This window comes from Paracoccus sulfuroxidans, assembly GCF_007830335.1.
Taxonomy (GTDB): Bacteria; Pseudomonadota; Alphaproteobacteria; order Rhodobacterales; family Rhodobacteraceae; genus Paracoccus; species Paracoccus sulfuroxidans.
On the sequence record NZ_VLKU01000009.1, the window covers coordinates 112192 to 169862 of the forward strand.

The following is a 57671-nucleotide window of genomic DNA, read 5'->3' on the forward strand; positions in this document are numbered from 1 at the left end:
AAGGCGTCAAGCGGTCTCGGGCGGAAATGTTCGCCCCGGACGAGTTTCCGGGTCCCGCCCCCTTCGCCCCGCGAAGATGGTTGCAATCCGAGGGCATTTCGGGGCACTCGGGAAGGGAATGCGGGATCGTGACATGGCCGAGAAACATCCGAAGACCAAGAAACCCACCTGGGTGATCGACAAGGAACGCGCGCGCCGCGCGGCTGCCGCCGAAACGGTGTGGCTGTTCGGCCTGCACGCGGTACGCGATGCGCTGGCGAATCCCGAGCGGCAGAAACTGCGGCTGGTGGTCACGCAAAACGCGCTGGACCGGCTGGGCGACCTGCCCGCCGACATCACGCCCGAAATCACCGACGCCCGCGTCTTTGACCGCACCGTGCCCCTGCCTCCGGAAAGCGTCCATCAGGGTGCCGCGCTTGAGGTCAAACCGCTCAGCTGGGGCAAGCTGGCCGATCTGGCGCTGGAGGGTCCCGGCCGTCCGCTTCTGGTCGCGCTCGACCGCGTCACCGATCCGCACAACGTGGGCGCGATCCTGCGCTCGGCCGAGGTGTTCGGCGCGCGCGCCGTCATCGCCCCCACCCGGCATTCCGCCCCCGAGACAGGCGCGCTGGCGAAAACCGCCTCGGGCGCGCTGGAGCGTCAGCCCTATGTGCGCATCACCAACCTTGCCGATGCGCTGATCGAATTGCAGGGCATGGGCTACACCGTCATCGGCCTTGATGGCACCGCGACCGAGGATCTGCCCGACGTTCTTGCGGACCTGAAGGGCCGCGCGATCTGTCTGGTGCTGGGCGCCGAGGGACCCGGGTTGCGCGACCGCACGCTGGAAACCTGCGACCGTCTGGCGCGCATTCCCTTCGCTGCGGATTTCGGCTCTCTCAACGTGTCGAACGCGGCGGCGGTGGCGCTTTACGCCGCCTCACGCGGATAAGCGAAACTATCACATAACTGAAATATTCGTCGCTCGCTGGTTGAGAATCGCGGGGCAAGGTGCCAGATCGAATTGATCTGCAAGCCTCAAATCCCATTGCTGCCCGCCATGATTCGTACAATTCTAGCGACCCTGCTTCTGTCTTTGACCGCCCCGCTTGCGCATGCGCAGGACTGGGCCTTGGGCGGAATGGACCCCGTTTCCTATGGCGCGGATAACGCCGCGGTGCCGGGTCGCCGCGATCTGGTGACGCTCTGGCAGGGGCAGGCCTGGCACTTCGCCAGCGAGGACAACCGCTCGACCTTTGAATCCAATCCGCGCGCCTATGCGCCGGGGCTGAACGGGCTTTGCGTCGTCGCCCTGTCCGAAGGCCGGCCCGAGCCGGGCAATCCGCGCTATTTCGTGGTGATCGGCAAACGCACCTATTTCATGCGCTCCGAGGCCGCGCGGCAGAAGTTTCTGGCCGATCCGCAGCGCGTCCTGCGCTCGGCCGAGGCACGCTGGGCCAGCACGCATCACTGATCTGATCACGATATCGTGATCACTATGGAACTATTTGGCCACAGTCCCCATTTATTTTTCGGAACATGACCCTGGAACGGTCATGTTCAGATCACTGTCCCTCGTTCCGCAACTTGCGCCCGGCCAGATACTGGACCGGGCGCTTTTTACATGACAGTAAGAGGCTCCGATTGATCGAAGTGGAGGCGATCATGAACCTGCAGATCCTGAGGGATGCTGGCCCGACATCCGATGATGAACATATCGCCCGGATTTCGCGTGAAACCCGCGTGATCGCGATGGTGGGCCTGTCGCCCAATGAGGCCCGTCCCGCCTGGGGTGTGGCGCGCTATCTGATGTCGCAAGGCTATCGGGTGGTGCCTGTCAATCCCGGCCATGCGGGCAAGACCATTCTGGGGGAACTGGTCCACGCCAATCTGACCGCGATCCCGGATGAGCTTGAGGTCGATATGGTGGATATCTTCCGTCGCAACGACGCCGTGCCCGCGATCATCGACGAGGCGCTGGAGTGCCTGCCCCGGCTTTCGACCATCTGGATGCAGCTGGGCGTCCGGCATGAAGAAGCCGCTGCCAAGGCAGCGGCGTCGGGCATCACCGTGATCCAGGACCGTTGCCCCAAGATCGAATTCCCGCGCTATCGCTAGCGCGGGGTCTTTCCTTTACGCGACCGTGTAAAGACCTTCATAGATCGGCCCCAGCGTCTCGAGCTCGAAGAGCGAGCTGACCGAGGTGCCGTTCCAGATGTTCAGGATCGCTTGCGCAAACATCGGGGCCGTCGGAACGATCCGGATGTTCGAGGCGGCCTTCACCTCTTCGGTGGGCGCGATTGAATCGGTGATCACCAGCGATTTCATCACCGATTTCTTCACCCGCTCGACCGCCGGGCCCGAAAGGACGCCGTGGGTGATATAGGCATGCACCTCGGTCGCGCCGTGCTCCATCAGGACCTCTGCCGCCTTGCAAAGCGTGCCTGCCGTGTCGCAGATGTCGTCCACGATGATGCAGCGCTTGCCCGCAACATCGCCGATCACCGTCATCTCGGCGACTTCGCCCGCCTTCTCGCGGCGCTTGTCGACGATGGCCAGCGGCGTGCCGATGCGCTGCGCGATCTCGCGCGCGCGGGCCACACCGCCAACATCGGGCGAGACAACCATCGTCTCATCCAGCTGGCCGCGGAAATGGTGCTTGATGTCCAGCGCAAAGACGGGCGCGGCGTAGAGGTTGTCGACCGGGATGTCGAAGAAGCCCTGGATCTGCGCGGCATGCAGGTCCAGCGTCAGCACGCGGTCAACGCCCGCCTCGGTCAGCAGGTTCGCCACCAGCTTGGCGCTGATCGGCGTGCGCGCCTTGGCGCGGCGGTCCTGCCGGGCATAGCCGAAATAGGGGATCACCGCCGTGATGCGCGCAGCCGACGACCGCTTCAGCGCATCGGTGATGATCAGCAGCTCCATCAGGTTGTCGTTCGCCGGGTTCGAGGTCGGCTGGATGATGAACATGTCCTCACCCCGGACGTTCTCATACACCTCGACAAAGATTTCCTGATCGTTGAAGCGTTCCACCCGCGCATCGACGGGGGCCACGTTCATTCCACGATGCATCGACATCCGACGCGCAATGGCATTGGCCAACGGCAGGTTGGCGTTGCCCGCGATAAGCTTGGGTTCGGTCATGGCCGGCATGGGCTGGGTTCCCTTGGATTCGTCCGATTGCACACCGCTTAGCACCGGGCTAGCCTGCCCGCAAACCCCGGAGGCACAACCATGGCGCATATCGATTATTACTTTGGCACGATGAGCACGTGGGCCTACCTGGCCGGAGACCGGCTGGAGCAGATCGCGGCGCGTCACGGTGCCAGCATCACCTACAAGCCGCTGGACCTCAATCAGCTGTTCGACCGGACCGGTGGCCAAAGGCGCGAAGCGCGCCATCCGGCACGGCTGACTTACCGCGATCAGGAGATCGCCCGCTGGACCCAGCTTCTGGGCCTGCCCTTCAACCCCAAGCCCGCGCATTGGCCGGTCAACCCGGCCCCCTCCTCCTATGCCATCATCGCCGCGCAAGAGGCGGGCGGCGGCGATCTTGCCGCCTTGGTGCAGGGCGTCATGCGCGGCGTCTGGGCCGAGGATCGCGACGCGAGCGACGACGCCTTCCTACGCGAGGTACTGGCCGCGGCAGGCTTTGATCCCGCGACCGCCGACAAGGGCCTGTTCACCGGCGCCGAGATCTATGGCCGCAATCTGGAACAGGCGGTCGAGGCGGGAGCTTTCGGCTCCCCCTTCTATATCGTGCGCGAGACGGATCAGCGCTTCTGGGGTCAGGACCGGCTGGAGTTTCTGGACCGCCATCTGGCCGAGATCGCCTGAGCCATGCACGTCTCTCACTGGCCCGGCACGCAGGACCGCCCTGCCCTTGCGCTGCATTGCATGATGGGCAGCAGCAGCTATTGGCGGCCCATCGCCTCGGCGCTGAAAGATCAGGTGGCTTTCATCGCGCCGGATTTTCCGGGCCATGGCCAAAGCCCCGACTGGGAGGGCGCGCCGCCTGACTTGCACACCGCCGCGACGCGGCAGGTCGCGACGCTGATCGACCGGCCGATGGACCTGATCGGACATAGCTTCGGCGCGACGGTTGCTCTGCGCATCGCCGTCGCCGCGCCTGAGGCCGTGCGCAGCCTGACCCTGATCGAGCCGGTCCTTTTCGCCGCCGCAGGCCCCGACCGGGTCCATAGCCGAGAGATGAAGATGGTCGACGAACTCCTGGCCGAGGGTCGCGATGCCGAGGCCGCGCGCAGTTTCCTGACGGCTTGGGGGGGCGCGGATTGGGACGGCCACTCCCCGGCCAGTCAGGCGCGGCTGGCCCGGCAGATCCGGCTGGTGGCCGAAACCGGCGATGCGCTGGACAAGGACAGCGCGAATATCCTGCGCGAGGGTGGGCTAGAGGCCATCGACGCCCCGGTTCTGCTGGTCATGGGCGAGAAATCTCCGCCGATCATCGAGCGGATCGTGGATGCGCTGGCGCATCGCCTGCCCGATGTGGGCCGCGCGCGCCTGCCGAATGCCGGGCATATGCTGCCCATCACGCATCCGCGTCAGACGGCCGAGCTGATCGCGCTGAATCTGGAACAGGCCTGACGGCCACAGGGCTCAGTCGGGCGAGAAATCGTCGTCGAAAGCGATCGGGCCAATTGCCATCCAGCTGGCGCGCACCCGCGCCACGCGGGTATCGCCCCAGGTGCGGAACTCGATGGAAAACCCCTCGCGGGTGATGCGCACGGCCTGAATATCCGCCCGCTGATTGGCACCGCCGCTGATGTCCCACATGCTCAGTGAGACATGGACCGAGGGTGCATCCAGAAAGCGTTCGTCAAAGCAGATGTCCTGCGTGGCCAGACGCGGGCCGCTGCCGGTCCACATCTCGCCGCCATCCTCGAAGGCCGAGAACAGGACCGCCGCGCCCTCTGCAATTCCAAGACCCGCCTGACCAAATCGACGCACCCTAACACCTCCCTCGATCTCGCGCTGTTTTATCCAGCGTGATCAAATGTTAAAGCCCCGGAGCGACCGGGGCTTCATGTCTTTCTGGTCAGCTTTCCTTAGTGGGGAAAGTTCGACTGGTTCGGATCCAGACCGATATGGGTGCCAAGGGCCTCCATGTCGGCCAGAAGCTTCACCGCCGCCATGACGATATCCTCGCCTGCGGTCGTGCGCTCTTTCGCAGCCGTGACCCGACGCTGGGCTTGCGCCAGCATGTCGTTGAACACGGTCTGGGTCATTTCTGCACGCGGAAGGCCACGCTCGGCCAACAGGCTGACAGAGTCATTGGTGATTTCGACGAAACCGCCGGTCACCGCAAACTCGGTCTCGGACCCATCGGCCGCAATCACCGTGACCAGACCGGGGCGCAGGTTGACGATGGCCGGGGCATGGCCCGGCATCGCCGTCAGATCGCCTTCGGTTCCGGGCAGGCGCACCTCGCGCACCGAAACGGAAAGCAGGTTCCGTTCGGGCGAGACGAGGTCGAACTGCATGGTGTCAGCCATCAACGCTCTCCTTATGCCGCTTCAGCGGCGAGGCGCTGAGCCTTGGCTTTCACGTCTTCGATGCCGCCGACCATGTAGAACGCCGCTTCCGGCAGGTGGTCGTATTCGCCAGCCACGACAGCCTTGAACGACTTGATCGTGTCTTCCAGCGGAACCTGAACACCGTCCGAACCGGTGAAGACTTTCGCCACGTCGAAGGGCTGCGAGAGGAAGCGCTGGATCTTACGAGCGCGCGACACCGTCAGTTTGTCCTCTTCCGACAGTTCGTCCATGCCCAGAATGGCGATGATGTCCTGCAGCGACTTGTACTTCTGCAGGATACCCTGAACGTCGCGGGCAACCTGGTAATGCTCTTCGCCGACGATGGCCGGGTCGAGAATACGCGAGTTCGAGTCGAGCGGGTCAACGGCCGGGTAGATGCCCAGTTCCGAGATCGCACGCGACAGAACGGTGGTTGCGTCGAGGTGGGCGAAGGTCGTTGCCGGAGCCGGGTCGGTAAGGTCGTCGGCCGGAACGTAAACAGCTTGGATCGAGGTGATCGAGCCGTTCTTGGTCGAGGTGATGCGCTCCTGCATCGCGCCCATGTCGGTGGCCAGCGTCGGCTGGTAACCCACGGCGGACGGGATACGGCCCAGAAGTGCGGACACTTCCGAACCCGCCTGCGTGAAGCGGAAGATGTTGTCGACGAAGAACAGAACGTCGGTGCCGGTGGCATCGCGGAACTGCTCGGCCACGGTCAGACCGGTCAGGGCGACGCGCATCCGCGCTCCCGGAGGTTCGTTCATCTGGCCATAAACCAGCGCCACCTGCGATTTCGACAGATCGTCGGGTTTGATAACGCCCGATTCCACCATCTCGTGATAAAGGTCGTTGCCTTCACGGGTCCGTTCGCCAACGCCCGCGAACACCGAGTAACCCGAGTGCACTTTCGCGATGTTGTTGATCAGTTCCATGATCAGAACGGTCTTGCCGACGCCTGCACCACCGAACAGACCGATCTTACCACCCTTGGAATAGGGGGCCAGCAGGTCGATGACCTTGATGCCGGTGACCAGGATCTCGGACGAGGTCGCCTGTGCGGCGAAGTCCGGAGCGGGCTGGTGGATCGCGCGGAATTCGGTCGCTTCGACCGAACCGCCCTCGTCCACGGGCTCGCCCACGACGTTCAGGATGCGGCCCAGCGTCGCGTCGCCGACCGGAACGGTGATCGGACCGCCGGTGTCGGAAACTTCCAGACCACGGACCAGACCTTCGGTCGCGTCCATGGCGATGGTGCGGACGGTGTTCTCGCCCAGGTGCTGGGCAACTTCCAGGACCAGACGCTTGCCGTTGTTGGTGGTTTCAAGCGCGTTCAAAATCGCCGGCAGGTGGTTGTCGAACTGCACGTCAACGACGGCGCCGATCACCTGCGTGATTTTACCTTTTCCCTTGGCCTCTGCCATGTGTTTACCCCTACGTGTCAGAGCGCCTCGGCGCCCGAGATAATTTCAATCAGTTCCTTGGTGATCGCAGCCTGACGCGAGCGGTTGTACTCGGTCGTCAGCTTGTCGATCATATCGCCCGCGTTGCGCGTGGCGTTGTCCATGGCGCTCATCCGTGCACCCTGTTCGGATGCCGCGTTTTCCAGCAGGGCCGCGAAGACCTGCGTCGCGACTGAGCGCGGCAGAAGGTCGTTCAGGATCCCGTGCTCGTCGGGTTCATAGTCATAAAGCGCCGATGCGCTGCCGACCTCGGCCGTGCCTTCCTCGACGATTGCCGGGATGACCTGACGGGCGGTCGGGATCTGGCTGATGACCGACTCGAAGCGGTTGTAGAACAGCGTCGCGACGTCGAAGCCGCCCTGCTCGAACCGGTCCAGAATGTCATCCGCGATGGCGCGCGCATTCTCATATCCGATGCGCTTGACCTCGCTCAGATCGACGTGATTGACGAACAGCTCGCCATATTCACGCTTCAGCTGCTCGCGACCCTTCTTGCCGACGGTCAGCAAGGTCACTTCCTTGCCCTGCGCCTGCAATTCCATCAGCCGCTGGCGGGCCAGCTTGACGATGGACGAGTTGAAGCCACCGGCCAGACCACGTTCCGAGGTCAGGACGACCAGCAGATGACGGCGGTCGTCACCGGTGCCGGCCAGAAGGCGCGGCGCGTTGTCCGCGCCGGCCGCCGAAGCGGTCAGCCCGGCCATGACCGAAGCCATGCGATCGGCATAGGGGCGTGCAGCCTCCGCCGCTTCCTGCGCACGGCGCAGTTTCGCGGCGGCGACCATTTGCATCGCCTTGGTGATCTTCCGCGTGTTCTTGACGCTTCCGATCCGGTTTTTAAGATCCTTGAGGCTGGGCATCTATCCCCCTCCTCAGGCGTAGGTCTTGGCGTAACCGTCCAGCGCCGCCTTGATGGCGTCTTCCAGTTCACCAGAGACCTTGCGGTCGTTCTTGGTCATGTCTTCCAGAAGGTCAGCCTTCTGGTTGCGCAGATACTGGAGCAGGCCCTGTTCCCATTTGGTCACGTCCTTGACGGGGACGTTGTCCAGATAGCCTTTGGTGCCGGCGTAGATGACGATCACGATTTCAGCGTTGGTCAGCGGCGAGTACTGCGGCTGTTTCATCAGCTCGGTCAGACGCGCGCCGCGGTTCAAGAGCTTCTGGGTCGCGGCGTCCAGATCCGAACCGAACTGCGCGAAGGCAGCCATTTCGCGATACTGGGCCAGTTCCAGCTTCACGGGACCGGCGACCGATTTCATCGCCTTGGTCTGTGCAGCCGAACCCACGCGCGACACCGACAGACCGGTGTTCACGGCCGGGCGGATGCCCTGGAAGAAGAGGTCGGTTTCCAGGAAGATCTGGCCGTCGGTGATCGAGATCACGTTGGTCGGGATATAGGCCGACACGTCACCCGCCTGGGTTTCGATGATCGGCAGCGCGGTCAGCGAGCCCGAGCCGTTGTCAGCGTTCAGCTTGGCCGAACGCTCCAGCAGGCGCGAGTGCAGATAGAAAACGTCGCCCGGATAGGCTTCACGTCCCGGCGGACGACGCAGCAGCAGCGACATCTGACGGTAGGCAACGGCCTGCTTGGACAGGTCATCATAGATGATCAGCGCGTCCATGCCGTTGTCGCGGAAGTATTCGCCGATGGCGGTGGCCGAGTAAGGGGCCAGGTACTGCATCGGCGCGGGGTCCGAAGCGGTGGCCGCAACGACGGTCGTGTAGGCCATCGCGCCGGTCTCTTCCAGCTTCTTCACCAGCTGAGCCACGGTCGAGCGCTTCTGGCCGACGGCGACATAGATGCAGTGCAGCGTCTTCATGCCGTCCGCTTCGCGGCCGTTGTAGTTCGCCTGGTTCAGAATGGTGTCGAGCGCGATTGCAGTCTTGCCGGTCTGACGGTCGCCGATGATCAGTTCGCGCTGGCCACGGCCAACGGGGATCATGGCGTCGACGGCTTTCATGCCGGTCGCCATCGGCTCGTGCACCGACTGGCGCGGCATGATGCCGGGGGCTTTGACGTCGGCGACGCGGAACTCGGTCGCATCGATCGGGCCCTTGCCGTCGATCGGGTTGCCCAGAGCGTCGACGACGCGGCCCAGCAGGCCCTTGCCGACGGGAACTTCCACGATGGCGCCGGTCCGCTTGACGGTGTCGCCTTCCTTGATGCCGCGGTCTTCGCCGAAGATCACGACGCCGACGTTGTCGGTTTCAAGGTTCAGCACCATCCCGCGCACGCCGCCCGGGAATTCGACCATCTCACCGGCCTGCACCTTGTCGAGGCCATAGACGCGGGCGATACCATCGCCGACGGACAGGACCTGACCGACTTCGGCCACTTCGGCGTCCTGACCGAAATTCTTGATCTGATCCTTCAGGATCGCCGAAATTTCGGCAGCCTGGATTCCCATTATCCGACCTCTTTCATAGCATTCTGGAGGGAGGCGAGCTTCGAGCGGATCGAGCTGTCGATCATCTGCGAGCCCAGCTTGACGATCATGCCGCCGATGAGGCTTTCATCGACGCGCGTGTTCAGTTTGACTTTCTTGCCCGACTTCGATGCCAGCGTGTCGGACAGACGCTTTTGCTGTTCGGCGGTCAGCGCCTGGGCGCTGACGACATCTGCGGTGACTTCGCCGCGTTCATCGGCGATCAGGTCGCGCAGCCGGCGCACAAGCTGCGGCAGCGCGAACAGGCGGCGGTTGCCCGCCATAAGGCGAAGCGTGTTGCCCAGAGCGGCGCTGAGCCCCATCTTGTCGGCAAGCGCGCCGATCGCAGTTTCTTGCTGGTCGCGGGTATAGATGGGCGAGACAAGCAGGTTGCGCAGTTCTGCGCTTTGCTCGATTGCGTTGCCCAGATCATCGAGCTGGGCGGACAGCGCATCAATGCCACCCGATTCCTTGACGAGATCGAATAGGGCCTGCGCGTAACGCCCGGCGATATCTGCGGAAATCGAAGCGGAATTGGCCACGGTCATCCTTCCGGTTAGCGCAAGCTCCGCAGTCGGGCCGATGTGCGTCGGTCTGGTGCGGAGCGCGGGTCAAGGGACATCTCTTGCCGCGTGGGCGCGAGCAATCCCGAATTCTGCGGCGTCTCTAGCAGGTGATTTTTGGTGCCGCAACCGCCTTGAACACAGAAATGCGAGCCTTTGCGCCCTTAGTCTCTGGTGTATGTGCCCCAAACCACACTCGGTTGCGCTAACGTCCGCGACAACATGCCGCATTGGGCCGCAGTGGCGCAACTGGCGATGCTTCGCCTGTCAGGGTGACTCGCGCCGCGCAGCGCCTGCGGGCGGGGTCCTAGCGGCCGCCCTGCCCCGCCGGAACCGGGCGGCGGATCCCCTCCAGCACACCAAGCGGGCTTGGCACCCGCGCCGGACGACCCCTACCGATGGGGGCCTGCACCTGCTTGCTGAGTTCGGCCAAGACCAGCCCCGCCACCAGCACCTGACTGATGCGCGAACCCGTCCGCTCCCACATCTGCGCGCTTTTCAGCCAGAACCGCCGGTCCGAGGGCGGGATGTAAAGCGCGGCCCCGGTCTGCTCGGTCACGAACCCCGCCGCCCGCGCCTGCGCCTCAAGCTGGCCCGCCGTATAGCTGCGACCAAAGCCGAAGGGGGTCGCGTCCGAGCGCACCCATAGCCCCGCCCGGTTCGGCACCATGACCATCATCTTGCCGCCGGGGCCAAGGACGCGCCAGGCCTCGGCCAACAGCAGGGCCGGATTGTCGGCGGTTTCCAGCGCGTGCAGCATCACCAGCCGGTCGACGCTGCCGGTATCAAGGGGCCAGGCCGTCTCATCGCTCAGGACCGAGCAATTGGGCATCCCCGCAGGCCAGGCCATCACCCCCTGCGGTCCCGGCATCAGCGCCGTGACCCGCCGCGCCGGGGCCAGATAGGGCCGCAACAACGGCGCCGAGAAGCCATAGCCCACGACGGTCATCCCGGCGGTCCGCTCGGGCTGCCATGTCCGCACCAGACGGTCCCGCAGGATGCGCTGCACCACGCGGCCAAGGGCACGCGCGTAATAGAAGTTTCGCAGCTCGAATACGTCGTGGTGCATTGCGCCTCCCGCCTTGGGACGCCAGACTGCGGCAAAGGAAAGGATTTGCCAATGGCACTGCAACTTGTCCCCATCCGCTGCCTGTCCGACAACTACGCCTGGCTTCTGCACGGGCCTGCGGGCACGGCGGTGATCGACGCCCCCGAGGCGGGGCCGATCCTGTCGGAACTGGGCGCGCGCGGCTGGCAGCTGGACCTGATTGTCCTGACGCATCACCATGATGACCATATTCAGGCTGTCGCGGATCTGGTCGACATGACGGGTGCGCGCGTGCTGGGCAATGTCAATGACGCGGCCCGCCTGCCGCCCCTGGATCTGGAGGTGCGCCCGGGCGAGACCTTCCAGCTTTGTGGCGAGGAGGCGCGGGTGATCGACGTCTCGGGGCACACCATCGGCCATATCGCCGTTCACCTGCCGCAATCGGGCATGGTCTTCACCGCCGACAGCCTGATGGCCATCGGCTGCGGCCGCCTGTTCGAAGGCGATGCGCCGATGATGTGGGGCAGCCTCTCGCGCCTGAACGCCCTGCCCGCCGACACGCAGGTCTGCTCGGGGCACGACTATTGCCGCTCGAACGGGGCCTTCGCGCTCAGCGTCGAGCCGGAGAATTCCGCGCTGAGGAAACGTCTGGATGATGTGGCCGCCGGAACACGTCCCTGCGCGCAGGCGACGCTGGCCGAAGAGCGTGCGACGAACCCGTTCCTGCGCGTGGCCGAGCTGCGCGACAGCCTTGGCATGCAGGGTCAGCCGGATGTCGAAGTCTTCGCAAGGCTCAGACAAATGAAGGATAATTTTCGTGGCTGAACCGGCGGCACCCTTGGCGCGTCCGGGCCGGAACAGAGCCGGAACCGAAAGGGTCAGCCGCTTGAAATTCGCCCCCCCGATGATCACATCTTCCTCAACAGCCGGATTTTCGCCGCAACCAACATAGAAACAGCTTGAATTACGCGAAAATCCACCAAAACTTAACTGTATCGTGACAGTCTGGACAGGTGGACCTCAAGATGTGGCCCAGACCGCCAGCCGACTGACAGGAGCCAAGAACGTGCCGTCCTTTTCAACCACGCTGGAACAGGCAATCCATGCCGCGCTTGCGCTGGCAAACGAACATCATCATGAGCTTGCGACGCTCGAACATCTGCTGCTGGCGCTGACCGACGAACCCGATGCGGTGCGCGTCATGCGGGCATGCAATGTCGATCTGGACGAATTGCGTCGTCTGCTTGTCGAATTCATTGAAGACGACCTTTCAACGCTGATCACCGATGTCGAAGGCTCGGAAGCGGTCCCGACCGCAGCCTTCCAGCGGGTCATTCAGCGTGCCGCCATCCATGTCCAATCCTCGGGCCGGACCGAAGTGACCGGGGCGAACGTCCTTGTCGCCATCTTCGCCGAGCGCGAATCCAACGCCGCGTTCTTCCTGCAGGAAATGGACATGACGCGCTATGATGCGGTGAATTTCATCGCCCATGGCGTCGCCAAGAACCCCTCCTTCTCTGAAAACCGCTCGGTTCAGGGTTCGGAAGAGGCGACGGAGCAGCCGCAGGCCGAACAGCCCGCCGCCAAGGACGAAAGCGCGTTGGCGAAATACTGCGTCGACCTGAACAAGAAGGCCACGAAGGGCGATGTCGACCCGCTGATCGGCCGCGGGGACGAGGTGCAGCGCTGCATTCAGGTGCTCTGCCGTCGGCGCAAGAACAACCCGCTTCTGGTGGGCGACCCCGGCGTCGGCAAGACCGCCATCGCCGAAGGGCTGGCCCTGAAGATCACGCGGGGCGAAACCCCCGACGTGCTGGCCGGGGCCACGATCTTCTCGCTCGACATGGGCGCGCTGCTGGCAGGGACCCGCTATCGCGGCGATTTCGAGGAGCGGCTGAAGGCCGTCGTCAAGGAACTGGAAGAGCATCCCGATGCGATTCTGTTCATCGACGAGATCCACACCGTGATCGGTGCGGGCGCGACCTCGGGCGGGGCGATGGATGCCTCGAACCTGCTGAAGCCTGCCCTCTCGGGGGGCAAGCTGCGCTGCATGGGCTCGACGACTTACAAAGAGTTCCGCCAGCATTTCGAAAAGGACCGCGCGCTGGCCCGCCGGTTCCAGAAGATCGACGTGAATGAGCCGAACGTGCCCGACACGATCAAGATCCTGATGGGCCTCAAGCCCAGTTTCGAAAAGCACCATGATCTGCGCTATACCAATGACGCCATCAAATCGGCGGTTGAACTGGCGGCGCGCTACATCAACGACCGCAAGCTGCCCGACAGCGCCATCGACGTGATCGATGAGGCGGGGGCGGCCCAGCATCTCGTGTCTGAAAGCAAGCGTCGCAAGACCATCGGCCCGAAAGAGATCGAGGCCGTGGTGGCCAAGATCGCCCGCATCCCGCCGAAAAACGTCTCGAAAGACGATGCGGCGGTGCTGAAGGATATGGAGAAGACGCTGAAGCGCGTGGTCTTCGGTCAGGATCAGGCGATCGAGGCGCTGGCCTCGTCGATCAAGCTGGCCCGTGCCGGCCTCCGCGAACCGGAAAAGCCCATCGGCAACTATCTGTTCGCGGGTCCGACAGGCGTCGGCAAGACCGAGGTTGCCAAGCAACTGGCCGACACGCTGGGCGTCGAACTGCTGCGCTTCGACATGTCCGAGTACATGGAGAAGCACGCCGTCAGCCGCCTGATCGGTGCGCCTCCGGGCTATGTGGGCTTCGACCAGGGCGGTCTTCTGACCGATGGCGTCGATCAGCACCCGCATTCTGTCCTGCTGCTGGACGAGATCGAGAAGGCGCATCCGGATGTCTACAACATCCTGCTGCAGGTGATGGACCACGGGAAGCTGACCGACCACAACGGTCGTCAGGTCGACTTCCGCAACGTGATCCTGATCATGACGACGAACGCGGGTGCCGCAGACCAGGCCAAGGCCGCCATCGGCTTCGGCCGCGAACGGCGCGAGGGTGAGGATACGGCCGCCATCGAGCGGACCTTCACGCCCGAGTTCCGCAACCGTCTGGACGCCATCATTTCGTTCGCGCCGCTGTCGCGCGAGGTCATCGTCCGCGTGGTCGAGAAATTCGTCCTTCAGCTTGAGGCCCAGTTGATCGACCGTGGAGTTCACATCGAACTGACGCCCGAGGCCGCGAACTGGCTGGCCGAGAAAGGCTATGATGATCGCATGGGCGCGCGTCCTCTGGGCCGCGTGATCCAGGAAACGATCAAGAAGCCTCTGGCGGAGGAACTGCTGTTCGGTCGTCTGACCAAAGGCGGCGATGTCCGGGTCCGGATCGAGGGCGACAAACCCGTCTTCGACATCATCGGCCCCGAGGCGCCGAAGATCAGCAATTCTCAGCCGCCGCTGCTAACGGCTGACTGATCGCCACATTGAGATGACAAAAGGGGCAGCGCGGGTTCGCGCTGCCCCTTTTCATTTGGGGTGGTGGCCGTTTCGTTGCTCGGGCCATTTGTGTCTGGCAACCGTCAGCCCTTGGCTTTGCCTTCCTTGACCTTGGCGGCCAGATCGCGGGCGATGGCGAAGGCCCCCTTGATGCGGTCGGCGTCGCTGTTCCAGTCGCGGCGGATCAGGATCTTGTTGTCCTGCACCTTGGCAAGGCCCCGCTGGTCGTTCAGGAACTCGACCAGACCGGCGGGATTGGGGAACTTGTCCATATGGAACTGGACGGTCGCACCCTTCGGCCCGGCATCGAGCTTGGCGATATTCGCGCGCTTTGCCATCGCCTTGATGCGGATGACCAGCAGTAGCGTGTTCACCTCGCGCGGCAGCGTGCCGAAACGGTCGATCAGCTCGGCCGCAAAACCCTCCAGTTCGACCTTGGTCGTCAGGCCCGAAAGCCTGCGGTAAAGCCCAAGCCGCACGTCCAGATCGGGGATATAGCTTTCCGGAATGGTGACCGGCACGCCCAGGTTCAGCTGCGGCGCCCAGTCGTCATCGGGCGTGCCCTCAATCTCGCCGGATTTCAACTTGGCAATCGTTTCCTCCAGCATCTGCTGGTAAAGTTCGAAGCCCACTTCCTTGATATGGCCCGATTGCTCTTCGCCCAGAAGGTTGCCCGCGCCGCGCAGGTCGAGGTCTTGCGAGGCCAGATTGAACCCGGCCCCCAGACTGTCGATCGAGCCCAGGAACTTCAGCCGCCGCATCGCCTGAGGCGTCAGCGGCACGCGCGGTTTCGTCGTCAGATAGCAATAGGCCCGCGCCTTCGAGCGTCCGACGCGGCCCCGGATCTGGTAAAGCTGCGCCAGACCGAACATGTCGGCGCGCCAGACGATCATGGTATTGGCCGTCGGGATATCCAGCCCCGATTCCACGATGCTGGTCGCCAGCAGCACATCATGACTGCCGTCATAGAACGCGTTCATCCGCTGGTCCAGATCGCCAGCGGCAAGCTGACCATGCGCAACGATATAGCTGATTTCAGGGACATTTTCCTGAAGCCAATGCTCGACATCGGGCAGGTCCGACAAGCGCGGGACGACGAAGAAGCTTTGGCCGCCGCGATATTTCTCGCGCAGCAGCGCCTCGCGGATGGTGACGCTGTCGAACTCGCTGACATAGGTGCGGATCGCCAGACGGTCGACCGGCGGTGTGCCGATGATCGACAGATCCCGCACCCCGGTCAGCGACAGCTGCAGCGTCCGGGGAATGGGGGTCGCGGTCAGGGTCAGCACATGGATGTCGCTGCGCAGCTCCTTCAGGCGCTCTTTATGGCCGACGCCGAAATGCTGCTCTTCATCGACGATCAGCAGGCCCAGATGCTTGAACCGCACCTGTTTGGAGAGGACCGCATGCGTGCCGACCACGATGTCGACGGTCCCGTCCGCCAGCCCTTGCCGCGTCAGGCTGGCGTCCTTGGCCGAGACAAAGCGCGACAGCGGCCGCACGGTGATGGCCGAACCGCGGAAACGCTCGGCAAAAGTGCGGAAATGCTGGCGCGCCAGAAGCGTCGTCGGCGCGACCACGGCCACCTGCATGCCCTGACTTGCAGCGATGAAGGCCGCGCGCATGGCGACCTCGGTCTTGCCGAAGCCCACGTCGCCGATCACCAACCGGTCCATCGGCCGACCGGCGGCCAGATCGCTGCCGACATCGTCGATGGCGCTCGCCTGATCTTCGGTCTCGGTATAGGGGAAGCGCGCGGCGAAGCTTTCCATCTCATGCCGCTCGGGTTCCAGCACGGGGGCCGGACGCAGCAGCCGCTCGGCCGCAACGCGCATCAGCCGGTCGGCGATCTGCTTGATGCGCTCTTTCAGGCGGGCCTTGCGGGCCTGCCAGGCGCCGCCGCCCAGCTTGTCCAGAAGCCCCTCTTCATGGCCATAGCGGCTGAGCAGTTCGATATTCTCGACCGGAAGAAACAGCCGGTCGCCGCCTGCATATTCCAGCGCCACGCAGTCATGCGGCACGCCCAGCGCCTGCACGGTTTCAAGCCCCGTGTAGCGCCCGATCCCGTGTTCGACATGGACCACCAGATCGCCGGGGGTCAGGCTTTGCGTGTCGCGTAGGAAGTTCTCGGCCCGGCGCTTCTTCCGCGCGCCTCGGATCAGCCGGTCGCCCAGCACATCCTGTTCCGAGATCACCGCCAACGGCCCGGTCGCCTGCCCGTCCGAGAGGAAGCCTTCCTCCAGCGGCCAGACGGCAATGCCCAGCGCGCCCGTGCTGTCGGGCAGATCGCGCAGGGCGGCAATCGGCTTTGCGCCCGTCAGCCCCTCATCCGACATGAGCCCAGTCAGACGCTCGCGCGCCCCTTCCGAGAAGCAGGCGATGACGACGCGGCGGCTGCGCTGCAGCTCGCGCACGTAATCGGCCAAGGTGCCGAACAGGTCGCTTTTCTCGGCCTGCCGCTCGGGGGCGAAATTGCGCCCGATGCGACCGCCCGCATCCAGCACGCCCGGCCCCGGAGGCTGGTAGAGCACCGAAAGCCGCAAGACGCGCAGGGCCGAAAGCCAGGCCTTCCACTCGGCCTCATCGGGGAACATCAGCGTCGGCGCGACCGGGCGATAGACGGTGTCCGTGCCGCCGCGCCGCGCCAAAGCCTCGCGCCGGGCGTCGAACTGTTCCGAGATGGTGTGCCAGCGCGCATCGCGCACCTGATCCATATGATCGTCCAGCACCACCGAGGCCTGCGGCAGATAGTCGAAAAGGCTTTCCAGCCGCTCATGGAACCAGGGCAGCCAGTGCTCCATGCCCGACATCTTGCGCCCCGCGCTGATGCCTTCGTAAAGCGGATCATTCGCCCCGCCGCCATACTCGGCGCGGTAGTTCTGGCGGAAGCGGGTGATCGCCTCTTCGTTCAGGATGACCTCGGACATCGGCGCCAGATCCAGCCGGTCCAGCTTTTCCGAGGAGCGCTGCGTTTCCACGTCAAAGCGGCGCGCGCCGTCCAGCACGTCTCCAAACAGGTCCAGACGGACGGGGCCGGTATCGCCCGGTGGATAGATGTCGATGATGCCGCCCCGGACGGCGAAATCGCCGGGCTCGGTGACGGTCGGGGCCTGCGTGAAGCCCATTCGCGCCAGAAAGGCGCGCAGGCCGGTTTCGTCCAGCCGGTCGCCCACCCGGGCCGAGAAACCCGCCTCGCGCACGACCTCGCGTGCCGGGACGCGTTGCATGACGGCGTTGAGCGTCGTCAGCAGGACGAACGGCCCCTTGATCGAGCCGCTGGCCAGCGCCGTCAGCACCGCCATGCGCGCCGCCATGATCGCAGGCGCGGGCGAGACGCGGTCATAGGGCGTCGTGTCCCAGGCCGGAAACTCAAGGATCGCGGCTGTGGGGGCGAAGAACTCCAGCGCCGCGCGCATCGCCGCCATGCGGCGGTCGTCGCGGGCGATGTGGATGACGGGGTTGCCACGGGCCAGTTCGCGCGCGACCAGCGCGGCGTCAAGGCCCTCGGGCGCTCCGGATAGGATCAGGTGATCGGCCATGGAAAGGGACCTAAACGGGGGCGGGGCAGAGTCAACCCCGCAGCCATCAGAAACCGAAAGGATGACGCACTGCCCACAGTGCGCCCAGGAATGCGGTGGCCGCGACCGCCACCACCGAAAGGCCGAAGACCAGCCAGCGGTGCCTGCGCATCATCCCGGCGGCCCGGATTGCGGCAGTGTTGGGGCTGATCTGCCGGGTCCGCGCCCCTTCCAGCACCGTGCCCAGCCGTCGCGCCAGCCGATAGTTCAGCCAAAGCAGCAGAAGGAACGGCAGCCCCAACAGGCACAGTGCCTGCGCCATCTCCAGCCCATAGCCGAAGCCCAGGATCAGCAGGGCCGAAAACAGGAAGGTCACCGCGCCGGTGATCAGCAGCGCCTCGGTGGTCTGGATCTGCCAGCGCGGCAGCGACAGCGACAACCAGTCCAGCAGCACCAGCGCGTCCAGATCATCCTCGGGGCCGGGTTCGGGGGGAACGCGCTGCAGCACGTCGACGGGCACGCCCAGCACGCGGCGGCCCACCAACGTCCAGGCAGCGGTCAGCAGGATCCAGAACCAGATCGAGCCGAATGAGCGGCTGTCAAGCAAGGCCAGGATACCGTCCAATCCGCGCACACATCATTCCGTGAAACCAGTCCGGCCCGCAGACTATCCTGCGGGCAGACAAAGGGAAACGGCCAATTTCACCCCGCGCCCGGCGGTGGGCTTGCATCACGGACGCCTCGGGTGCAGGTTGCGCCAGATTTTCCGCCCCTCGCGTCCCACAGAGCAAGGCCTCGCCATGTCCAACCCCATTCTTGCCCCCTATCCCGCCGCCCGTCTGCGCCGCCTGCGCAAATCCGCGGCGATGCGCGCCCTGACGACCGAGGTGTCGCTAGGGGTCTCGAACCTGATCTGGCCGATCTTCGTGACCGAGATCGCGGGCGGCGAGGGTGAGATCGCCTCGATGCCGGGCGTCGAGCGGCTGACGCTGGACGGCGCCAAGCGCGCGGCGGAATATGCGGCGCGGATGGGCATCCCCTCGATCTGCGTCTTTCCGCATTCCGACCCCGACCAGAAGACCGAGACCTGCGAGCGCGCCTGGGACCCCGACAACATCGGCAACCGCGCCATCCGCGCCATCAAGGAGGTCGCACCCGAGCTGGTGGTGATGACCGATATCGCGCTGGATCCCTATAACGCCAACGGCCATGACGGCATCGTCCGCGACGGCGTCATCGTCAATGACGAGACGGTCGAGGCGCTGGTCAAGATGGCGCTGGTCCAGGCCGAATCCGGCGCGGACCTGCTGGGCCCTTCGGACATGATGGACGGGCGGATCGGCGCGATGCGCACAGCCCTTGAGGCGGCGGGCCACACCGATGTCGCGATCCTCTCTTATGCGGCGAAATTCGCCAGCGGCTTTTACGGCCCCTTCCGCGATGCCGTGGGCGCATCCGGGCGGCTGGTCGGCGACAAGAAGACCTATCAGGTCAACCCCTCCAACCGTGAAGAAGCGCTGCGCTGCGTCGCCCGCGATCTGGCCGAGGGCGCGGATATGGTCATGGTCAAACCCGGCATGCCCTATCTGGACATCTGCCGCGAGGTGAAGGACCGTTTCGGTGCGCCGACCTATGCCTATCAGGTGTCGGGCGAATACGCGATGCTGGAAGGCGCGATCCGCAATGGCTGGCTGTCGCGCGATGTCGTAGCCGAAAGCCTGCTGGCCTTCCGTCGCGCCGGTTGCGACGGCGTTCTGACCTATTACGCGCCCTATCTGGCTGAAACGCTGGCGCAGAAGGGGTAAAGCCCCTATCATTCCGGTCAAATAGGCGGAGCAACCGCCGATACAAGAATGAGGCGACAGATGATGAATTCGAAAGCGATCAGCCGCCGGACGCTGCTTGCGGGCGGAGGGGGGCTTCTCGTGGCCGCCTGCTCGAATGCCGTGGGTGAGAATGCGGGCGCGCGGCTGGATGCGCGGGTCGATACGACCCAGAACTTCCTGATCCAGAACTATCCCGGCGCGGCCCCTATGGTGCAGAATGCGAAGGGTGTCCTTTACATGCCGCTGATGACCGAGGCGGGCTTCGGCATCGGCGGGGCTTACGGTCAGGGCGCGCTGCGCATCAACAATGTGACCGTCGACTATTACTCGGCGACGCGGGCGACCGTGGGCTTCCAGATCGGCGCGCAGCAATATGCGCATGTGCTGATCTTCCAGACCGAGCAGGCGCTGGCCGATTTCCGTCGCAATCCCGGCTGGGTCGCCGGAGCGGGCGCGTTCTACGCCCTGCCCGACCGCGGCGTCTCGATGGGCACCGACACGATCACCTCGCAGCAGCCGGTCGTCGCCATGATCTTTGGCCAGTCGGGTCTGATGGCGGGTGCCTCGATCGAGGGCACCAAATACACCCGCGTGATCCCCTCGACCTTCTGAGGCGGCGATCCCAACGAAAAGCGGCGGCGGGTGGACCCCGACCGCCGCTTTTTCATGGAAGCTTTCGCACCGCCGGATCAGCCGCCGTGGATGATCCGGACATAGTTGCGGGTTTCGCGGTAAGGCGGCACGCCGCCGTATTTCGCGACCGCGCCCGGCCCGGCGTTATAGGCCGCAAGGGCCAGCTGCCAGCTTCCGAAAGTGTTGTACATCATCCGCAGATAGCGCGCGCCGCCGTCAAGGTTCTGGATCGGGTCACGCGGATCGACGCCCAGCTTGGCCGCCGTTCCCGGCATCAGCTGCGCCAGCCCATGCGCCCCCTTGTGCGAACGTGCCTGCGGGTTCCAGCCCGATTCCTGCTGGACCAGACGCAGGAACAGATCCTCGGGTACGCCATGCTTGCGCGCCATCGCGCGGGCATGCGGCAGATACTGGCTGCGCTGGTTGCCGCGATAGGCCGGGATGCGGGTCGAGACCGCCGTCATGTCGATGGTCCGCGACCCTGCGTCGGGCCGCAACCGGGTCGAGCGCTGGTACTGACCGGCAAGGCGGGAATCCATCAGCCGGGTCTGCCGCTCGAACTGGGCGCTGCGCGATTTTCCGGTGGTGATCCGCAGGCCTTCGGCCATGGCGGGGATCGCCAACCCGAAGGTCAGCGTCAGCGTCGCCGCGGCACGTGCCAGCCCGCGCCACATGGCCTGATTGCGTGAAAGCATTGGTTGCCCCTCATGCCGTCATTTTTTGTTGGCGAATATACCCGATTTTGCGCAATCCGCTATATGCTGCCGGTTTAACCCTTCCTTAACTCATCTGTACAGGCAAATAATCGCCGAGCCCCCGGGCATGCAGTCGGGACTTGCCGCAACCCGACCTGCCGGGATAGACCAGCGCATGATTGACAATATGCAAGGAGCCGCGAGATGGCAGGCAGCGTGAACAAGGTAATCCTGGTCGGCAATTTGGGCCAAGACCCGGAAATCCGCAGCTTCCAGAATGGCGGCAAGATCGCCAACCTGCGGATCGCCACCAGCGAGACCTGGAAGGACCGCAACACCGGCGAGCGCAAGGAGCGCACCGAATGGCACACCGTGGCCATCTACTCCGAGCCGCTGGTGCGTGTGGCCGAGCAGTTTCTGAAGAAGGGCTCGAAAGTCTATGTCGAGGGCCAGCTGGAGACCCGCAAATGGCAGGACCAGCAGGGCAACGACCGCTACTCGACCGAGGTGGCGCTGCGCCCCTTCCGCAGCGAGTTGCACATGCTTGACGGTCGCGGTCCGGGCGGCGGTGCCGGTGGCGGTCGCGGCGGCGATGACGGCTATGGTGGCGGCAGCTATGGCGGCGGCGGTTCGCCCTCGGGCGGCTCGGGCGGCAGCTATGGCGGCGGCAACAGCAACCAGGGCGGCGGACGCCCGGATTTCGACGACGAGATCCCGTTCTAGGCCGGACGACCTTCCGAATGCAGAACAGCCCCGGTTCGCCGGGGCTTTCTTTTTGGGCCCGCGCCTGCCGCAGGGGAAGTGCTGGCAGCACCCCGCACGCCCAAAGCCTATCCTTTCCATCAGGATTGACAGTTCCTGCGTGTGCTGTTTTCTTGCGCGAACGGTCGAGCCAGCCCCGACCGCTGAATATGCAGTGATGCAGCGCCCCCGACGCTATGGGCCATCCAGCGTTCCGAGACCCGCACCACGTCAAGGAAAACAGGAGGTTACGCGTGCTTGCACCTTTCCTGATCATGCTGCGAGAGGGGCTGGAGGCGGCTCTGATTGTCGGCATCATCGCGGGTTATCTGCGCCAGACCGGCCGCAGCGCCTGGCTGCCTGCGGTCTGGACGGGGATCTTCCTCGCCATCGCGCTGGCGCTGTTCGTGGGGGCAGCGCTGCAATTCGTCAGCGCCAGCTTTCCGCAAAAAGCGCAGGAGCTTTTCGAGGCGACCATCGGCATCTTCGCCGTCTGCGTGCTGCTGGCCATGGTCTTCTGGATGCGCCGCGTCGCACGCTCATTGAAGCATGAGCTTTACAGCTCCATCGACCACGCGCTGGCCGCCAGCGGTGGCCGGGCCGCGACCTACGGGCTGATCTGCATGGTCTTCTTTGCCGTCGCACGCGAGGCGTTGGAATCGATCTTCTTCCTGCTCGCGGTCTTTCAGCAAAGCCGCGACCCCGCCGGTCCCTTCGGTGCGCTTCTGGGCGTGCTGGTCTCGGCCGGGGCGGGCTGGGCGATCTATGCCGGTGCCCTGCGGCTGAACCTGGCGCGCTTCTTCCGCTGGACGGGGGTTTTCATCCTGTTCGTCGCGGCGGGCCTGCTGGCAGGCTCGGTCAAGGCGCTGCACGAGGCGGGGCTTTGGAACCACCTGCAAACCGTCGTCTATGATTTCAGCCATGTGCTGCCCGAATCCAGCCCGTTGGGCACTGTCCTGTCGGGGCTTCTGGGCTACCGCGATGCGCCGACGCTGGGCGAGGTCCTCGCCTATGTGCTGTTCCTGACGGTCACGCTTTACCTTTTCCTGCGGCCGATGTCGCCCGCCCCTGCCCTGCGCCCTGCCGAAAGCCGCTCTGATGCCTGACAGCCAGCCCAATCCTCCCGCCCGCGGCATGAAAATCGCCATGATCGCGGCCGCCGCGCTGGCCGTGGCGGGGCTTGGCACCTTCTATGCCGCCACGCGCCAGAACCAGCAGGCCACGCAGGGCCAGACCAGCGACCGGACCGTCAGCATCTCGGCCACCGCCTGCGAGCCCAATGAGATCACCGTCCCCGGCGGACGCCGCAGTTTCGAGATCGTCAACAACTCGGACCGCCCCATCGAGTGGGAGATTCTGAACGGCGTGCTGGTCGTGGCCGAGCGGGAAAACATCGCCCCCGGCTTTCGCGTGACGCTGGCCGCACAGCTGCAGCCGGGCGAATATCAGATGACCTGCGGCTTGCTGTCGAACCCGCGCGGCACGCTGACCGTCACCGCCTCGGACGAGGCGGCGGCTGAGGCCAGCGAAGTGACCCTGCGCAAGTTCCTGGGCCCACTGTCGGAATACCGGGTCTATCTGATCCTGCAGGGCAAGGCCGCGCTGACGGCGGCCGAGGCGTTGCAGGGCGCCATCGCCTCCGGCAATCTGGATGAGGCGCGCGCGGCCTGGATCGCGGCACGCCTGCCCTATCGCCGGATCGAGCCGCTGGCATATCGCATCTCGGACATCGAAAACAACATCGACCCCCGCGCCGCCTATCTGGAAGGGCGCGAGGCCGACCCCGCCTTCATCGGCTATCACCGCATCGAATACGGGCTGTTCGACCAGAACAGCCTCGACGGCCTTGCCCCGGTCGCCGACCGGCTGGTGGCCGATCTGACGCTGCTGCAGGACCGCCTGAAAGCCATGCCGCTGGACCCGGCCCTGCTGGCCAGCCTGCCCGGCGATATGGCCACCCAGATCGCCGAGGGCCAGATCCCGCAGGGCGAAAACGCCTATGCGCGAAATGACCTCTATGAACTGGAAGCCAGCCTTGACGGCATCGGCAAGCTGACCGATCTGCTACGCGGCGTGCTGGCCCCGGTCGACCCCGCGCTTGAGCAGGAAATCGGCAAGGACCTGGACGATTTGCGCGCCCAGCTGGCCGGGCTGAAAGGCCCCGAGGGATATCCGCCCTATGACCAAGTCTCTGACGCCCAGAAAACGGCGCTGACCGAAGGGCTGACCCGGCTCTCGGCGGCGCTTGGGCGGATGCAACCTCTGATCGGGATGAACTAGGATGGAGCGCATCAAAGCCCCCCGCACGGATCGCCGCAACCTTCTGAAGGGTCTGGGGGCAGGCGCGATGGGCGTCCTTGCCGCCGGTCGCGCCGGTGCCGAAACCCCGGCGCAGCAGGCCCCCCATAACGTGCAGGAAGCCCCGGTCGGTCACGCCGACACCGCCAAGCAGCGGGTCGATTTCCACGGTCCCCATCAGGCGGGCATCACCACCCCCCGCCCCGCCAGCGGGTTGGTCGCCTCTTTCGACATCGTCGTCAGTTCACCCGATGAATTCGAGGAGATGCTGCGCCAGCTGACCGAGCGCGCGCGCTTTCTGACCCAGGGCGGCCTCGTCCCCGAGCGCGATCCGAAACTGCCGCCGCCGGACTCAGGGCTCTTGGGGCCGATGGTCGCGCCTGATGCCCAGACGATCACCGTGGCGCTTGGCGATTCCGTCTTCGAGCGTTTCGACTGGCTGACGCCACTGCGGCCCCTGCATTTGCAGCGCATGGTCCAGTTCCCGAATGACGCGCTGGAAACCAGCATCTGCCACGGCGACATGACGATCCAGTTCTGCGCGAACCTGTCGGACACGAACATGCACGCGATGCGCGACATCGTGAAGAACCTCTCGGAGTTTCTGGTCGTACGCTGGATGTATGAGGGCAGCGTACCCCCGGTTCTGCCCGCGCCCGATGGCTCGACCCCAAGCGCGCGGAACTTCCTGGGCTTCCGCGATGGCTCGGCCAATCCCGATTCGACCGATGCGCCGCTGATGGACAAGGTCGTCTGGGTCGCAGGCCCGGACGAGCCGGAATGGGCGCAGGGCGGCACCTATCAGGCCGTGCGCATCATCCGCAATTTCGTCGAACGCTGGGACCGCACCCCCTTGGGCGAACAGGAGCGTATCTTCGGTCGCCGCAAGATGAGCGGCGCCCCCCTGGACGCGCCGCAGGACGCGACCGAGCAGGCCCTGCCCGATTACAGCGCCGATGCCGAGGGCAAGCTGACCCCGATGGATGCCCATATCCGGCTGGCCAATCCACGCACGCCCGACAGCGACCGCAACCTGATGCTGCGCCGCCCCTTCAACTATTCGCGCGGCGTCACGAAATCCGGCCAGCTGGATCAGGGGCTTTTGTTCATCAGCTATCAGGCCGATCTGCAGCAGGGCTTCATCGAGGTCCAGAACCGCCTGAACGGCGAGCCGCTGGAGGAATATATCAAGCCCGTCGGCGGTGGGTATTTCTTCGCCCTGCCCGGTGTCCGCGACGATGCGGACTACCTTGGCTCCAGCCTCATTACCGCAGCCAGGCGCCTCTGACGCCAAGCCAGCCCCCCGGACCAACACAACGGAGCGTGAACATGGTCGGAAACTTTCTAAGAAGCTCAGCCCTGGCAATCGTGCTGGCGTCAGGGACAGCGGGCGGCGCATTCGCGGCCGACCCGTCGCTGGATCTGGTCGCACCTCTGGCCGAATACAAGATCTATGTGGCTGAAAACACCGCCAAACTGGTCGAGGACACCAAGGCCTTCACCGATGCGGTCAAGGCGGGCGATGTCGAGAAGGCCAAGAGCCTCTTTGCCCCCACCCGCACCAGCTATGAAAAGATCGAGCCGATTGCGGAACTCTTCTCGGACCTCGACGTCTCGATGGACGCCCGCGCCGATGATTATGAGAAGGCCGAGGAAGACCCCGCCTTCACCGGCTTCCACCGCATCGAATACGGGCTGTGGGAAAAGAACTCGACCGAAGGGCTGGCCGAATATGCCGACCGCCTGATGTCGGATGTGACCACGCTGAACCAGCGCATTACCGATCTGACCTTCCCGCCCGAAGTCGTCGTCGGCGGCGCGGCGGTCCTGATGGAAGAGGTCGCGGCCACCAAGATCTCGGGCGAGGAAGACCGCTACAGCCGCACCGACCTGTGGGATTTCGACGCGAACTTCGCCGGCGCGCAGAAGATCTATGAGCTGCTGCGTCCGCTGATCGCCGAGAATGAGGCCGAATTCGTCACCAAGGTCGACGGCAACTTCAAGGACGTGGCCGATGTGCTGGGCAAATACCGCACGCCCGAGGGCGGCTTCGTCTCTTACGAAGAACTCAGCGACGCCGACCGCAATGTGCTTTCGACCAAGGTGAACACGCTGGCCGAAGATCTGTCGACCCTGCGCGGCAAGCTGGGCCTCGGCTGATCCACCCTTTCAGCATCGCGGGTCCGCCCCGCGATGCTGCCTTGCAGAATGGCTGCAAACCCTCTTTTCGACATCTTGCATTTTCGGACGCCTGTAGGCTGACATTCAGCTTGCGGATCGATTTTCGACCCATGATTGCTGAGCCGTAAAACATCTCTCCCTTTGCGGGCAAGCTAACCCGGATGGCCTAATCCAATATGCTTGCGCTTTCCGCGCAGCCGATTTTGTATTCGGCGAGATATTGCCGATATTATCCTTGCCTATTTTCGCAGCACTCAACCTCTGCATAGCAAGCGCGCCCCAAAACTCCCGATATTTCTTAACACTATAACCATTTGATCGCGGCGATCACACGCACCTGGAAAACCGTAGTCGCGCCCGGGTTGTGCCACATTTCCCGGGAACGCGGGCAGATGGCCCTCCCGGCGAAAAGACGCCATACGACCAGTATCCGCCGGTCGGACTGATTGACCCTCCCCACCCTCATGCACGAAATTGGCCCCATCACGAGTGTAGGCGCGGTTGTTCCCCGAGCCGCTGTTGCAAGGGTTTTGATGCTATGGCTCGCAGGCCCATAGTCGGATTATCTTATTCACCGTCCGACATCAGATCATTCTCGATCCCAACCAAATGCAGGGCTGCATTTTTATTATCTGATTTAGAATATATCTCGATAACTAATCCTGATCCGCAATTCAAATTCAATTCGGCCGGTTAAATGCCGTGTTGAATATATTCCCTCAATTCCGCCGCGCTGCGGCGATCCGCCTTTCCGGTCGCGATGCCCTTCGTCGCGGCCTCTCGTCGGGCGCATGCGCGCGCCCTGAAACGCAACCTTGTCAACAGGACGCATCATGAGCTTGCTCTCAGACCCCAATGCATTCCGTGGGCTTCGTGTTGCCGTGTTCGGCTTCGATCTTGCAGAAGCCTCGCAGGTCCGCAGAATCCGGTCCCTGCTGTCGCTCGGATGCGATGTAACCTCCTTCTGTCCCCGCCGCGAAGGAAGCACCCCCGGCTTCACCCCCGAGTGGCGCAATTTCGACCTGGGGCTGGTGCGACAGGGCGCCTATCTTCGCCGTGGCCTCGCCCTGCCGATGACCGTGGCGAAGGCCTTGCGCGGGCGCAAATGGCTGCGTCAGGCGGATGTCATCATTGCCCGCAATCTGGACATGGCCGCCGTCGCCCATCTGGCACGCCGGATGGCGGGCGTCAGCCGCGAGATTCCGCTGGTCTATGAATGTCTGGATGTTCACCCCCTGCTGACGCGGGGCGACAGCCTGGGCCGCCTCATGCGCTGGTCTGAGCGTCGCGTGCTGGCGCGGGCGGCGCAACTGGTCGTCTCGTCCCGGGGGTTCACCGAATCCTATTTCCGCCCGGTGCAGGGCTATGACGGCCCCGCCGCTCTGGTCGAGAACAAGCTGTGGCTGGATGACATCGCGCCGGGCGGACGCCTTGAGGCCGATGACGTCGCCTCGCCCGCAGGACCGCTGGTGCTGGGGCTGGTGGGCGCGATCCGCTGTCAGCGCTCGGTCAATCTGCTGCTGGAAACCGTCGACCGCATGGGGCGCGGGCTGAAGCTGCGCTTTGCCGGCCATCTGGACGAACACGCGGTGCGTGACTTCCCCCAGCAGGTCGCGGCGCGCAGCAATGTCGACTGGACGGGTGCCTATGCCTGCCCCGAGGATCTGGGCAGCATCTATCGCGACTGCGATCTGGTCTGGGGTCAGGACATGTGGCAGCCGGGCGGTAACTCGGACTGGCTGCTTCCGAGCCGGCTTTATGAGGCAGGCTGGAACGGTTGCCCGGTCATCGCCGTCGAGGGCTCGGAGACCGCCCGCCGGGTGGACTCGGACCGTCTGGGCTATGTCATTGCCCGCCCCGACAGTGCCACGCTGGCCGGGCTTCTGGGCTCGATCAACCGCGACGATCTGACGGTGCTGAAGCGCGATCTGCTGACCCGCCCGGCGGAAAGCTTCGTCCAGAAGGCCGAGGATCTGATGCCCTTCCTGACCCCCGCCCTGCGCCGCGCAAACCGCGCCGTGCCGCGGATGGGCCAACAGCTGGCAAAGGCCTCGGCCCGATCCTGAGACCTATCTGTTCACACTGCCAAGCAGGCGTCGGGCCCACCCCGGCGCCTGTTTTCATGGGCCAATCTCGCCTCAATCCGCCTATCACCTCGCGTTTCGCCAACATGACCTTGCCCATCCTTGATCGGAGCCCGATGATAAGGGCAAACGCGCTTCTGATCAGACAAGGCATCCCAATTGCATTCCTTCCCGGCTGATCGGCGACGACACATCATCGACCACAATGCTATGATATGGGCATGGTTGGCAGCGTCGCGGGGGCACCCATCGAACAGGCACATAACGACCCATGACCATTGCTAACGCAAAGATCGAAGGCAAAAGCACCGACGTTCCCCTGAGGACCATGGTCTATCGCACCCTGCGCGACCGGCTGGTGACCGGGACCATCAAACCGGATCAGGTCATGTCGTCGCGCTCGCTGGCGCGCGAACTGGGCGTCAGCCCGATGCCCGTGCGCGAAGCGATCTCGCGCCTTGCCGCCGAACGTGCGCTGGAGGTGAAATCGCAAAGCAGCGTCATCGTCCCCGCCATGACCCCGCGCCGGTTCGAGGATCTGCTGTTCAGCCGGCTGCAACTTGAACCGGCCGCCGCAGTCCGCGCCCTGCCCGCCGTCACTGATGAGTTGATCGAGGACCTGTTCGAGATCGACCAGCGGATGAACCGTGGCCTCGATTCGGGCGATGTCGCCTCCTATATGTCCGGCAACCACGAGTTTCACTTCAAGCTCTACGGTGCCCTTCCCGCCCCCACGCTGATGCAGCTGATCGAAACGCTGTGGCTGCAGTTCGGCCCGCTGATGCGGCTGGTTTTTGAGCTTTACGCCGACGATCAGCACGAGGAAGACAAGCATCCCATCATCCTGCAGGCGCTGCGTGACCGCGATGCCAAGCGCCTTCATGACGCGGTCGAGGCCGATATTCGTGACGGGATGAACCTGGTGCGGGCGTCGAAGAATTTCAGCTAAAAGTCTTGCATCTGTGATCGCAGTTTTATGTTTACAAACTGAGATCGCAGTTATAGCGTTCACCTAGAAGCTGATTCACGAACTTGCTGCGATTGACGCGTCCGGACATCCGCACTGATCTGCGAGTCCGCCTCCCTTCCTGTCCATCGGGAAAGGGGACCTCTTTCGCACGGGCCCAACCGGAGAGCGCAATGGACGCCCTGTACTTCTACGACGTAACCAAGCTTGGCACACCAGAGCCGGGAGCCCCTGTGCCCGACCGCGTCGTCGAAGGTGCGCCCACCAACAAGACCTGGGAAATCGAAGTGACGCCGGACGGATCGGTCAGCACCGGCATCTGGGAAGTTCAGGGCGGCGCATGGCGCGTCGTCAAGGAAACCTGGGAATTCTGCACCATCATCGAGGGCGAATCCGAACTGATCGAAGACGGCAAAGAGCCGCGCCGCATCACCGTCGGCGATAGTTTCATCATGCGCCCCGGCCACAGCTATATCTGGCGGGTCATCACCCCCACCAAGAAGATCTACGTCATTCGCGAAGACGTCTGACCGGCGTCTCGCCACCACACGCCCACCACAGCCCAAACGCCAGCTGGCGGCATCACGGTGCCGCCCACTGCCCCGGCATGCCGAATGCACGGTGGACAAGCAAACCGACAACGATACGGCGCGTCCGGCCCAAAGCGACGCCCGAAAACCCCTCAGTGAGGCGAAATGCCAGACCAGAAGAAAGCCCTTCTCATCATTGCCACGGGCGAAAATGCCGAGGAATGGCGCAGCGAGCTTGTGAAGGCCGCGCCCACTTTGGACATCCATGTCCTGGGGGAGGAGTTCGACCCCGCGACCATCGCTTGGGCCTTGGTCTGGCGTCCTCCTGTGGGCTATCTGGCGTCGCTGCCAAACCTCGAGGCGATCTTCTCGATGGCGGCGGGCGTCGATCACATCTTTGCCGATGATCAGCTTCCGCAAGGCATCCCGGTCGTCAAACTGGTGCATGAGGCGACGCGCCAGCAGCACCGCGACTATGTGCTGCATGCCGTGATCCACCATCACCGCGACATGATGCTGTTTGCCGAACGCCAGCCGCAGAAGGTCTGGAAATTCGTCCGTCCCGCGATGAACGCGCAGCGCAGCATTGGCTTGATGGGGGCCGGGCCTCTGGGCATCTTCGCCGCCGAGGCGCTGGTCTCGCTTGGCTATCAGGTCCGGGTCTGGAGCCGCTCGCCGAAATCCATCGACGGTGCGCAAAGCTTCCATGGCACCGATCAGCTGCACGACTTCGCCGCGGGGACGGATATCCTTGTCTCGATGCTGCCGAAAACCCCCGAAACCATCGGCATTCTGGACGCGGCGCTGTTCGCCGCCCTGCCGGAAGGGGCAGCCGTGGTGAACATCGGGCGCGGCGATCATCTTGACGAAGGTGCCCTGCTGGCGGCGCTGAACAGCGGCCATCTGTCTGGCGCGACGCTGGACGTTCTGGCGCAGGAACCACCCGCAGAAGACCACCCGTTCTGGACCCATTCCAAGGTGCGCCTGACGCCCCATATCGCCAGCGAGCCGAACCCCTGGGTCACCGCCATGGCGGTTCTGGGCAACATCGACCGGATGCAGCAGGGGCTTGCCCCCGAGCCAAGGGCCGACAGGGCGTCAGGTTACTGACGCGCGGGTCCAGGGAGGGGAGGAGAGCATGACCACAGCATTCAACATCGTCGTCGTCGAACCCGGCTACGCGAATTATCAGGTCGAGCGTGATGTGCTGGGCCCGATCGGCGGTCAGGTGACCGCGCTTGACTGGCAAGGCGACCGCGCGAAGCTTCATGCGGGGATCGCTGATGCGGACCTTATCATGCTGCGTGACACGGTGGTCGACGCCTCTGTCTTTGACGCCGCACCCAAGCTCAAGGGGCTGGTCCGCTATGGCGTCGGCCTTGACAAGATCGACCTTGAGGCGGCGCGCGAACGGCGCATCATGATCGCCAACGTCCCTGATTATGGCGCCGATATCGAGGTCGCGGACCACACGCTGGCCCTGTTTCTTGCCGTTCGCCGCCGCATCGTATCGCGGGATCGCGACGTGCGCGCCGGGGCGTGGGAGGTCGGGCAGACCGAGCCCATGCAGCGCATCTCGGGTGCGACGCTGGGGCTGATCGGTTACGGCCGCATTGCCCGCGCCGCGCATCGCCGCTTTGCCGCCTTCGGGGTTTCGGAGGTGATCGTCCACGACCCGTGGCTGACGCCCGAAGCGGCCGAGGCAGCCGGTGTCCGTCTGGCAACGCTCGACGAATTGGTCGCCCAATCGGATATCGTTTCACTGCATGCGCCGGGCAGCGCCGATGGCGCGCCCACCTTGAACGCTGATCGACTGGCGCGGATCAAGCCCGGCGCGGTCATCGTGAACACCGCGCGCGGCAGCCATATTGATGAGGCTGCGCTGATCGAGGCGCTGCAATCGGGCCGGGTGGCCGGTGCCGGGCTGGATGTCTTTCGCAGCGAGCCTCCGGGCCGCGAGAACCCGCTTTTTGCCATGCCGCAGGTCGTCGTCAGCGACCATACGGGTTGGTACTCGGAACAATCCGTCCATCAGATCCAGTCGCTGGCCACAGCCGAAGCGCTGCGCATCCTGACCGGCGAAAAGCCCGTGAACTGGGTCAATCCCTGGTAACGGCCGACCCGTCATACCCTGACGGATCGACTTGCCCAACCCCAAAGGACGGACCCGCAAAGGGCCGTTTTCACCCCCGAGGGACCGATCAGAGAACTTCGGCCCTCAGCCGCACTTCAGGGAGAGTTTCATGAACGACATCAACCAGATCAAAGCCCGTGGCGGCCCTGCCCTTTCGCGCCGCATGCTGCTGGCCGGCGCTGCCGGCACGGCGATGCTGCCCTTGCTGGGGCGGGCCAGCCTTGCGCAGTCCGGCCCGCAAAAGGGCGGCACGCTGCGCGTCGCCATGGGTCAGGCCAATACCGCCGAAAGCCTCGATCCGGGCACCTACGCGACCTCGATGTCGATTGCCTTTGCCTTCTGCCGGGGCAACGCGCTTTGCGAATACAGCCCCTCGGATGAGATCGTGGGCGAGCTCGCGGAAAGCTGGGAAGCCTCTTCTGATGCCAAGACCTGGACCTTCAAGCTGCGCAAGGGCGTGACCTTCCACAACGGCAAGCCCCTGACGGCCGAAGATGTCGTTGCGACCTTCGACTATCACCGCGGCGAAAACTCGACCTCGGGGGCCAAGGCACTGCTGTCGGATCTGGCCAATGTGCGCGCCGAGGACGATCAGACCGTGGTGTTTGAGCTGAGCAGCGGCAACGCCGACTTCCCCAGCATCACCGCAGACTTCCACCTGATCATCCTGCCCTCGGACGGCAAGGGTGGCCTCGACATCGCCTCGGGTGCGGGGACCGGCGCCTACAAGATCTCGTCGCTGGAGCCCGGCGTCCGCATCGAGCTGGAACGCAACCCCGACTATTGGAAGCCGAATGCCGCGCATTTCGACGCGATCCACCTGATTGCGGTGCTGGACGCGGCGGCGCGCAACAATGCCGTCGTCTCGGGTCAGGTCGACGTGGCCGAGCGCAACGACACCGCGACGCTGGCCATGCTGGCGCAGGCCCCGAACATCATCATCGATGAAACTCCCAGCGCGGCACACAACAACTTTGCCATGGCCTGCACCATGGCACCCTTCACCGACCCGAACATCCGTCTGGCGATGAAATACGGCATCGACCGCGAGGATGTGCTGCGCAAGACCCAGTTCGGTCATGGCTATGTCGGCAACGATCACCCGATTGCGCGCTCGAACAAGTATTTCAACACCGAGCTGGAGCAGACCGCCTATGACCCCGACAAGGCGCGCCACTATCTGAAGCAGGCGGGCTTGGACAAGCTGGACGTCGAACTGATCACCTCGGAAGGGGCAGCGGCGGGTGCCGTGCCTGCGGCAGAGCTTTACAGCGCCAGCGCAGCCGCATGTGGCATCAATATCGCGGTTCGCCGCGTGCCGGGTGACGGCTATTTCTCGGACATCTGGCTGAAAAGCCCGTTTGCGGCCTCGGATTGGGGCGGACGTCCCACCGCCGATCTGGCTTTCACCGTGGCCTATGCCAAGGACGCGCCCTGGAATGAGACGCATTGGCAGAACGAGCGTTTCAACGAGCTTCTGGTCACCGCCCGCACCGAGCTGGATGAGGATCGCCGTCGCACGATGTATTGGGAAATGCAGGAGCTTTGCAACCGCGATGGCGGTGCGATCGTGCTGAACTTCCAGAACTGGATCGTCGTACGCTCGAAGAAGATCGCCCATGACGAGGCGGTTTCGGCGCAATGGCCGCTGGACGGCTACAAGGCCTTCGAGCGCTGGTGGTTCGCCGCCTGAGCCCCCGTTCCGACCCATTACCGGCCTGACCCGGATTCGTCCGGGTCAGCCTCTGGCAGCCCTCGCCTTTCAGACTGCAACGAAGGAATCGAAAATGATGCGTGACCCCGTAAAAGTTGCCGTAGTTCAGATCGAGCCGGTCGTGTTTGACCGTGATGCGACCATCGAAAAGATGGCCGGTGCTGTCGCCGAGGCCGCCGCCGCAGGTGCAAAGCTGGTGGTGTTTCCGGAAGCCTTCATCCCCGTCTATCCCTCCTCGACCTGGTCGCGCGCGCTGGCCTTCTGGCACAGCAAGCCCGCGAAAGAGATGTTTGCCCGCCTTGCCCGGCAGGCGGTCGAGATCCCCGGCCCCGCCCATGACCGGCTGGCCAGCATCGCGCGCGACAACGGCGTCTGGCTGGTGACCGGCGCGACCGAACGCGACCCCGCCCATCCCGGCACGTTATACAACTCGCTGCTTTACTATTCGCCCACGGGCGAACTGGCCAACCGCCACCGCAAGACCGTGCCGACCGCGCATGAAAAGCTGATCTGGGGTCAGGGCGACGCCAGCGGCATTCCCGCGATCGATACCGAGATCGGGCGGATCGGCGGGCTGATCTGCTGGGAAAACTACATGCCGCTGGCGCGCTTTGCGCTCTATCAGTCGGGGGTCGAGATCTATATTGCCGCCTCTGCCGACGAGGCTGACACCTGGCAGCAAAGCCTTGGCCATTTCGCCCGCGAGGCAGGTGCCTATGTGCTGAGCCCCTGCCATTTCCAGCGCCGCACCAGCTATCCCGAGGATTTCGAGCTGGGCCCCCTGCCCGAGACCTATGCCCCCCGTGCAGGCAGCGCCATCGTCGCCCCGGACGGCAGCTATCTGGCCGGTCCGCTGTTTGGCGAAGAAGGCATTCTTTACGCCGAGCTTGACCCGCAGATGATCCTTGAGGTGCGGCAGCGCCATGACGCCGCAGGCCATTCGAACCGGCCCGACCTCTTTGACTTCTCGCTTCGCGAAACTGCCTGAAAGGTCGCCCGATGAACGCGCTTGGCCGGACAATTCTGCAACGCCTCGCCCTGGGGCTAATGTCGATCGTCATTGTCTCGGTCGTCGTGTTCTCTTCGCTTGAGTTTCTGCCCGGCGACTTCGCCTCGTCGGTGCTGGGCAGAAGCGCCACCCCCGAGACCGTGGCCGCGTTCCGGCAGGAACTCGGGCTCGATCTGCCTGCGGTGCAACGCTATTTCCACTGGATCGGCGGCGTCCTTCAGGGCGATCTGGGCAATTCGTTTGCCGGGCGCGCCTTCACCCCCCGTCCGGTCAGCGAGATCGTGATGCCGCGCCTGTGGAACACGCTGTTTCTGGCCGGGATCACGGCGGCCATCGCCATTCCGGTCGCGGTTCTGCTGGGTCTGCTGGCGGCGCTTTACCGCAACTCGCGGTTTGACCGGCTGGTGAATGCCTCGACGCTCTCGACCATCGCCATGCCCGAATTTCTGGTGGCCTATATGGTCATTCTGGCGCTGGCGGTGAAATTCCCGCTGTTCTACGCCATGTCGACGCTGTCGCCCGGCATGTCCTTCACGGAGCGTCTGGGCGCCGTCGCCTTGCCGGTGCTGACGCTGTCGCTGGTCATCATCGCGCATATGATGCGCATGACCCGCGCCGCCATCATCGGCGTGCTGGCCAGCCCCTATATCGAGATGGCCCGGCTGAAGGGCATGGCCCCCTGGCGGATCATCACCCGCCATGCGCTGCCGAATGCGCTTGGCCCCATCGTCAACGTCATCGCTTTCAGCCTGGCCTATCTGGTCGTCGGCGTCGTCGTGATCGAGGTGGTCTTCGTCTATCCCGGCATCGGGCAGACCATGGTCGACGCCGTGCGCAACCGCGACATCCCCGTGGTGCAGGCCTGCGCCCTGATCTTTGCCGCGACCTATATCGTGCTGAACCTGATCGCCGACATCATCGCCATCGCCACCAATCCGAGGCTGCTCCATGCACGCTGATCCCCGCGACATCGCGCCCTCTGCCGGCCCCGTCAGGCGCAGCAAGCGCAGCCTTCTGGCCACCGCCCCCCTCTCTGCGCGCATCGCGATGCTGATCATTCTGGCCTATCTGCTGGTCGCGATCTTCGCACCCCTGCTTGCCCCCTTTGGTGAGGCCGAGGTGGTCTCGCAGATGCCTTACGCCCCGCCGGACGCGCAGTTCCTGCTGGGCACCGACCAGCTGGGCCGTGACCAGTTGAGCCGCCTGATCTATGGCGCGCGCAACTCGATGGGGATTGCGCTGGCGACCACGCTGATCTCGTTCACGCTGGGCAGCCTTCTGGGCATCACCGCCGCCGTGCTGGGGGGCTGGGTCGATCAGGTGCTGTCGCGCTTTGTCGATGTCATCATGGCAATCCCGCAGCTGATCTTTGCGCTGATCCTGCTGTCGATTGCGGGCTCCTCGATCCCGAACCTCATCATCATCATCGCGCTTCTGGACAGCACGCGGGTGTTCCGGGTCTCGCGCGCGGTGGCGATGAACGTCGTCGCCATGGAGTTCATCGAGGCCGCTCGACTGCGCGGTGAAGGGCTCGCATGGATCATCCGGCGCGAGATCCTGCCGAACATCATGCCGACGCTGATCGCCGAATTCGGCCTGCGCTTCTGCTTTGCCTTCCTGACCATCTCGGCCCTCAGCTTCCTGGGTCTGGGCATCCAGCCGCCGACGGCCGACTGGGGCTCGATGGTGCGCGAGGCGTCATCGCTGATCGCCTATGGCAACCTCACGCTGTTCATCCCGGCCATCGCAATCGCGGTGCTGACAATCTCGGTCAATCTGGTGGTTGACTGGTTCCTTGACCGTGCCAGCGGATTACGCAATGCAAACTGACAACGCACATCTTTTGGACATCCGCGACCTGCGGGTCGAAGGCGAAAGCGACGGCCAGTGGAGCACGCTGGTCGACGGGGTCAGCCTGACCCTGCGCCGGGGCGAGGTTCTGGGGCTGGTCGGCGAATCCGGGGCCGGAAAATCGACGCTGGGTCTGGCGGCACTTGGCTATGTCCGGCCCGGCTGCCGGATCACCGGCGGGCAGGTCATCTTTGACGGGCGCGACCTGCTGTCCCTGCCCGAGGACCAGCGCCGCCCGCTGCGTGGCCACCGCATCAGCTATGTCGCGCAAAGTGCGGCCGCCTCGTTCAATCCGGCCCATTCGCTGATGAACCAGACGATCGAGACCGCCGTTCAGCGCCACCTGATGCCCGCCACCGAGGCGCGCAATGCCGCGACCCAGCAGTTCCGGCGGCTCAGCCTGCCGCATCCCGATAGCATCGGGAAACGCTATCCGCATCAGGTCTCGGGCGGGCAGCTTCAGCGGATCATGACGGCGATGGCCATGCATTGCGGCCCGGACCTGATCGTCTTCGACGAGCCGACGACCGCGCTGGACGTCACCACGCAGGTCGAGGTTCTGGCCTCGATCCGCGAGGCCGTCGAGGCGCGCGGGACGGCAGCCATCTATATCACCCATGATCTGGCGGTGGTGGCCCAGATGGCCCATCGCATCATGGTTCTGCGCCACGGCAAGCTGGTCGAAGAGGGCGAGACGCAGGCCATGCTGGACGCCCCGCAGCAGGATTACACCCGCTCGCTCTGGGCTGTGCGCGAGGTGCAGAAGACCACGCTTCAGGCCGCCGAAAAGCCGCTTCTGACCATTCAGGGGCTGAACTTCAGCTATGGCAAGGCCGGTCCGAAGGCGCTGGAAGGCATTGATCTGACCGTTCCGCGCGGTCGCACGCTGGCGGTTGTGGGCGAATCCGGCTCGGGCAAGTCAACGCTCGGCCGGGTCATCGCCGGGCTAAACGTCGCCGACAGCGGCCAGGTCACCTTTGACGGCCAGGTTCTGCCGCGCCGGATCGGTCAGCGCGACAAGGATCTGATGCGCCGCATCCAGCTGGTCCATCAATCGGCCGATACCGCCCTGAACCCCCGCCATACCGTGCGCGAGCTGATCGCCCGCCCGCTGGAGACCTTCCACCGGCTGCGCGGCAGCGAACGCGAGCGGCGGGTGCAGGAACTGCTCGAGATGATCGAGCTTGGCCCCCGCTACGCCGACCGGCTGCCGTCAGAACTGTCGGGCGGACAGAAGCAGCGGGTGAACATCGCGCGCGGCCTTGCGGCGGGGCCCGATCTGATGATCTGTGACGAGGTCACCTCGGCGCTGGACCAGCTGGTGCAGGAGGGCATCCTGCGGATGCTGCTGAACCTGCAGGCGGAACTGCAGATCAGCTATTTCTTCATCACGCATGACATCTCGACCGTGCGCGCCATCGCCGATGGCATCGTCGTCATGCATCACGGCCGCATCGTCGAGGCCGGTCCCCGGCAGGACGTGCTGTCACCGCCCCATCATCCCTATACCGAGCTGTTGCTGGGCTCCGCGCCACAGATGCGCACCGACTGGCTGACCGATCTTCTGGCCAGTCGCGCCGCCTCCGCATCCGCACCGTAACACCCATAAGCCTTCAAGGAGTTTCCATGTCCGAATTCAAAGACCGTCTGGTGCTGGTCACCGGGGCCAGCAGCGGCATCGGTGCTGCCGTCGCGAAAGCCTTTGCCGCCGCAGGCGCCAGCGTCGCGATCCACTACAACAGCGGCAAGGCCAATGCCGAAAAGGTCGCGGCCGAGATCGAGGCCGCAGGCGGGCGCGCCCTTCTGGTCGAAGGCGATCTGGCCGAGGCGGGTGCCGCACGCAATGTCGTGACGCGGGCCGCAACCGGGCTCGGCGGCCTCGACATCCTTTTCAACAACGCGGGCGCGATGATCCGCCGCGCCCCCTTTGCCGAGCTGGACCCCGAGCTTTACCAGCAGGCGCTGGACCTGAACGTGCGCTCGGTCATAGAGGCCTCGCAGGCGGCCATCCCGCTGATGGAGGCACGCGGCGGCGGCGCGATCATCAATGTGGGCTCGGTTGCGGGCAGCGATGGCGGCGGCAGCGGCTCGGGGCATTATGGCTGCGCCAAGGCCTATATCCACAACCTGACGCGCCACATGGGCCGCGATCTGGCCGCGCGCAACATCCGCGTCAACGCCATCGCGCCCGGCGCCATCGCGACGCCCTTCCATGCCGCCACCCCGGCGGAACGTATGGTCGCGATGGAAAAGACCATTCCGCTGGGCCGCCTTGGCACACCCGAGGATCTGGTCGGGCCGGTGCTGTTTCTGGCCTCGGATGCCTCGGCCTATGTGACCGGGCAGATCCTGCATGTGAACGGCGGCATGTATCTGCCCTGATCCGCAAGGCCGCGCCCTGACGGTGCGACCTCGCGACCAATGAAACTGCAGAACCAACGGGAAATCGGAATGCAGGACAGCACAAAGGCGTTTTTCGCCGCGATCTGCGATATGAATGGCATCCTGCGCGGCAAGCGCCTGCCCGCCGGCGCGATATCGAAGGTTCTGCAGGACGGAACCCGGATGCCGATGTCATCGATCGGCGTCGACATCTGGGGCACCGACGTCGCGGGCACCTGCCTGACGCTTGAGCAGGGCGATCTGGACGGGATGTGCCTTCCGACCGGGCGCGGTCAGCTTGACCTTGGCTGGCCCGCCGGGCACTGCCCGCTGGTCCCCCTGTGGATGAGCAAAGAGGACGGCAGCCCGTATTTCGCCGATGCCCGCCACCTGCTGGCCGATGTCGTCGCGCGCTTTGCCGCACAGGGCCTGACCCCGGTGGTCGCGACCGAGGTCGAATTCTACCTGACCGACCCCTCGGGCAAACCGCCAGAACAGGCATCGGCCGGATTCGACAGCATCTATTCCATTGCCGAGTTGGCCGATAACGCGGCCTTCCTGGACGAGATCTATGCCACCGCCGCCGCCTGCGACATCCAGGTCGAGGCTGCAACCGCCGAGGGCGCGCCGCGTCAGTTCGAGTTCAACCTGATGCATCAGGCCGACGCGGTGAAAGCTGCGGATGACACCCTGTTCTTCCGCCAGATCATCCGCAACTCTGCCCGCCGCCACGGCTATGAGGCCTGCTTCATGGCGAAACCCTTCGTCGGGCATGCGGGCAGCGGTCTGCATGTGCATTTCTCGGTTCTGGATGGCGAGGGGCGTAATATCTTCGACGATGGCACGCCCTTGGGTTCGGACGCGCTGCGCCATGCGGTGGCGGGCCTGCTGGAGACGATGGCAGAAACCAGCCTTGTCTTTGCGCCGCATCTGAACTCGTTCCGGCGGCTCAGCCCCGGCAGCCTTGCCCCCACGCGGGTGGCCTGGGGGTATGAGAACCGGACCAGCGCGGTGCGCATCCCCGCGGGTCCGGGCGTCGCGCGCCGGATCGAGCATCGGGTCGCGGGCGCGGATGCCAACCCCTATGTCGTGCTGGCCGCGATCCTTGGCAGCGCGCTTTACGGGATGGACCTGACCCTGACCCCGCCCGAGCCGGTCAGCAGCAACTCTCATGCGCTGGACCTGCCGCAGATCGCGGGCAACTGGCACCGGGCGCTGGACTGGTTCCGCGCCTCGGACAAGGCCGCCCGGATCCTGCACCCCGAATTCGTCATGGCCTTTGCGGCCTGCAAACAGCAGGAACAGGACGTCTTCGCCGCGCAGGTCACAGATTTCGAAATGAAGACATACCGGCAGACGCTGTAAGCGCGCCCTGCCCCAGAATTTATCGGAGACAGGAATGACAAACGCGCCCTCGCGCCATGCAAATTCCTATTACGCGGCCACCGCCAATCCCGTTCCGGAATGGCCCCGCCTTGAACAGGATATCGAGGCCGATGTCGCCATCATCGGCGGCGGCTTCACAGGCGTGGCCACCGCCGTCGAACTGGCCGAGCGCGGCCTTTCGGTTGTGCTGCTTGAGGCGAACCGCGTGGGTTGGGGTGCCACCGGCCGGAATGGCGGCCAGATCACCGGCTCGCTTTCAGGCGACAGCGCTATGGAAAAGCAGTTCCGCCGCACGCTTGGCCCTGACGCGCCCGAATTCGTCTGGAACCTGCGCTGGCGCGGCCACGACATCATCCGCAGACGCGTCGCGCGCTATGGCATCGACTGCGACCTGAAACATGGCCAGATCGAGGCGGCGTGGAAACCTTCGCATGTCGCGGCGCTGGAAAAGATGCATGCCAAGGCCGTCGCGAACGGCATGGGCGATGAGGTCGATCTGGTGCGCGGCGCGGCGCTGCGCGACTATGTCGGATCGGACATCTATCACGCCGGTCTGGTCAACCGGCGCAACATGCATGTGCATTCGCTGAACCTCTGCCAGGGCGAGGCGATGGCCGCCCATTCGCTGGGCGCGCGCATCTTCACCGGTACGCCCGTGCTGGGCATCGATCATGGCCCGCGCCCTGTCCTGCGCACCCCTCATGGCACTGTGATGGCCGGAAAAGTGCTGATCGCCGGGAATTGCCATCACCGGCTGGGGCGCATGAAGCTGGAGGGGATGCTGTTCCCGGCTTCACTCGGCATCGTCGCGACCGAGCAACTGCCCGAGGCGCTGGCGCATGAGATCCTGCCGCGCGACTATGCGCTTTATGACACGCGTTTCGTTCTGGACTACTACCGGCTGACGGCGGACCGGCGTCTGATCTTTGGCAGCGGCACGAACTACAGCGGCCGAGACACCCGCGATCTGGCCAGCGCCATGCGCCCCGCCATCGAGCGGACCTTCCCGCAGCTTCGCGACATCGGCATCGAGTTCGCCTGGTCGGGCCTCGACGGCATCTCGATCAACCGCATCCCGCAGCTTGGCCGCATTCGCCCGAATGTCTTCTATGCGCAGGGCTATTCCGGGCACGGCATCGCCACATCCCATATCATCGGTGAGATCATGGCCGGCGCAATGACCGGCGACAGTCGCGATTTCGAGACCTTCGCCCGCGTCCGCCACTGGCGCTTCCCGGTCGGCCAGACGCTGGGCAACCTCGGGCTGGCGCTTGGCATGCGCTACTTCCAGATGCGCGAGGCCTTCCGGTAGATCCGGCCCCTCCCCGCACCCTTTCCCGACAATCAGGAGAATGCGCAGATGAGCGCCGATTTCGCCGCAATCGATTGGGGCACCTCAAGCTTCCGGCTTTGGCTGATGACCTGCAAGGGCCAGGTGCTCGACGAGCGCCGCGGTCCCGAAGGCATGCAGCATTGCATCGAGGCGGGCTTCGCCGAAGTGCTGGACCGCTATCTGACGCAGGTCGGCGCTGCGCCCGATCTGCCGGTGCTGATCTGTGGCATGGCTGGTGCCCGGCAGGGCTGGTTCGAGGCGCCCTATGCCGATCTTCCGGCCGAGGTTGCAAAGCTTGCCAGTCAGGCGGTCCGCCTGCCCCTAAACCTTGCTGGAGCGCGCGACATTCGCATGATGCCCGGCCTCGCGCAGCGCGACCCGGCTTGTCCGGATGTGATGCGCGGCGAAGAGACCCAGCTTGCCGGTCTGGCAAAGGCGGGGCACGAGGGGCTGGTCTGCATGCCCGGCACCCATTGCAAATGGGCACGCCTTGAAGGCGGGGCCGTCACCGGCTTTCAAAGCTTCCTCACGGGTGAGCTCTTCAGCCTGCTCTCGGGCCACAGCATCCTGCGCCATGCGATGCCCGAAAAGGGTCGCATCCTGCCCGATGATCCGGCCTTTACCACCGCGCTGGATGAAGCTCTGGCCGATCCCGCCGCGTTCATGGGTCAGCTGTTTCCGATCCGTGCGGGGCAGTTGCTGGGCTTCCGTTCGCCCGAGGAAAGCTTCGCCCGGCTCTCGGGCCTCTTGATCGGGGCCGAGGTCGGTCGTCAGGTCGCGGGCAACTGCGCGCCCGTCATTCTGGTCGGACAAGAAGGTCTGGGCGCGCTTTATGCCGAGGCCCTGCGCCGCAGCGGCACCGAGCTGGTTCTGGCCAATGCCGAAGAAGCAACGCGCGACGCCCTTCTGGCCGCCGCAGCCGAGATCTGGGGGTGGCAGGATGCCTGACCTCGTCCCATGGCCTAGCCTGCGTCGCGGCCTGATCGCCATCCTGCGCGGCATCACCCCGACCGAGGCCGCCGCCGTCGCCGCCACGCTGATCGAGGAAGGTTTCGAGGCGCTGGAAGTGCCCCTGAATTCGCCCGACCCCTTGCGCTCCATCGAGGTCATGTGCGCGCGCTTCGGAAACGATGCGCTGATCGGTGGCGGCACGATGCTCAGCCCCGAGGATGTCGATGGCGTCGCCCGTGCGGGCGGTCGCCTGATGGTCAGCCCCAATGTCAACCCCCTGGTGATCGGCCGGGCCTGCGCGCAAGGCATGGTTTCCATGCCCGGCGTGCTGACCCCGACCGAGGCCTTCGCCGCGCTTGAGGCAGGTGCATCGGGCCTGAAGTTCTTCCCTGCGCTGGTCTTGGGCGCGGCAGGACTGGCCGCCGTGGCAACGGTCCTGCCCAAGGGCACCGTTCTGGGCGCCGTTGGCGGCGTCGGCCCCGACAACATCCGCGAGTACGCCAAGGTCGGCGTGCGGACCTTCGGCATGGGCGCCTCGGTCTTTCGCGCAGGCGACAGTCTTCCGGAGGTGCGGTCCAAGGCGCGGGCTCTGGTCGCGGCCTATGACGCCGCGATGCTCAGCTGACTGCCGGGTGGGGCCTGAGGTCAGGCCCTGCCGACTTCAATGACAGATCGTTTTTCGCTGCCCAAAGTCAGAGTGGCGAGACGCCGGACGCTTTCCCGCTGACCGACGCCCGGAAAGCGCGGACCGAGCCTCATTGGCCGGAACCTCCTCCCCGGCCTCTGCACCCATCCTTCCAACGTAGCAAGCCAATGATCAGCGCGTCCTGCACCGCGCCCTCTCCGCCCATCCCGGCAGGTCGAGTTGCTGAGGGTCCCCACAAGGCACCTTACAGCCACAGGAAGCGCAACTTGGATGCCCACCCCTATCTGTGGCGGACTTGGTGGCCTGACGCGGCGAGGAAAGGACCATTGCAACCGATCCCCCGCAACCTCCGCATCCTGCCCGGCTCACGCGATTTCCACTGATCGGCCTTGGAAACCCAACCCTACAAACGCAAAAACCGCACCCAAGGGCGCGGTTCAGCGTATATCCAGAAGGGCAGATCTTACTTGATCTTGCCTTCCTTGTATTCCACGTGCTTGCGGACAACCGGGTCGTACTTGTTGACCGTCATCTTTTCGGTCATCGTGCGGGCGTTTTTCTTGGTGACATAGAAATGCCCGGTCCCGGCCGTCGAGTTCAGACGGATCTTGATCGTCGTCGGCTTCGCCATTGGTCTGTCGCTCCTGCTGCGGGGCGGCAGCCATAGCGGCGCGATTCACCCCAAAAATCTCTCTGGAAGCCAGCCTTTTAGTGTCCTGACGCCCAGAGTCAACCCGATATTGTCAGATCTCCGGGGAAATCCGCACGAAACGCCGGGAAAACCGCAGATCAGATCGCACGCACCACGCCCAGCACCTTGGTCACCTGGCCGCCGATGTCCTCGACCGGCACGACGGTGACCTTGCAGGTCCGGAAGCCCCTCTCGACGCCGTCGGTGAAGCGCGGCAGGTCCAGAATCAGGTCGACCTCTTCGCCATCCAGCGCCGCGCTCAGCGCGGCCTGCAGACGCTCGGCCCCGGTGCCCGACCAGAGCTCCCACCAGAATTGTCCACGTGCGGCGGATCTGGCGGGCATGTCCTCAAGCCCGGCGCGGTTGATATAGGTCACCCGACCGTCAGGATCCATCAGAAACACCGAATCTGCCAAAATTCGCAGCAAAGCCAAGGCGATGGAGGCGCCTGTTCCAGCACCTTCCTCACGACCGGTCGACACATCTCGAAAGGGGATTCGAAGCCCTTCAAAACCACTCATATCAGCACCTTGTACAGTGTATGGCAGTCTGAATATCGAAAACGCTAACACGCGTGACCCGACATGGCCAGTAAATTGGACTTTTGGACAGGAGAATATGCGCGGACGGCCTGTAAGCCGGATTTTGTCCAAGGGTTGCCCCTCTGGATGACCATTCCTCTGGGCCCGCCATTGCTGACGGGCTCTAGCTGCCAACCCGGACCTGCTGGGGCAAAGGTAGCCCTGTCTTGCGACACGCGGTCCCTATTCGGCGTTGCTCCCGGTGGGGCTTGCCTTGCCGGTCCTGTTGCCAGTCCCGCGGTGGGCTCTTACCCCACCGTTTCACCCTTACCCATGCAAGCATGGGCGGTCTGTTCTCTGTGGCGCTTTCCCTGGGGTTGCCCCCGCCGGGCGTTACCCGGCACCGTACCTTCATGGAGTCCGGACTTTCCTCGACGATTGCTCGCCGCGGTCATCCGGCCATCCGCGCGCCTTCGCAGATAGGGCCAGCGGCTGGTGCGGTCAAGCAGCTGATATGTGCGAGCCGTCGGCCTGACGGCATCACCATCAGTGCAACCAATTTCTTAAATATTCACCACAACGATCTGATATAAAATCAGAATGGCACGTCATCCAGCGACGACCCGGCTTCTTTCGCCGGTTGAACATAGCCCGCCTTGACCGTCTTGAATCCCACCGGAAATTCGACCGTCAGCGTATCCTCGGCAATGCCCATGATTGTCCCGGTGCCGAATTTCTGGTGAAAGACCCGGTCCCCCACCACGAATCTGGCGGCCGGTTCGGCGTCGATGATGACCGGCGTCTTGTGGACGGGCGGCTGATGCGAGCGGCTGCGCTCTTGCATCCGCTTCCAGCCTGGAGAGTTGTAAACATCCGCATGGGCCGCCCGCTCATGCATGCCGGAATGGGCGAAGGGCTGCGCCGCCGCGCCATAGCCGCCGCCGTAAAGGCCCGGCGGCGTCAGCACCTCGACATGCTGTTCGGGCAGTTCGTCGATGAAACGCGACGGCAGGCTGGATTGCCACTGTCCATACATGCGGCGGTTGCCCGCGAAGCTGATGGTGACCAGATCCTCGCCCCGGGTGAGGCCGACATAGGCCAGCCGCCGCTCTTCCTCGAGGCCCTTGAGCCCGGTCTCATCCATGCTGCGCTGGCTGGGGAAAAGGCCATCCTCCCAGCCCGGCAGGAAGACGATGGGATATTCCAGCCCCTTGGCCGCGTGCAGGGTCATGATACTGACCTCCTCGGCCTGCTCGCCCGCGTCAACGTCCATGACCAGCGCGACATGCTCAAGGAAGCCCTGAAGGTTGTCGAATTCTTCCAGAGCCTTGACCAGTTCCTTGAGGTTATCAAGCCGCCCCGGCGCGTCGGGGTTCTTGTCGTTCTGCCACATCGCGGTATAGCCGGATTCGTCCAGAATCCGCTCGGCCAGTTCGACATGGTTGACGGTGCTGTCGATCGCATCGGCATGCCAGCGGCCCATGCTGTCGCAGAACTGGCGCAGCGCGCTGCCGCCCTTGCCACCAATGCCGCCCGCCGCGATCAGCGCCGCCGCCCCTTCCAGAAGCGAGAGGCCGCGCGACCGCGCCTCGCCCTGGATGTTCTGCACCGCCTTGTCGCCCAGACCGCGCTTGGGCGTGTTCACGATCCGCTCGAACGCGAGGTCATCCGTGGGCGAGACCGCCAGCCGGAAATAGGCCATCGCATCGCGGATTTCCTGCCGCTCATAGAAGCGCGGGCCACCGATCACGCGATACGGCAGGCCGATGGTCATGAAACGGTCCTCGAACGCCCGCATCTGATGCGAGGCGCGCACGAGAATCGCGATGTCGTTCAGGCTGCGCTTCCCGATGGCGTGGCGGTGGCCGCCCTGAAACGCCTCGATCTCTTCGCCGATCCAGCGCGCCTCGGCCTCGCTGTCCCAATGGCCGATCAGGCGGACCTGCTCGCCCCCCGTCGCCTCGGTCCAGAGCGTCTTGCCCAGCCGCCCCTTGTTCGCGGCGATCAGCCCCGAGGCCGCCGCCAGAATATGTGGGGTCGAGCGATAGTTCTGCTCCAGCCGGATGACCTTGGCGCCCGGGAAGTCGGTCTCGAACCGCAGGATGTTGCCGACCTCGGCCCCGCGCCAGCCATAGATCGACTGGTCGTCATCGCCCACGCAGCAGATGTTGCGATGCGCCTGCGCCAGCAGCCGCAGCCACATGTATTGCGCGACGTTGGTGTCCTGATATTCGTCGACGAGGATATAGCGGAAACGGTCCTGCCACTGATGCAACACATCAGGATGGGCCTGAAAGATCGTGACGCAATGCATCAGCAGATCGCCGAAATCGGTCGCGTTCAGCTCCAGCAGGCGGCGCTGATAGGCGGCGTAAAGGCGTTGGCCGTGGCCATCGAAGGCCCGCGCCTCGCCCTGCGGCAGTTTCGAGGGCAGCAGGCAGCGGTTCTTCCAGCTGTCGATCAGCGAGGCCAGCTGGCGCGCGGGCCAGCGCTTCTCATCGATGCCTTCCGCCGCGATCAGCTGTTTCAGCAGCCTGATCTGGTCGTCGGTGTCCAGAATGGTGAAGCTGGTCTTCAGGTGCAGCTCACCGTCGCCCACCAGTTCGGCGTGGCGGCGCAGGATCTTGACGCTGACCGAGTGGAAGGTGCCAAGCCACGGCATGCCCTCGACCATTTCGCCCAGCAGGCGGCCGATGCGGTCCTTCATCTCGCGCGCGGCCTTGTTGGTGAAGGTCACCGCCAGAATCTGGCCCGGCCGCGCCTTGCCCAGCGTCAGCAGATGCGCGATCCGCGTGGTCAGCGCCCGGGTCTTGCCGGTCCCGGCCCCCGCCAGCAGCAGGACCGGCCCGTCCAGCGCCTCGACCGCCTCGCGCTGCGCGGCGTTCAGACCGTCCAGATAGGGCGCAGGCCGCGCGCCCATGGCGCGCTGCGACAGGGGAACCGGGGCCGAGGCCGCCTCGAATGGGTCGAAATCGTCGAATTCGTTCATGTCGCGTCTATAGAACCGCCAGCAGGCAGAGGAAAGGCTTGCGTTCCCAGTTTGTTCCAGATCATGCCCGCGCGTCAACAGGCGGGATCACCCCGCCTGCGATCAGGCGCGCAGAGATCAGGCGCGCAGGCCGGCGAAGGCCATCGGATCAAGGCTGACCTGCTCGAACGTGAGGCCCGAGGTCAGCAGGCTGACCGCATCATGCGAATGCAGCGATTCCTGATGGCTGGCCACGACGCGGAAATCGCCGATGCGGGGTTCGGACAGCAACTGCTCGGCGAAGGCGCGCACGGCATCCTCGACGAAGATCGGGTTCGCGGCGTTCAGCTCGGCAAAGGCCTGCTCGTCCTCGCGCTTGACCATGACCTGAGTCTCGGTCGAAACGGCCCGGCGGCAAAGCTCGACCATGTCTTCAAACCACAGCGTATCCCCTTGCATCACCGCGGAAATCCGCGCGATCGAACGCTGCGAATGGGGCGTCGCCAACTGGCCGCGCACCTGCCTTGCATGTTCGGCAAGCTCCAGCGAACAGGGGCAGGTCGAGCTGTAGACATAGTCGAAATGCATGATCCGCAGCCGGTGCCCGGCCTGTTCGACCAGCTCCAGCGCGATGTCGTAATACTGCCAGCCCGACAGGCCCGAGCGCAGCGAATCGACCTGGATCGGATAGCTGAGGCGCATCTGGATGCGCGCATCCAGGCTGTCGAGGTCGGATTTGTAATCGTCCAGCGCCGCCGCCAGCACGCCCATGGAAAAGCGCTTGTCGGCATGGGCATAGAAGGACCGCATGATGCGGCTCATGTTGATGCCCTTGCGGTCGGCTTCAAGGCTGACCGAGCCGGTGACCGAGGTTTCCAGCGTGATCTCTCCGCCCGAACGGGTCAGATAGCGGATCGGCAGGCGGAAATTCGAAATGCCGACATGCTGAATCGCCGTCCGCGCGCCCACGATCAGGCTGGCGGGACCGTTCTGCAGATCAGGCAGACTTTCCTTATATGCCGCATCGACTGTGAAGTCGGCGGGATAGGTACGCGAAAGTGCGGGATAAGATCCGGCGGTTTGAATTGCCCGCGACTCGGTCATGATGTCGTCTCCCTGCCTTGGTCGCGCATAATCTGGTCATTCTGCTCGCAAAAAGAAAGAGGCAGGGCCGATTCAGGCCCGCCAATCTGCCGCTTTCATGCTAAGGTCGGAGGGTTCTGGCCGTCCGGCTGCTACTTTCGGGCCAATGCCTGCCCAAGATCGGCGATCAGGTCGCCCGCATGCTCAAGCCCGATTGACAGCCGCAGCAGCCCCGGCGTGATCCCCAAGGACGCGCGCACCTCTTCGCTGAGGCGCTGGTGCGTGGTCGTGGCCGGATGGGTCACGATCGACTTCGCATCGCCGAGGTTGTTCGAGATCTGGAAGATCTCAAGCGCGTTCACGGTGCGGAACGCGGCCTCTTTGCTGCCGGTGTCGACGGCGACCATGGTGCCGCCCGCCCCCATCTGGCGCAGCGCCAGCTCGTGCTGCGGATGGTCGGCAAGGCCCGGATAGATGACCTTGGTCAGCGCGGGATTGCCCTGAAGCGCGGCTGCCAACTCCAGCGCCGAGGCGGTCTGGGCGCGCACCCGCAGATCCATGGTGGCAATGCCGTTCAGCATCAGCCAGGCGTTGAACGGGCTGATCGCTCCGCCGGTGTGCTTCAGATAGGGCTCGGCCACCTCGCGCACGAAGTGCCGCGTGCCGCAGATCAGGCCACCAAGGCAGCGCCCTGCCCCGTCGATATGCTTGGTCGCCGAATAGACGATGACATCGGCGCCCTGCTCGACCGCGCGGGAAAAGACCGGGGTCGCGAAGACGTTGTCGACGACAACCAGCGCGCCCGCCTCATGCGCCAGGGCCGAGACGCCCGTGATATCGACGACTTCCAGCGTCGGGTTCGAGACCGATTCGAAGAACACCGCGCGCGTGCCCGGACGGATTGCGTCCTTCCACTGCTGCAGGTCGGTGCCATCGACATAGGTGATCTCGACGCCGAATTTCGCCAGCGTGTCCAGCACGTAAAGGCAAGAGCCGAACAGCGCACGAGCCGAGACGATGTGATCGCCGGGCCGCGCAATCGCCATCAGCGCGCCATTGACGGCGGCCATGCCGCTGGCGGTGGCAAAAGCGTCCTCGGTGCCTTCAAGGTTCGCGATGCGATCCTCGAACATGCGGCTGGTGGGGTTGCCATAGCGCGCATAGATGAACTCATCAGGGCCTGCGTGGATGAAGCGGGCCTCGGCCTGCTCGGCGCTATCGTAGGAAAAGCCCTGCGTCATGAACAGCGCCTCGGCCATCTCGCCATACTGGCTGCGGCGGATCCCGTGGTGGACCGCGCGGGTCCGGGGGTGCAAGTTCGGGGACTGTTCCTTGGACATGGGCGTGCTTTCCTGATCGGCGCTGTGGTTCGGATTACTCCGACGCATCCGGTGCTTCAAGTGCCCGTGGCCGCAGATGCGCGGCCCCGCGCCCGCTCAGGCCCTATTCGGAAGGGTTGCCGGGCTTCTCATCCGGCTTGATCGCATATTGGTCGAAGAGTTTGCCGTTCAGCACGAAAAACACGACGAAAAGCGCGGGCAGCCCGAAGGTCTTGAAGCTGACCCAGGTACTTTCTGACATGGTGCGCCAGACGATTTCATTGGCACCCGCCAGCGCCAGAAACAGCAGCGTCAGCCGCAGGGTCAGGATGCGCCAGCCCTCGGTCGTCATCGGAATCGCTTCCGACAGCACCAGTTGCAGCCAGTTGCGCTTCAGGATCAGGCTGAAGCCCAGAAGCCCCGCAAAGATCAGATAGATGATCGTGGGCTTCATCTTGAAGAAACGCGGATCGTTCAGCCAGACCGACAACCCGCCGAACACCACGACCAGCACCAGCGTCAGGATCTGCATGACCGACAGCCGCCCGGTCAGCCGCCACAGGATCAGCGTCGTCGCGACCAGCACCGGAATGAAGATCAGCGTGGCGACGATGAAGCCCGAATAATCGGTCGCGCCCAGATGGACCGTCCGGTCCTTGAGCTTCAGGAAGACGACGAAGAACAGGATCAGGGGGCCGAACTCCAGCCCGGCCTTGAGCCACGGATTGATCTTTCTGCCTTCGCTCACGGGGCGCGTTCCTTCTGCGACTTGTGGATATCGGAGTTCGGGGTTTCACGAATGCCCCGTCATGGCAAGACCGCAGCCCATCGGGCCACGGTCGGGTCAGTCCAGCCGGATCGCCGCCATGATGGGCCCGGTCGGTTGCGCATCCTTCCCCTCGCCCAATTGCTGGGCGATGATCGCATGCCGGGTGTCGTCAGGATAGGCGCTGCCGCCCTTCCCCGAGGGATCGGGGCGTACGGTCAGCCGCACGGGCGCACGCCCGTTCCAGCGCGCGACCGGATCGACCGCCAGCACCACGTTGCGATAGACCATGGTCAGGCCACGGTTTTCGCCCGCCTTGATCTCCAGCTCGCGCTTGGGGGCATAGCGGATCAGCAGAATCGCGATGTCGCGGCGGGCGGGCGCACGGGGCGTCAGCTCGATCTGATAGCCGTCGTCCTTCTCGACCGAGTTGACCGACAGCGCGACGGGTCGCGCCATCTGCGCGTCGACCACCGACAGAAGGTCCGCCGGGCGCAGCCCGATCAGCGTATCCGTGCCGCCGATGATGACCTGCGGCGTATAGACCGAACGCTCGCCCACGGCGCGGGCATAAGCCTGCTGGCGCAGGGTGAACTCGGGGCGGGCGAATTCATCGGCCCAGCCCAGATAGTCCCAGTAATCCACATGCCAGGACAGCGTCAGCACGTCGGGATTGTCGGCCAGCTCATTCATCATCTCATCGGCGGGCGGGCAGGAGGAGCAGCCTTGCGAGGTGAACAGCTCGACCACGACCGGCGGGTGCATCATCGGCCCCATCCGCCGGGCCTGCGCGGCCGGAGCCGAGGGCGAGGCCACGAAGGAGTTCCGCAGGGCGTCGGAGGAATAAGGGGCATCTTCCTTGGGCGCTTCGATCAGGCCGACGATGCCGTCATCTTCGACCTCGCCCCCAGAAACGCCCCCTGAAACGCGCTCCCCGTCATCAAAGCTGCCCGACGCGCCCATGGTCTCAAGCCCGGTCTCGGCATCACCTGCCGGATCATCTGCGTCGATTTCGCCGCCCGTGGTGGTCGTGCCGTCGGTGGTGGTGTCGCCGCCGTCATCGGAATCGGTCGCACCGGCCCCATCCTCGCCCGTATCGCCGCCATCGGTGTCGGTCGACGTCGAGGTCTCTGCGCCCATCCCTGCGTCCGAGGAGGTGCCCCCCTCTTCCGCCAGCACGGGCTGTGCCAGCCACAGCGCCGCCAGCGCCGCCGCAAAGGTCAGGCGCAGCGCCCGCGCGCCATGCAGGGCTTTCGCATCCCTGTTGCAGTCAGCAACCATAATCATGCAGATCCGTTGAATTCATATCTTCAACTAACCCCCGACGCAGACGACTCTCAAATCAAGGCTTTGTTAGCCGGGCCGCGACCCAGTTCACTGTGTCTTGAAAAACACGGCTTGAAATCCGCTGCATTATTCGGCATACAATCGCATACAATCGACAGCCAGACCTCTTGATCCGATGCCAGAAAAGGGGCATTTGGCTGCCAGAACACCCCATACAGCCACCTTTCAAGGATAGGGAGCCCGGTCATGACCATTGAAATCGGAACCGACACCGCGAAGACCCGCCGCCAGCTTGCGGTCGGCGACAAGACCTATGGATATTACTCCATCGACGCGGCGACTCAGGCCGGACTGGGCGATTTCTCGAAACTGCCCGCCTCGCTGAAGGTCGTGCTGGAGAACCTGCTGCGCTTCGAGGACAACGGCCGCACCGTCAGCGTCGAGGACATCAAGGCCTTCGCCGAATGGGCGGAAAAAGGTGGCCAGAACCCGCGCGAGATCGCCTATCGCCCGGCCCGCGTGCTGATGCAGGACTTCACCGGCGTTCCGGCGGTCGTCGACCTTGCCGCGATGCGCGACGGCATCAAGGCGCTTGGCGGCGACCCGCAGAAAATCAACCCGCTGAACCCGGTTGATCTGGTCATCGACCACTCGGTCATGATCGACGAATTCGGCACCCCCCGCGCCTTCCAGCGCAACGTCGAGCTGGAATATGAGCGCAATATGGAGCGTTATACCTTCCTGAAATGGGGTCAGAACGCCTTCAACAACTTCCGCGTCGTGCCCCCGGGCACCGGCATCTGCCACCAGGTGAACCTGGAATATCTGGCGCAGACCGTCTGGACCGACACCGACCAGAACGGCCAGGAAATTGCCTATCCCGACACGCTGGTCGGCACCGACAGCCACACCACCATGGTCAACGGCCTCGCGGTTCTGGGCTGGGGCGTCGGCGGGATCGAGGCCGAGGCCGCGATGCTGGGCCAGCCCGTGTCCATGCTGATCCCGGAAGTCGTGGGCTTCAAGATCACCGGCGCGCTGAAGGAAGGCGTGACCGCGACCGACCTCGTGCTGAAGGTCGTGCAGATGCTGCGCAAGCATGGCGTCGTCGGCAAATTCGTCGAATTCTATGGCGAAGGCCTGGATCACATGCCGCTGGCCGATCGCGCGACCATCGCCAACATGGCCCCGGAATATGGCGCGACCTGCGGTTTCTTCCCGATCGACGGTGAAACCCTGCGCTACCTGCGCCAGACCGGCCGGGACGAAGACCGCATCGCCCTTGTCGAAGCCTATGCCAAGGAAAACGGCTTCTGGCGCGGCGCGAACTATGCGCCGGTCTATACCTCGACGCTGGAACTGGATCAGGGCGATGTCGTCCCGGCGATCTCGGGTCCGAAGCGCCCGCAGGATCACGTGCCGCTGACCGACTCGGCGCGCGAGTTCAACAAATACATCTGCGGCACCCGCGACCTGCCCGAGCCGACCGAGAAATCGGAAAAGCGCTGGAACGCCGATGGCGGCGCCCCGGCCCCCGACCACCTGCCCGGCCATCACGATGGCTACAAGCAGGGTTCGGTGGAAGGTCAGGACTACAAGCTGCATGACGGCTCGGTCGTGATCGCATCGATCACCTCCTGCACCAACACCTCGAACCCCTATGTGCTGATGGCCGCAGGTCTCGTCGCCCGCAAGGCGCGCGCGCTTGGCCTGAACCGCAAGCCTTGGGTCAAGACCTCGCTGGCACCTGGCTCGCAGGTCGTGGCGGAATACCTCGAGGCGGCTGGCCTGCAGGAAGATCTGGACGCCATCGGCTTCAACCTGGTCGGCTTCGGCTGCACCACCTGCATCGGCAACTCGGGTCCCTTGGAGCCCGCGATCTCGAAGTCGATCAACGACAATGATCTGGTCGCGGTCTCGGTCCTCTCGGGCAACCGCAACTTCGAGGGCCGCATCTCGCCCGACGTGCGCGCGAACTATCTGGCCTCGCCGCCCCTGGTCGTGGCCTATGCCATCGCGGGCGACATGAACATCGACCTGACGACCGAGCCGCTGGGCTATTCCAGCGAAGGCAATCCGGTGTTCCTGAAAGACATCTGGCCGTCTTCGAAGGAAGTCGCCAATCTGGTCGACACCATCGTCACGCGCGAGATGTTCCAGGAAAAATATGCCGACGTCTTCAAGGGCGATGAGCGCTGGCAGGCGGTGAAGGTCACCGACAGCGAGACCTATGACTGGCCGTCGGGGTCGACCTATATCCAGAACCCGCCCTATTTCCGCGGCATGTCGAAGGACAAAGGCGCGATTCACGACATCGACAACGCCCGCATCCTGGCGCTTCTGGGCGACATGATCACCACCGACCACATCTCGCCCGCAGGTTCGTTCAAGCCGACGACGCCCGCAGGTGTCTACCTGACCGAACATCAGGTCGCGCCGAAGGACTTCAACAGCTACGGCTCGCGCCGCGGCAACCACGAGGTCATGATGCGCGGCACCTTCGCCAACATCCGCATCAAGAACGAGATGCTGGACGGCGTCGAAGGCGGCTACACCAAGGGTCCGGACGGCAAGCAGACGTCGATCTATGACGCCGCGATGGAGTATCAGGAACAGGGCATCCCGCTGATCGTGATCGGTGGCATCGAATACGGCGCCGGCTCGTCGCGCGACTGGGCAGCAAAGGGCACGAACCTGCTGGGCGTGAAGGCGGTCATCGCCGAGTCGTTCGAACGCATCCACCGCTCGAACCTCGTCGGCATGGGCGTCATCCCCTTCGAGTTCACCAATGGCGACAACCGCAAGACGCTGGAGCTGAAGGGCGACGAGGTCATCTCGATCGACGGTCTGGCGGGTGACTTCAAACCGCTGTCGCTGGTGCCCTGCCACATCTCCTATGCCGATGGCCGCGAGAGGACGATCCAGCTGAAGGCCCGCGTCGATACCGAGGTCGAGATCGAATATCTCGAAAACGGCGGCGTGCTGCATTACGTGCTGCGCAACCTCGCCAAAGCCTAAGCAGACGGACGAAACCAAAAAGGCCCCGGATTTCCGGGGCCTTTTGCGATCATTCCTTAGGCTGGGCCGGATCTGGCGCGGCGGCGGGCGCCTCAACCGGCGGCGGCAGAGGAGAGCTCCAGACCACATCATCGCCGGGCTTGGCTGCAGGCATATCCTCGGGCCGGGGCTCGTAGGGCTGGGGCTCGGGCAAGGGATCATCGGCGATCACCGCCGATTGCGGCCCGTCCGAGCAATACCACAGCGCCCCGCCTGTCGCCGCCGCGCCGATCAGCACCGCCCCCGCCGCAACCGGCGATGAGGCGAGACCGGCAGCCGCAGCCCCTGCCCCCTCGATCGTTCCGGCCAGCTGCCCGGTCGTCGCGCTCAGCAGGACCGCACCGGGCCGCTGCGTCACGGCATCATAGCCCGCCGTCGCCATCGCATTCGCGCCCTGGAAGGCCACGGCCTTGGTGGAATTGACCCGCTGGCAGAAGGTCACGCGGCAGACCGCATTGGCCTTTCGCGGCCCCAGCCGCGCGCCCAGATAGGTGTCGCTCGCCCCGTCCCACAGCAGGCAATAGCTGCCATCATCGGCGACCGAATTGCGCCGCAGGATCTCGCGCAGCGTCACATATCCCGGGCATGACACCTTGCCCCATTTCGAAAAGCGGTTCTCGATCACGCCCACATTGTCACGATAGGCCTGATCGCGGACATAGTTGATCTCGGTCCGCTCGCCCTGGATCGAGGTCTCGCAGCTCCACAGCCGCTCATCCCGAGCGCCGGTCTGCGCCTGCACCATGCCCGCCGCCATCAGGCTCAGACAGGCGCTCAGGGTCAGGGTCCTCATCTTGGCCTCCAGCATTCGCATCTCACCCATTTCTGGGCCAGCGGCCCAAAACTTGCAATCCGCTGCGCCGAAAGTTGAAGCGGCGTGACCACCCTGCCGCACCAGATTTCTCTGTTGCCCAAATACCCAAAGAACCCGGCCTCGCCACAACGAAAAAGGCCGCACCCGAAGGCGCGGCCAAATCTTCGAACGATCTCTCGGGATCAGTTCTGAGCGTAGAATTCGACGACCAGGTTCGGTTCCATGATCACGGCGTAGGGAACGTCGCCAAGAGCCGGGGTGCGAACGAAGCTCGCGGTCATCTTGTTGTGGTCGACTTCCAGATAGTCCGGAACGTCACGCTCGGTCAGGGCAACGGCTTCCAGCACGATGGCCAGCTGACGCGACTTCTCGCGGATCGAGACGACATCGCCTTCCTTCACGCGGTAGGAGGCGATGTTCACGCGCTTGCCGTTCACTTCGACATGGCCGTGGTTCACGAACTGACGGGCGGCGAAGATGGTCGGAACGAATTTCGCGCGATAGACGACGGCGTCCAGACGGCGCTCCAGCAGACCGATCAGGTTTTCACCGGTGTCGCCCTTGACGCGTTCGGCTTCCGCATAGATGCGGCGGAACTGCTTCTCGGTCAGGTCGCCGTAGTAACCTTTGAGTTTCTGCTTCGCACGCAGCTGGGTCCCGAAGTCCGACAGCTTGTTCTTGCGACGCTGGCCGTGCTGGCCGGGGCCATATTCGCGGCGGTTGACGGGCGACTTGGCGCGGCCCCAGATATTTTCGCCCATACGGCGATCAAGTTTGTACTTGGCAGCTGTGCGTTTGGTCACGGCTGATCTCCTTCACAAATGTCGCTTTGACGGCGGGTCCGGGATCGGTAGCATGCCCCCGGGCCGTCGCAGCATTCGAAGGGCGTTGTCCTCTGGCACGAAGCCCGACAGGAATCCCCTTGCGGGGGCCACCAACACCAATGAAGCGGCGCTTATACCCGGCATGGGGCCAGAGTCAAGACGCCCGGACCGGGATCAGGTCGATTGACCGCATCCCCATCCGCTGGATGTCAGATCGCCCATTCCGGGCCGGAAGGAAACCCCTGACAACGCCCGATTGCCCTTCATGTCAGGGCATGTCAGGGGCTTGAGCCGCGGCCGGTCACGCCCTACATTCAGGAAAGAAGAAAGGCGGCCCGTCATGTTCTCCATCCCCGGCAAGTCCCCTGTCACCATCACCCCGGCAGCCGAGCGTCAGATCGCCCGGTTGATGACCGGGAAATCGGCGCATGGGCTGCGCATCGGCCTGAAGAAGGGCGGCTGCGCGGGCATGGAATACACGATGGAGATGGCCGAGACGCCGAACCCCGCCGATGAGGTCGTGGAACAGGGTGAGGCCCGCGTCCTCATTGCGCCGACCGCGCAGATGTTCCTCTTCGGGACCGAGATCGACTATGAGACCGGCCTCCTGGAATCCGGCTTCAAGTTCCGCAACCCGAACGTGACCGAGGCCTGCGGCTGCGGCGAATCCATCCGGTTCGAGCCCATCGCCGCCCCTGCCCCGACCCGCTGAGCGGCCCTTCCGGCCCACATCCAGACAGTTTGCCGCATGGTGGCGCAAACAGGCGCGCCAGACGCTTGATCCCTTCGGCACCTATGCCTAATCCCTGATCCAGATGATAGAACGGGGATAGATCATGGCACCGCGCAAACTCGCCGCTGGAAACTGGAAGATGAACGGAACGCTGGCCTCGCTGGCCGAGGTGGACGCGCTTCTCTCCGCGCATCCCGCGCCGGGCTGTGACCTGCTGCTCTGCCCGCCCGCCGTTCTGGTTCATGCTATGGCGCAGCGCGCGCAGGGCTCGGCGCTGAAGGTCGGCGGTCAGGATTGCCACGCCAATGCC

52 protein-coding genes and 1 other RNA gene (1 of these 53 running past the window's edge) are annotated in these 57671 nt (G+C 64.4%); 32 read left to right on the forward strand and 21 right to left on the reverse strand.

Features of this window, described 5'->3' with window-relative positions; genetic code table 11:
- The first annotated feature begins 133 nt into the window (after positions 1-133).
- The 3 genes from IQ24_RS14805 to IQ24_RS14815 all read left to right on the forward strand — a co-directional run bounded on the left by IQ24_RS14805 (position 134) and on the right by IQ24_RS14815 (position 2097).
- Positions 134-931: a TrmH family RNA methyltransferase gene (locus tag IQ24_RS14805; RefSeq protein ID WP_145399059.1), complete on the forward strand. Its 798-nt coding sequence runs from the start codon at positions 134-136 to the stop codon at positions 929-931.
- A 108-nt stretch (positions 932-1039) separates the two neighbouring features.
- Positions 1040-1453 carry a YHS domain-containing (seleno)protein gene (locus tag IQ24_RS14810; RefSeq protein WP_145399060.1) on the forward strand — a complete coding sequence of 138 codons (414 nt, stop codon included), beginning with the start codon at positions 1040-1042 and terminating at the stop codon, positions 1451-1453.
- Positions 1454-1644: 191 nt separating this feature from the next.
- Entirely contained in the window at positions 1645-2097 is a 453-nt protein-coding gene (locus tag IQ24_RS14815; RefSeq protein WP_145399061.1) for a CoA-binding protein, read from the forward strand.
- 15 nt (positions 2098-2112) lie between these two features.
- Here IQ24_RS14815 and IQ24_RS14820 read toward each other — a convergent pair whose 3' ends face one another.
- Positions 2113-3132: a ribose-phosphate pyrophosphokinase gene (locus IQ24_RS14820; RefSeq protein WP_145399062.1), complete on the reverse strand. Its 1020-nt coding sequence runs from the start codon at positions 3130-3132 to the stop codon at positions 2113-2115.
- Positions 3133-3213: 81 nt separating this feature from the next.
- On the opposite strand from IQ24_RS14820, the gene IQ24_RS14825 reads away from it, so the two are divergent.
- Positions 3214-3816: a 2-hydroxychromene-2-carboxylate isomerase gene (locus IQ24_RS14825; protein ID WP_145399063.1), complete on the forward strand. Its 603-nt coding sequence runs from the start codon at positions 3214-3216 to the stop codon at positions 3814-3816.
- A 3-nt stretch (positions 3817-3819) separates the two neighbouring features.
- Positions 3820-4584 carry an alpha/beta fold hydrolase gene (locus IQ24_RS14830; RefSeq protein ID WP_145399064.1) on the forward strand — a complete coding sequence of 255 codons (765 nt, stop codon included), beginning with the start codon at positions 3820-3822 and terminating at the stop codon, positions 4582-4584.
- A gap of 12 nt (positions 4585-4596) precedes the next feature.
- Here the strand turns inward: IQ24_RS14830 and IQ24_RS14835 are convergent, their stop codons facing one another.
- From IQ24_RS14835 to IQ24_RS14865, 7 genes are all read right to left on the reverse strand, one after another.
- Complete coding sequence (locus IQ24_RS14835) at positions 4597-4947, reverse strand: H-type lectin domain-containing protein (RefSeq protein ID WP_199756590.1); 351 nt, start codon at positions 4945-4947, stop codon at positions 4597-4599.
- Between the two features lie 98 nt (positions 4948-5045).
- Entirely contained in the window at positions 5046-5492 is a 447-nt protein-coding gene (locus IQ24_RS14840; protein ID WP_145399065.1) for a F0F1 ATP synthase subunit epsilon, read from the reverse strand.
- A gap of 11 nt (positions 5493-5503) precedes the next feature.
- On the reverse strand, positions 5504-6934 hold the full coding sequence (gene atpD / locus IQ24_RS14845) for a F0F1 ATP synthase subunit beta (RefSeq protein WP_145399066.1): 1431 nt from the start codon (positions 6932-6934) through the stop codon (positions 5504-5506).
- Positions 6935-6951: 17 nt separating this feature from the next.
- A complete protein-coding gene (locus IQ24_RS14850) occupies positions 6952-7833 on the reverse strand; it encodes a F0F1 ATP synthase subunit gamma (protein WP_145399067.1) in 882 nt (293 codons plus the stop codon).
- Between the two features lie 12 nt (positions 7834-7845).
- Positions 7846-9381, reverse strand: a complete 1536-nt coding sequence (gene atpA / locus IQ24_RS14855) for a F0F1 ATP synthase subunit alpha (RefSeq protein ID WP_145399068.1) — start codon at positions 9379-9381, stop codon at positions 7846-7848.
- The gene (locus IQ24_RS14860) at positions 9381-9941 is read right to left on the reverse strand and encodes a F0F1 ATP synthase subunit delta (protein ID WP_199756591.1); all 561 of its coding nucleotides are present in this window, start codon (positions 9939-9941) and stop codon (positions 9381-9383) included. The genes atpA and IQ24_RS14860 overlap by 1 nt, the downstream gene beginning before the upstream one ends.
- A gap of 328 nt (positions 9942-10269) precedes the next feature.
- The gene (locus IQ24_RS14865) at positions 10270-11031 is read right to left on the reverse strand and encodes a methyltransferase domain-containing protein (RefSeq protein ID WP_145399070.1); all 762 of its coding nucleotides are present in this window, start codon (positions 11029-11031) and stop codon (positions 10270-10272) included.
- 51 nt (positions 11032-11082) lie between these two features.
- Here IQ24_RS14865 and gloB point away from each other — a divergent pair, with 51 nt between their 5' ends.
- Both gloB and clpA read left to right on the forward strand, forming a co-directional pair.
- The gene (gene gloB / locus IQ24_RS14870; protein ID WP_145399071.1) at positions 11083-11835 is read left to right on the forward strand and encodes a hydroxyacylglutathione hydrolase; all 753 of its coding nucleotides are present in this window, start codon (positions 11083-11085) and stop codon (positions 11833-11835) included.
- Between the two features lie 241 nt (positions 11836-12076).
- Positions 12077-14398, forward strand: coding sequence for an ATP-dependent Clp protease ATP-binding subunit ClpA (gene clpA, locus IQ24_RS14875; RefSeq protein ID WP_145399072.1), 2322 nt, complete (start codon positions 12077-12079; stop codon positions 14396-14398).
- Between the two features lie 104 nt (positions 14399-14502).
- Here clpA and mfd read toward each other — a convergent pair whose 3' ends face one another.
- Positions 14503-17958: a transcription-repair coupling factor gene (gene mfd, locus IQ24_RS14880; protein WP_145399073.1), complete on the reverse strand. Its 3456-nt coding sequence runs from the start codon at positions 17956-17958 to the stop codon at positions 14503-14505.
- Positions 17959-18004: 46 nt separating this feature from the next.
- On the reverse strand, positions 18005-18571 hold the full coding sequence (locus tag IQ24_RS14885; RefSeq protein ID WP_145399074.1) for a hypothetical protein: 567 nt from the start codon (positions 18569-18571) through the stop codon (positions 18005-18007).
- 166 nt (positions 18572-18737) lie between these two features.
- On the opposite strand from IQ24_RS14885, the gene hemB reads away from it, so the two are divergent.
- Complete coding sequence (gene hemB / locus IQ24_RS14890) at positions 18738-19742, forward strand: porphobilinogen synthase (RefSeq protein WP_145399075.1); 1005 nt, start codon at positions 18738-18740, stop codon at positions 19740-19742.
- A 60-nt stretch (positions 19743-19802) separates the two neighbouring features.
- Positions 19803-20375 (forward strand): lipid-binding SYLF domain-containing protein, encoded by a 573-nt coding sequence (locus IQ24_RS14895; RefSeq protein ID WP_145399076.1) that lies wholly within the window; start codon positions 19803-19805, stop codon positions 20373-20375.
- Positions 20376-20452: 77 nt separating this feature from the next.
- On the opposite strand, the gene IQ24_RS14900 is transcribed toward IQ24_RS14895, so the two are convergent.
- Entirely contained in the window at positions 20453-21091 is a 639-nt protein-coding gene (locus IQ24_RS14900; protein ID WP_145399077.1) for a lytic transglycosylase domain-containing protein, read from the reverse strand.
- A gap of 204 nt (positions 21092-21295) precedes the next feature.
- On the opposite strand from IQ24_RS14900, the gene ssb reads away from it, so the two are divergent.
- The 20 genes from ssb (at position 21296) to IQ24_RS15000 (ending at position 43277) form a co-directional block, all read left to right on the forward strand.
- A complete protein-coding gene (gene ssb / locus IQ24_RS14905; protein ID WP_145399078.1) occupies positions 21296-21814 on the forward strand; it encodes a single-stranded DNA-binding protein in 519 nt (172 codons plus the stop codon).
- Positions 21815-22086: 272 nt separating this feature from the next.
- Positions 22087-22938, forward strand: a complete 852-nt coding sequence (efeU, locus tag IQ24_RS14910; RefSeq protein ID WP_145399079.1) for an iron uptake transporter permease EfeU — start codon at positions 22087-22089, stop codon at positions 22936-22938.
- A gap of 40 nt (positions 22939-22978) precedes the next feature.
- Positions 22979-24112 (forward strand): iron uptake system protein EfeO, encoded by a 1134-nt coding sequence (gene efeO / locus IQ24_RS14915; protein WP_242008215.1) that lies wholly within the window; start codon positions 22979-22981, stop codon positions 24110-24112.
- Position 24113: 1 nt separating this feature from the next.
- On the forward strand, positions 24114-25418 hold the full coding sequence (efeB, locus tag IQ24_RS14920) for an iron uptake transporter deferrochelatase/peroxidase subunit (protein ID WP_145399081.1): 1305 nt from the start codon (positions 24114-24116) through the stop codon (positions 25416-25418).
- A 41-nt stretch (positions 25419-25459) separates the two neighbouring features.
- A complete protein-coding gene (efeO, locus tag IQ24_RS14925; RefSeq protein ID WP_145399082.1) occupies positions 25460-26290 on the forward strand; it encodes an iron uptake system protein EfeO in 831 nt (276 codons plus the stop codon).
- Positions 26291-27144: 854 nt separating this feature from the next.
- The gene (locus tag IQ24_RS14930) at positions 27145-28377 is read left to right on the forward strand and encodes a glycosyltransferase (RefSeq protein ID WP_145399083.1); all 1233 of its coding nucleotides are present in this window, start codon (positions 27145-27147) and stop codon (positions 28375-28377) included.
- 289 nt (positions 28378-28666) lie between these two features.
- On the forward strand, positions 28667-29344 hold the full coding sequence (locus tag IQ24_RS14935) for a GntR family transcriptional regulator (protein WP_145399084.1): 678 nt from the start codon (positions 28667-28669) through the stop codon (positions 29342-29344).
- Positions 29345-29535: 191 nt separating this feature from the next.
- A complete protein-coding gene (locus IQ24_RS14940; protein ID WP_145399085.1) occupies positions 29536-29892 on the forward strand; it encodes a cupin domain-containing protein in 357 nt (118 codons plus the stop codon).
- Positions 29893-30057: 165 nt separating this feature from the next.
- Positions 30058-31002 carry a 2-hydroxyacid dehydrogenase gene (locus tag IQ24_RS14945; RefSeq protein WP_145399086.1) on the forward strand — a complete coding sequence of 315 codons (945 nt, stop codon included), beginning with the start codon at positions 30058-30060 and terminating at the stop codon, positions 31000-31002.
- A 28-nt stretch (positions 31003-31030) separates the two neighbouring features.
- A complete protein-coding gene (locus tag IQ24_RS14950; RefSeq protein ID WP_145399087.1) occupies positions 31031-32005 on the forward strand; it encodes a C-terminal binding protein in 975 nt (324 codons plus the stop codon).
- A gap of 130 nt (positions 32006-32135) precedes the next feature.
- Positions 32136-33719, forward strand: a complete 1584-nt coding sequence (locus tag IQ24_RS14955; RefSeq protein WP_145399088.1) for an ABC transporter substrate-binding protein — start codon at positions 32136-32138, stop codon at positions 33717-33719.
- A 97-nt stretch (positions 33720-33816) separates the two neighbouring features.
- Positions 33817-34728 (forward strand): carbon-nitrogen hydrolase family protein, encoded by a 912-nt coding sequence (locus IQ24_RS14960; RefSeq protein WP_158637535.1) that lies wholly within the window; start codon positions 33817-33819, stop codon positions 34726-34728.
- Between the two features lie 11 nt (positions 34729-34739).
- Entirely contained in the window at positions 34740-35708 is a 969-nt protein-coding gene (locus tag IQ24_RS14965; protein WP_145399090.1) for an ABC transporter permease, read from the forward strand.
- Between the two features lie 55 nt (positions 35709-35763).
- A complete protein-coding gene (locus IQ24_RS14970; protein WP_422386281.1) occupies positions 35764-36579 on the forward strand; it encodes an ABC transporter permease in 816 nt (271 codons plus the stop codon).
- Positions 36569-38200, forward strand: a complete 1632-nt coding sequence (locus IQ24_RS14975; RefSeq protein ID WP_145399092.1) for an ABC transporter ATP-binding protein — start codon at positions 36569-36571, stop codon at positions 38198-38200. Before IQ24_RS14970 ends, IQ24_RS14975 begins: the two co-directional genes overlap by 11 nt.
- 26 nt (positions 38201-38226) lie before the next feature.
- Positions 38227-38982 carry an SDR family NAD(P)-dependent oxidoreductase gene (locus IQ24_RS14980; protein ID WP_145399093.1) on the forward strand — a complete coding sequence of 252 codons (756 nt, stop codon included), beginning with the start codon at positions 38227-38229 and terminating at the stop codon, positions 38980-38982.
- Positions 38983-39051: 69 nt separating this feature from the next.
- Positions 39052-40347: a glutamine synthetase family protein gene (locus tag IQ24_RS14985; RefSeq protein WP_242008216.1), complete on the forward strand. Its 1296-nt coding sequence runs from the start codon at positions 39052-39054 to the stop codon at positions 40345-40347.
- A 34-nt stretch (positions 40348-40381) separates the two neighbouring features.
- Positions 40382-41680, forward strand: a complete 1299-nt coding sequence (locus IQ24_RS14990; RefSeq protein WP_145399095.1) for an NAD(P)/FAD-dependent oxidoreductase — start codon at positions 40382-40384, stop codon at positions 41678-41680.
- Positions 41681-41728: 48 nt separating this feature from the next.
- Complete coding sequence (locus tag IQ24_RS14995) at positions 41729-42649, forward strand: 2-dehydro-3-deoxygalactonokinase (RefSeq protein WP_145399096.1); 921 nt, start codon at positions 41729-41731, stop codon at positions 42647-42649.
- Positions 42642-43277 (forward strand): 2-dehydro-3-deoxy-6-phosphogalactonate aldolase, encoded by a 636-nt coding sequence (locus IQ24_RS15000; protein ID WP_145399097.1) that lies wholly within the window; start codon positions 42642-42644, stop codon positions 43275-43277. The genes IQ24_RS14995 and IQ24_RS15000 overlap by 8 nt, the downstream gene beginning before the upstream one ends.
- 484 nt (positions 43278-43761) lie before the next feature.
- Here the strand turns inward: IQ24_RS15000 and rpmG are convergent, their stop codons facing one another.
- The 8 genes from rpmG to IQ24_RS15040 form a co-directional block, all read right to left on the reverse strand.
- Positions 43762-43929: a 50S ribosomal protein L33 gene (gene rpmG / locus IQ24_RS15005; RefSeq protein WP_011750518.1), complete on the reverse strand. Its 168-nt coding sequence runs from the start codon at positions 43927-43929 to the stop codon at positions 43762-43764.
- Between the two features lie 158 nt (positions 43930-44087).
- A complete protein-coding gene (locus IQ24_RS15010; RefSeq protein WP_145399098.1) occupies positions 44088-44510 on the reverse strand; it encodes a PAS domain-containing protein in 423 nt (140 codons plus the stop codon).
- 97 nt (positions 44511-44607) lie between these two features.
- Positions 44608-44977: RNase P RNA component class A (rnpB, locus tag IQ24_RS15015), an RNA gene on the reverse strand.
- A gap of 128 nt (positions 44978-45105) precedes the next feature.
- Entirely contained in the window at positions 45106-47499 is a 2394-nt protein-coding gene (locus IQ24_RS15020) for an ATP-dependent helicase (protein WP_145399099.1), read from the reverse strand.
- Between the two features lie 117 nt (positions 47500-47616).
- Positions 47617-48582: a GTP cyclohydrolase FolE2 gene (folE2, locus tag IQ24_RS15025; protein ID WP_145399100.1), complete on the reverse strand. Its 966-nt coding sequence runs from the start codon at positions 48580-48582 to the stop codon at positions 47617-47619.
- A 131-nt stretch (positions 48583-48713) separates the two neighbouring features.
- A complete protein-coding gene (metZ, locus tag IQ24_RS15030) occupies positions 48714-49901 on the reverse strand; it encodes an O-succinylhomoserine sulfhydrylase (RefSeq protein ID WP_145399101.1) in 1188 nt (395 codons plus the stop codon).
- Positions 49902-50004: 103 nt separating this feature from the next.
- Entirely contained in the window at positions 50005-50628 is a 624-nt protein-coding gene (locus IQ24_RS15035; protein WP_145399102.1) for an inner membrane-spanning protein YciB, read from the reverse strand.
- 96 nt (positions 50629-50724) lie between these two features.
- Positions 50725-51933, reverse strand: a complete 1209-nt coding sequence (locus IQ24_RS15040; RefSeq protein WP_242008217.1) for a DUF1223 domain-containing protein — start codon at positions 51931-51933, stop codon at positions 50725-50727.
- A 246-nt stretch (positions 51934-52179) separates the two neighbouring features.
- On the opposite strand from IQ24_RS15040, the gene acnA reads away from it, so the two are divergent.
- On the forward strand, positions 52180-54951 hold the full coding sequence (gene acnA / locus IQ24_RS15045; protein WP_145399103.1) for an aconitate hydratase AcnA: 2772 nt from the start codon (positions 52180-52182) through the stop codon (positions 54949-54951).
- A 49-nt stretch (positions 54952-55000) separates the two neighbouring features.
- On the opposite strand, the gene IQ24_RS15050 is transcribed toward acnA, so the two are convergent.
- Positions 55001-55783: a hypothetical protein gene (locus IQ24_RS15050; protein ID WP_199756593.1), complete on the reverse strand. Its 783-nt coding sequence runs from the start codon at positions 55781-55783 to the stop codon at positions 55001-55003.
- A gap of 203 nt (positions 55784-55986) precedes the next feature.
- Complete coding sequence (gene rpsD, locus IQ24_RS15055) at positions 55987-56607, reverse strand: 30S ribosomal protein S4 (RefSeq protein ID WP_145399104.1); 621 nt, start codon at positions 56605-56607, stop codon at positions 55987-55989.
- 361 nt (positions 56608-56968) lie between these two features.
- On the opposite strand from rpsD, the gene IQ24_RS15060 reads away from it, so the two are divergent.
- A complete protein-coding gene (locus IQ24_RS15060) occupies positions 56969-57340 on the forward strand; it encodes a HesB/IscA family protein (protein ID WP_145399105.1) in 372 nt (123 codons plus the stop codon).
- A gap of 124 nt (positions 57341-57464) precedes the next feature.
- Positions 57465-57671, forward strand: the 5' portion of a protein-coding gene (gene tpiA / locus IQ24_RS15065) for a triose-phosphate isomerase (protein ID WP_145399106.1). It continues 540 nt past the right edge of the window; only the first 207 of its 747 coding nucleotides appear in the window; it begins with the start codon at positions 57465-57467; its stop codon lies beyond the right edge, outside the window.

What these genes read in the sequence shown, in the direction of transcription:
- IQ24_RS14805 (WP_145399059.1), top strand. Translation starts at nt 134, where the DNA reads ATGGCCGAGAAACATCCGAAGACCAAGAAACCCACCTGGGTGATCGAC.
- IQ24_RS14810 (WP_145399060.1), top strand. Translation starts at nt 1,040, where the DNA reads ATGATTCGTACAATTCTAGCGACCCTGCTTCTGTCTTTGACCGCCCCG.
- IQ24_RS14815 (WP_145399061.1), top strand. Translation starts at nt 1,645, where the DNA reads ATGAACCTGCAGATCCTGAGGGATGCTGGCCCGACATCCGATGATGAA.
- IQ24_RS14820 (WP_145399062.1), bottom strand. Translation starts at nt 3,132, where the DNA reads ATGCCGGCCATGACCGAACCCAAGCTTATCGCGGGCAACGCCAACCTG.
- IQ24_RS14825 (WP_145399063.1), top strand. Translation starts at nt 3,214, where the DNA reads ATGGCGCATATCGATTATTACTTTGGCACGATGAGCACGTGGGCCTAC.
- IQ24_RS14830 (WP_145399064.1), top strand. Translation starts at nt 3,820, where the DNA reads ATGCACGTCTCTCACTGGCCCGGCACGCAGGACCGCCCTGCCCTTGCG.
- IQ24_RS14840 (WP_145399065.1), bottom strand. Translation starts at nt 5,492, where the DNA reads ATGGCTGACACCATGCAGTTCGACCTCGTCTCGCCCGAACGGAACCTG.
- atpD (WP_145399066.1), bottom strand. Translation starts at nt 6,934, where the DNA reads ATGGCAGAGGCCAAGGGAAAAGGTAAAATCACGCAGGTGATCGGCGCC.
- IQ24_RS14850 (WP_145399067.1), bottom strand. Translation starts at nt 7,833, where the DNA reads ATGCCCAGCCTCAAGGATCTTAAAAACCGGATCGGAAGCGTCAAGAAC.
- atpA (WP_145399068.1), bottom strand. Translation starts at nt 9,381, where the DNA reads ATGGGAATCCAGGCTGCCGAAATTTCGGCGATCCTGAAGGATCAGATC.
- IQ24_RS14865 (WP_145399070.1), bottom strand. Translation starts at nt 11,031, where the DNA reads ATGCACCACGACGTATTCGAGCTGCGAAACTTCTATTACGCGCGTGCC.
- gloB (WP_145399071.1), top strand. Translation starts at nt 11,083, where the DNA reads ATGGCACTGCAACTTGTCCCCATCCGCTGCCTGTCCGACAACTACGCC.
- mfd (WP_145399073.1), bottom strand. Translation starts at nt 17,958, where the DNA reads ATGGCCGATCACCTGATCCTATCCGGAGCGCCCGAGGGCCTTGACGCC.
- hemB (WP_145399075.1), top strand. Translation starts at nt 18,738, where the DNA reads ATGTCCAACCCCATTCTTGCCCCCTATCCCGCCGCCCGTCTGCGCCGC.
- IQ24_RS14895 (WP_145399076.1), top strand. Translation starts at nt 19,803, where the DNA reads ATGATGAATTCGAAAGCGATCAGCCGCCGGACGCTGCTTGCGGGCGGA.
- IQ24_RS14900 (WP_145399077.1), bottom strand. Translation starts at nt 21,091, where the DNA reads ATGCTTTCACGCAATCAGGCCATGTGGCGCGGGCTGGCACGTGCCGCG.
- ssb (WP_145399078.1), top strand. Translation starts at nt 21,296, where the DNA reads ATGGCAGGCAGCGTGAACAAGGTAATCCTGGTCGGCAATTTGGGCCAA.
- efeO (WP_242008215.1), top strand. Translation starts at nt 22,979, where the DNA reads ATGATCGCGGCCGCCGCGCTGGCCGTGGCGGGGCTTGGCACCTTCTAT.
- efeB (WP_145399081.1), top strand. Translation starts at nt 24,114, where the DNA reads ATGGAGCGCATCAAAGCCCCCCGCACGGATCGCCGCAACCTTCTGAAG.
- efeO (WP_145399082.1), top strand. Translation starts at nt 25,460, where the DNA reads ATGGTCGGAAACTTTCTAAGAAGCTCAGCCCTGGCAATCGTGCTGGCG.
- IQ24_RS14930 (WP_145399083.1), top strand. Translation starts at nt 27,145, where the DNA reads ATGAGCTTGCTCTCAGACCCCAATGCATTCCGTGGGCTTCGTGTTGCC.
- IQ24_RS14935 (WP_145399084.1), top strand. Translation starts at nt 28,667, where the DNA reads ATGACCATTGCTAACGCAAAGATCGAAGGCAAAAGCACCGACGTTCCC.
- IQ24_RS14940 (WP_145399085.1), top strand. Translation starts at nt 29,536, where the DNA reads ATGGACGCCCTGTACTTCTACGACGTAACCAAGCTTGGCACACCAGAG.
- IQ24_RS14945 (WP_145399086.1), top strand. Translation starts at nt 30,058, where the DNA reads ATGCCAGACCAGAAGAAAGCCCTTCTCATCATTGCCACGGGCGAAAAT.
- IQ24_RS14950 (WP_145399087.1), top strand. Translation starts at nt 31,031, where the DNA reads ATGACCACAGCATTCAACATCGTCGTCGTCGAACCCGGCTACGCGAAT.
- IQ24_RS14955 (WP_145399088.1), top strand. Translation starts at nt 32,136, where the DNA reads ATGAACGACATCAACCAGATCAAAGCCCGTGGCGGCCCTGCCCTTTCG.
- IQ24_RS14960 (WP_158637535.1), top strand. Translation starts at nt 33,817, where the DNA reads ATGCGTGACCCCGTAAAAGTTGCCGTAGTTCAGATCGAGCCGGTCGTG.
- IQ24_RS14965 (WP_145399090.1), top strand. Translation starts at nt 34,740, where the DNA reads ATGAACGCGCTTGGCCGGACAATTCTGCAACGCCTCGCCCTGGGGCTA.
- IQ24_RS14975 (WP_145399092.1), top strand. Translation starts at nt 36,569, where the DNA reads ATGCAAACTGACAACGCACATCTTTTGGACATCCGCGACCTGCGGGTC.
- IQ24_RS14980 (WP_145399093.1), top strand. Translation starts at nt 38,227, where the DNA reads ATGTCCGAATTCAAAGACCGTCTGGTGCTGGTCACCGGGGCCAGCAGC.
- IQ24_RS14985 (WP_242008216.1), top strand. Translation starts at nt 39,052, where the DNA reads ATGCAGGACAGCACAAAGGCGTTTTTCGCCGCGATCTGCGATATGAAT.
- IQ24_RS14990 (WP_145399095.1), top strand. Translation starts at nt 40,382, where the DNA reads ATGACAAACGCGCCCTCGCGCCATGCAAATTCCTATTACGCGGCCACC.
- IQ24_RS14995 (WP_145399096.1), top strand. Translation starts at nt 41,729, where the DNA reads ATGAGCGCCGATTTCGCCGCAATCGATTGGGGCACCTCAAGCTTCCGG.
- IQ24_RS15000 (WP_145399097.1), top strand. Translation starts at nt 42,642, where the DNA reads ATGCCTGACCTCGTCCCATGGCCTAGCCTGCGTCGCGGCCTGATCGCC.
- rpmG (WP_011750518.1), bottom strand. Translation starts at nt 43,929, where the DNA reads ATGGCGAAGCCGACGACGATCAAGATCCGTCTGAACTCGACGGCCGGG.
- IQ24_RS15010 (WP_145399098.1), bottom strand. Translation starts at nt 44,510, where the DNA reads ATGAGTGGTTTTGAAGGGCTTCGAATCCCCTTTCGAGATGTGTCGACC.
- IQ24_RS15020 (WP_145399099.1), bottom strand. Translation starts at nt 47,499, where the DNA reads ATGAACGAATTCGACGATTTCGACCCATTCGAGGCGGCCTCGGCCCCG.
- folE2 (WP_145399100.1), bottom strand. Translation starts at nt 48,582, where the DNA reads ATGACCGAGTCGCGGGCAATTCAAACCGCCGGATCTTATCCCGCACTT.
- metZ (WP_145399101.1), bottom strand. Translation starts at nt 49,901, where the DNA reads ATGTCCAAGGAACAGTCCCCGAACTTGCACCCCCGGACCCGCGCGGTC.
- IQ24_RS15040 (WP_242008217.1), bottom strand. Translation starts at nt 51,933, where the DNA reads ATGATTATGGTTGCTGACTGCAACAGGGATGCGAAAGCCCTGCATGGC.
- acnA (WP_145399103.1), top strand. Translation starts at nt 52,180, where the DNA reads ATGACCATTGAAATCGGAACCGACACCGCGAAGACCCGCCGCCAGCTT.
- IQ24_RS15050 (WP_199756593.1), bottom strand. Translation starts at nt 55,783, where the DNA reads ATGAGGACCCTGACCCTGAGCGCCTGTCTGAGCCTGATGGCGGCGGGC.
- IQ24_RS15060 (WP_145399105.1), top strand. Translation starts at nt 56,969, where the DNA reads ATGTTCTCCATCCCCGGCAAGTCCCCTGTCACCATCACCCCGGCAGCC.